Source organism: Arthrobacter sp. LjRoot14, assembly GCF_964253905.1.
GTDB lineage: Bacteria > Actinomycetota > Actinomycetes > Actinomycetales > Micrococcaceae > Arthrobacter.
In genome coordinates this window covers 450,074-507,083 of sequence record NZ_CAXURL020000001.1, presented here as the reverse complement: position 1 = coordinate 507,083, position 57,010 = coordinate 450,074, and the positions used below count along the sequence as shown (strand labels likewise).

Annotated in this window: 50 protein-coding genes and 3 tRNA genes (1 of these 53 only partly in view); 17 read left to right on the top strand and 36 right to left on the bottom strand. The window is 66.6% G+C overall.

The window, feature by feature from the left end; translation table 11 throughout:
* The 7 genes from ACSQ12_RS02405 to ACSQ12_RS02375 all read left to right on the top strand — a co-directional run.
* On the top strand, positions 1 to 108 hold the end of the coding sequence (locus ACSQ12_RS02405) for a class I SAM-dependent methyltransferase (protein WP_436064181.1). Its footprint begins 525 nt before the window's first position; the window shows 108 of its 633 coding nt (coding positions 526–633); its start codon lies beyond the left edge, outside the window; the stop codon is at positions 106 to 108.
* Between the two features lie 130 nt (positions 109 to 238).
* Entirely contained in the window at positions 239 to 1,282 is a 1,044-nt protein-coding gene (locus ACSQ12_RS02400) for a LacI family DNA-binding transcriptional regulator (protein ID WP_436064180.1), read from the top strand.
* Positions 1,279 to 2,259: an ABC transporter permease gene (locus ACSQ12_RS02395; protein WP_390249678.1), complete on the top strand. Its 981-nt coding sequence runs from the start codon at positions 1,279 to 1,281 to the stop codon at positions 2,257 to 2,259. Before ACSQ12_RS02400 ends, ACSQ12_RS02395 begins: the two co-directional genes overlap by 4 nt.
* 7 nt (positions 2,260 to 2,266) lie before the next feature.
* Positions 2,267 to 3,229: a carbohydrate ABC transporter permease gene (locus ACSQ12_RS02390; protein WP_436064179.1), complete on the top strand. Its 963-nt coding sequence runs from the start codon at positions 2,267 to 2,269 to the stop codon at positions 3,227 to 3,229.
* Positions 3,230 to 3,317: 88 nt separating this feature from the next.
* Positions 3,318 to 4,928 carry an ABC transporter substrate-binding protein gene (locus ACSQ12_RS02385; protein ID WP_436064178.1) on the top strand — a complete coding sequence of 537 codons (1,611 nt, stop codon included), beginning with the start codon at positions 3,318 to 3,320 and terminating at the stop codon, positions 4,926 to 4,928.
* Positions 4,929 to 5,037: 109 nt separating this feature from the next.
* A complete protein-coding gene (locus tag ACSQ12_RS02380) occupies positions 5,038 to 6,531 on the top strand; it encodes a glycoside hydrolase family 32 protein (protein ID WP_436064177.1) in 1,494 nt (497 codons plus the stop codon).
* Entirely contained in the window at positions 6,528 to 7,529 is a 1,002-nt protein-coding gene (locus ACSQ12_RS02375) for a PfkB family carbohydrate kinase (protein ID WP_436064176.1), read from the top strand. The genes ACSQ12_RS02380 and ACSQ12_RS02375 overlap by 4 nt, the downstream gene beginning before the upstream one ends.
* On the opposite strand, the gene ACSQ12_RS02370 is transcribed toward ACSQ12_RS02375, so the two are convergent.
* The 4 genes from ACSQ12_RS02370 to ACSQ12_RS02355 are packed head-to-tail and all read right to left on the bottom strand — an operon-like array spanning position 7,516 to position 11,872.
* A complete protein-coding gene (locus ACSQ12_RS02370) occupies positions 7,516 to 8,295 on the bottom strand; it encodes an enoyl-CoA hydratase (RefSeq protein ID WP_436064175.1) in 780 nt (259 codons plus the stop codon). The two genes, ACSQ12_RS02375 and ACSQ12_RS02370, sit on opposite strands and share 14 nt — an antisense overlap.
* A gap of 52 nt (positions 8,296 to 8,347) precedes the next feature.
* On the bottom strand, positions 8,348 to 9,280 hold the full coding sequence (mmsB, locus tag ACSQ12_RS02365) for a 3-hydroxyisobutyrate dehydrogenase (protein WP_209747772.1): 933 nt from the start codon (positions 9,278 to 9,280) through the stop codon (positions 8,348 to 8,350).
* Entirely contained in the window at positions 9,273 to 10,373 is a 1,101-nt protein-coding gene (locus ACSQ12_RS02360; protein ID WP_436064174.1) for an enoyl-CoA hydratase/isomerase family protein, read from the bottom strand. The genes mmsB and ACSQ12_RS02360 overlap by 8 nt, the downstream gene beginning before the upstream one ends.
* Entirely contained in the window at positions 10,373 to 11,872 is a 1,500-nt protein-coding gene (locus ACSQ12_RS02355) for a CoA-acylating methylmalonate-semialdehyde dehydrogenase (RefSeq protein WP_436064173.1), read from the bottom strand. The genes ACSQ12_RS02360 and ACSQ12_RS02355 overlap by 1 nt, the downstream gene beginning before the upstream one ends.
* A 316-nt stretch (positions 11,873 to 12,188) precedes the next feature.
* On the opposite strand from ACSQ12_RS02355, the gene ACSQ12_RS02350 reads away from it, so the two are divergent.
* Both ACSQ12_RS02350 and ACSQ12_RS02345 read left to right on the top strand, forming a co-directional pair.
* A complete protein-coding gene (locus ACSQ12_RS02350; protein ID WP_436064172.1) occupies positions 12,189 to 12,995 on the top strand; it encodes an exodeoxyribonuclease III in 807 nt (268 codons plus the stop codon).
* 10 nt (positions 12,996 to 13,005) lie between these two features.
* Entirely contained in the window at positions 13,006 to 13,959 is a 954-nt protein-coding gene (locus ACSQ12_RS02345; RefSeq protein ID WP_436064171.1) for a hypothetical protein, read from the top strand.
* 24 nt (positions 13,960 to 13,983) lie between these two features.
* Here the strand turns inward: ACSQ12_RS02345 and ACSQ12_RS02340 are convergent, their stop codons facing one another.
* From ACSQ12_RS02340 to ACSQ12_RS02320, 5 genes are all read right to left on the bottom strand, one after another.
* Positions 13,984 to 15,048, bottom strand: coding sequence for a LacI family DNA-binding transcriptional regulator (locus ACSQ12_RS02340; RefSeq protein WP_209747781.1), 1,065 nt, complete (start codon positions 15,046 to 15,048; stop codon positions 13,984 to 13,986).
* A gap of 100 nt (positions 15,049 to 15,148) precedes the next feature.
* Complete coding sequence (locus ACSQ12_RS02335) at positions 15,149 to 15,403, bottom strand: hypothetical protein (protein WP_436064170.1); 255 nt, start codon at positions 15,401 to 15,403, stop codon at positions 15,149 to 15,151.
* An 11-nt stretch (positions 15,404 to 15,414) separates the two neighbouring features.
* A complete protein-coding gene (locus tag ACSQ12_RS02330) occupies positions 15,415 to 16,311 on the bottom strand; it encodes a carbohydrate ABC transporter permease (protein ID WP_436064169.1) in 897 nt (298 codons plus the stop codon).
* Positions 16,308 to 17,345, bottom strand: coding sequence for a carbohydrate ABC transporter permease (locus tag ACSQ12_RS02325; protein WP_436064168.1), 1,038 nt, complete (start codon positions 17,343 to 17,345; stop codon positions 16,308 to 16,310). Before ACSQ12_RS02325 ends, ACSQ12_RS02330 begins: the two co-directional genes overlap by 4 nt.
* A 6-nt stretch (positions 17,346 to 17,351) precedes the next feature.
* Entirely contained in the window at positions 17,352 to 18,638 is a 1,287-nt protein-coding gene (locus ACSQ12_RS02320) for an ABC transporter substrate-binding protein (RefSeq protein ID WP_436064167.1), read from the bottom strand.
* A gap of 110 nt (positions 18,639 to 18,748) precedes the next feature.
* Between ACSQ12_RS02320 and ACSQ12_RS02315 the strand changes: the two genes are divergently transcribed.
* A complete protein-coding gene (locus tag ACSQ12_RS02315) occupies positions 18,749 to 20,653 on the top strand; it encodes a glycoside hydrolase family 13 protein (protein ID WP_436064166.1) in 1,905 nt (634 codons plus the stop codon).
* Here ACSQ12_RS02315 and ACSQ12_RS02310 read toward each other — a convergent pair.
* The 19 genes from ACSQ12_RS02310 to ACSQ12_RS02220 all read right to left on the bottom strand — a co-directional run bounded on the left by ACSQ12_RS02310 (position 20,650) and on the right by ACSQ12_RS02220 (position 39,689).
* Complete coding sequence (locus ACSQ12_RS02310; RefSeq protein ID WP_436064165.1) at positions 20,650 to 21,261, bottom strand: hypothetical protein; 612 nt, start codon at positions 21,259 to 21,261, stop codon at positions 20,650 to 20,652. The genes ACSQ12_RS02315 and ACSQ12_RS02310 overlap by 4 nt on opposite strands.
* Positions 21,258 to 21,935 carry a DUF6286 domain-containing protein gene (locus ACSQ12_RS02305; RefSeq protein ID WP_436064164.1) on the bottom strand — a complete coding sequence of 226 codons (678 nt, stop codon included), beginning with the start codon at positions 21,933 to 21,935 and terminating at the stop codon, positions 21,258 to 21,260. Before ACSQ12_RS02305 ends, ACSQ12_RS02310 begins: the two co-directional genes overlap by 4 nt.
* Entirely contained in the window at positions 21,932 to 22,315 is a 384-nt protein-coding gene (locus tag ACSQ12_RS02300) for a hypothetical protein (RefSeq protein WP_209747793.1), read from the bottom strand. Before ACSQ12_RS02300 ends, ACSQ12_RS02305 begins: the two co-directional genes overlap by 4 nt.
* Positions 22,312 to 22,503, bottom strand: coding sequence for a hypothetical protein (locus ACSQ12_RS02295; RefSeq protein WP_104173701.1), 192 nt, complete (start codon positions 22,501 to 22,503; stop codon positions 22,312 to 22,314). Before ACSQ12_RS02295 ends, ACSQ12_RS02300 begins: the two co-directional genes overlap by 4 nt.
* Positions 22,500 to 22,961, bottom strand: coding sequence for an Asp23/Gls24 family envelope stress response protein (locus ACSQ12_RS02290; protein WP_209747794.1), 462 nt, complete (start codon positions 22,959 to 22,961; stop codon positions 22,500 to 22,502). Before ACSQ12_RS02290 ends, ACSQ12_RS02295 begins: the two co-directional genes overlap by 4 nt.
* 88 nt (positions 22,962 to 23,049) lie before the next feature.
* Positions 23,050 to 23,502 carry a hypothetical protein gene (locus ACSQ12_RS02285; RefSeq protein WP_436064163.1) on the bottom strand — a complete coding sequence of 151 codons (453 nt, stop codon included), beginning with the start codon at positions 23,500 to 23,502 and terminating at the stop codon, positions 23,050 to 23,052.
* 256 nt (positions 23,503 to 23,758) lie between these two features.
* Positions 23,759 to 25,354, bottom strand: coding sequence for a glycoside hydrolase family 68 protein (locus ACSQ12_RS02280; RefSeq protein ID WP_436064162.1), 1,596 nt, complete (start codon positions 25,352 to 25,354; stop codon positions 23,759 to 23,761).
* Positions 25,355 to 25,751: 397 nt separating this feature from the next.
* On the bottom strand, positions 25,752 to 29,519 hold the full coding sequence (locus ACSQ12_RS02275) for a glycoside hydrolase family 32 protein (protein WP_436064161.1): 3,768 nt from the start codon (positions 29,517 to 29,519) through the stop codon (positions 25,752 to 25,754).
* Between the two features lie 119 nt (positions 29,520 to 29,638).
* On the bottom strand, positions 29,639 to 31,228 hold the full coding sequence (locus ACSQ12_RS02270; RefSeq protein WP_436064160.1) for a glycoside hydrolase family 32 protein: 1,590 nt from the start codon (positions 31,226 to 31,228) through the stop codon (positions 29,639 to 29,641).
* The gene (locus ACSQ12_RS02265; RefSeq protein WP_436064159.1) at positions 31,225 to 32,367 is read right to left on the bottom strand and encodes an ABC transporter ATP-binding protein; all 1,143 of its coding nucleotides are present in this window, start codon (positions 32,365 to 32,367) and stop codon (positions 31,225 to 31,227) included. The genes ACSQ12_RS02270 and ACSQ12_RS02265 overlap by 4 nt, the downstream gene beginning before the upstream one ends.
* The gene (locus ACSQ12_RS02260; protein WP_436064158.1) at positions 32,364 to 33,299 is read right to left on the bottom strand and encodes an ABC transporter ATP-binding protein; all 936 of its coding nucleotides are present in this window, start codon (positions 33,297 to 33,299) and stop codon (positions 32,364 to 32,366) included. The genes ACSQ12_RS02265 and ACSQ12_RS02260 overlap by 4 nt, the downstream gene beginning before the upstream one ends.
* Positions 33,296 to 34,267: an ABC transporter permease gene (locus tag ACSQ12_RS02255; protein ID WP_436066915.1), complete on the bottom strand. Its 972-nt coding sequence runs from the start codon at positions 34,265 to 34,267 to the stop codon at positions 33,296 to 33,298. The genes ACSQ12_RS02260 and ACSQ12_RS02255 overlap by 4 nt, the downstream gene beginning before the upstream one ends.
* 90 nt (positions 34,268 to 34,357) lie before the next feature.
* On the bottom strand, positions 34,358 to 35,335 hold the full coding sequence (locus tag ACSQ12_RS02250) for an ABC transporter permease (protein WP_436064157.1): 978 nt from the start codon (positions 35,333 to 35,335) through the stop codon (positions 34,358 to 34,360).
* Between the two features lie 154 nt (positions 35,336 to 35,489).
* A complete protein-coding gene (locus ACSQ12_RS02245) occupies positions 35,490 to 37,169 on the bottom strand; it encodes an ABC transporter substrate-binding protein (RefSeq protein WP_209747810.1) in 1,680 nt (559 codons plus the stop codon).
* Between the two features lie 78 nt (positions 37,170 to 37,247).
* The gene (locus ACSQ12_RS02240; RefSeq protein ID WP_436064156.1) at positions 37,248 to 38,372 is read right to left on the bottom strand and encodes a LacI family DNA-binding transcriptional regulator; all 1,125 of its coding nucleotides are present in this window, start codon (positions 38,370 to 38,372) and stop codon (positions 37,248 to 37,250) included.
* A 369-nt stretch (positions 38,373 to 38,741) separates the two neighbouring features.
* On the bottom strand, positions 38,742 to 39,209 hold the full coding sequence (locus ACSQ12_RS02235) for a universal stress protein (RefSeq protein WP_209747812.1): 468 nt from the start codon (positions 39,207 to 39,209) through the stop codon (positions 38,742 to 38,744).
* A gap of 113 nt (positions 39,210 to 39,322) precedes the next feature.
* Positions 39,323 to 39,398, bottom strand: a tRNA-Phe gene (locus tag ACSQ12_RS02230).
* 48 nt (positions 39,399 to 39,446) lie between these two features.
* Positions 39,447 to 39,520 (bottom strand) — tRNA-Asp (locus tag ACSQ12_RS02225).
* Positions 39,521 to 39,616: 96 nt separating this feature from the next.
* Positions 39,617 to 39,689 (bottom strand) — tRNA-Glu (locus ACSQ12_RS02220).
* A 173-nt stretch (positions 39,690 to 39,862) separates the two neighbouring features.
* Here ACSQ12_RS02220 and ACSQ12_RS02215 point away from each other — a divergent pair.
* Positions 39,863 to 40,882, top strand: coding sequence for a PHP domain-containing protein (locus ACSQ12_RS02215; protein ID WP_436064155.1), 1,020 nt, complete (start codon positions 39,863 to 39,865; stop codon positions 40,880 to 40,882).
* Positions 40,883 to 40,924: 42 nt separating this feature from the next.
* Here the strand turns inward: ACSQ12_RS02215 and ACSQ12_RS02210 are convergent, their stop codons facing one another.
* Complete coding sequence (locus ACSQ12_RS02210; protein WP_436064154.1) at positions 40,925 to 41,515, bottom strand: LysE/ArgO family amino acid transporter; 591 nt, start codon at positions 41,513 to 41,515, stop codon at positions 40,925 to 40,927.
* 81 nt (positions 41,516 to 41,596) lie between these two features.
* Between ACSQ12_RS02210 and ACSQ12_RS02205 the strand changes: the two genes are divergently transcribed.
* Positions 41,597 to 42,478 carry an ArgP/LysG family DNA-binding transcriptional regulator gene (locus ACSQ12_RS02205; protein WP_436064153.1) on the top strand — a complete coding sequence of 294 codons (882 nt, stop codon included), beginning with the start codon at positions 41,597 to 41,599 and terminating at the stop codon, positions 42,476 to 42,478.
* Positions 42,479 to 42,518: 40 nt separating this feature from the next.
* Here ACSQ12_RS02205 and ACSQ12_RS02200 read toward each other — a convergent pair whose 3' ends face one another.
* Positions 42,519 to 42,866, bottom strand: coding sequence for a VOC family protein (locus tag ACSQ12_RS02200; RefSeq protein ID WP_209747819.1), 348 nt, complete (start codon positions 42,864 to 42,866; stop codon positions 42,519 to 42,521).
* A gap of 214 nt (positions 42,867 to 43,080) precedes the next feature.
* On the opposite strand from ACSQ12_RS02200, the gene ACSQ12_RS02195 reads away from it, so the two are divergent.
* From ACSQ12_RS02195 to ACSQ12_RS02185, 3 genes are read left to right on the top strand one after another with little or no spacing between them, the layout of a single operon-like run.
* On the top strand, positions 43,081 to 44,082 hold the full coding sequence (locus ACSQ12_RS02195; RefSeq protein ID WP_436064152.1) for a DMT family transporter: 1,002 nt from the start codon (positions 43,081 to 43,083) through the stop codon (positions 44,080 to 44,082).
* 9 nt (positions 44,083 to 44,091) lie between these two features.
* On the top strand, positions 44,092 to 44,517 hold the full coding sequence (locus tag ACSQ12_RS02190) for a metallopeptidase family protein (RefSeq protein ID WP_209747823.1): 426 nt from the start codon (positions 44,092 to 44,094) through the stop codon (positions 44,515 to 44,517).
* A 14-nt stretch (positions 44,518 to 44,531) separates the two neighbouring features.
* A complete protein-coding gene (locus ACSQ12_RS02185) occupies positions 44,532 to 45,458 on the top strand; it encodes a cation diffusion facilitator family transporter (RefSeq protein WP_209747824.1) in 927 nt (308 codons plus the stop codon).
* Positions 45,459 to 45,521: 63 nt separating this feature from the next.
* On the opposite strand, the gene ACSQ12_RS02180 is transcribed toward ACSQ12_RS02185, so the two are convergent.
* The gene (locus ACSQ12_RS02180) at positions 45,522 to 47,168 is read right to left on the bottom strand and encodes an S-layer homology domain-containing protein (protein ID WP_436064151.1); all 1,647 of its coding nucleotides are present in this window, start codon (positions 47,166 to 47,168) and stop codon (positions 45,522 to 45,524) included.
* Positions 47,169 to 47,485: 317 nt separating this feature from the next.
* On the opposite strand from ACSQ12_RS02180, the gene ACSQ12_RS02175 reads away from it, so the two are divergent.
* Positions 47,486 to 48,922 (top strand): C40 family peptidase, encoded by a 1,437-nt coding sequence (locus tag ACSQ12_RS02175; RefSeq protein WP_436064150.1) that lies wholly within the window; start codon positions 47,486 to 47,488, stop codon positions 48,920 to 48,922.
* A gap of 11 nt (positions 48,923 to 48,933) precedes the next feature.
* On the opposite strand, the gene ACSQ12_RS02170 is transcribed toward ACSQ12_RS02175, so the two are convergent.
* The 5 genes from ACSQ12_RS02170 to ACSQ12_RS02150 form a co-directional block, all read right to left on the bottom strand.
* Positions 48,934 to 49,824, bottom strand: coding sequence for an ABC transporter permease (locus ACSQ12_RS02170; RefSeq protein WP_436064149.1), 891 nt, complete (start codon positions 49,822 to 49,824; stop codon positions 48,934 to 48,936).
* A complete protein-coding gene (locus ACSQ12_RS02165; protein WP_436066914.1) occupies positions 49,814 to 50,755 on the bottom strand; it encodes an ABC transporter ATP-binding protein in 942 nt (313 codons plus the stop codon). Before ACSQ12_RS02165 ends, ACSQ12_RS02170 begins: the two co-directional genes overlap by 11 nt.
* 23 nt (positions 50,756 to 50,778) lie before the next feature.
* Positions 50,779 to 51,933, bottom strand: a complete 1,155-nt coding sequence (locus tag ACSQ12_RS02160) for a LolA family protein (protein ID WP_436064148.1) — start codon at positions 51,931 to 51,933, stop codon at positions 50,779 to 50,781.
* 106 nt (positions 51,934 to 52,039) lie between these two features.
* Positions 52,040 to 54,763, bottom strand: coding sequence for a PEP/pyruvate-binding domain-containing protein (locus ACSQ12_RS02155; protein ID WP_436064147.1), 2,724 nt, complete (start codon positions 54,761 to 54,763; stop codon positions 52,040 to 52,042).
* 55 nt (positions 54,764 to 54,818) lie between these two features.
* Positions 54,819 to 55,850: a universal stress protein gene (locus ACSQ12_RS02150; protein ID WP_209747834.1), complete on the bottom strand. Its 1,032-nt coding sequence runs from the start codon at positions 55,848 to 55,850 to the stop codon at positions 54,819 to 54,821.
* Positions 55,851 to 56,323: 473 nt separating this feature from the next.
* Between ACSQ12_RS02150 and ACSQ12_RS02145 the strand changes: the two genes are divergently transcribed.
* Entirely contained in the window at positions 56,324 to 56,965 is a 642-nt protein-coding gene (locus tag ACSQ12_RS02145; protein ID WP_436066913.1) for an NAD(P)-binding protein, read from the top strand.
* The last annotated feature ends 45 nt before the right edge of the window (positions 56,966 to 57,010 follow it).

Sequence of the window (57,010 nt, the reverse complement as noted above, 5' to 3'; positions counted from 1 at the left end):
ATCGACGTCTGCGAAGCCCGGCGGCGGTCCGTGGAGGACGCAGACGGCGGCACCGTCACCGTCACCGATTCAGTGCTCCGCGCCCACCGGCGGGCGCCCCGGCCCTAGGCCGGCCCGGCTCGCCGGCCTACGCATCTCAACAACCAATACTTGACGGCGTCCTATGACGCAGGTTACAGTTTCTCTCGTCAGTTATACGAATAACTGATTCGTATAACCAAGGCCCAAGGAGGTGCCCGTGACTAAGTCCCGACCATCATCAGGTCCCACCATGCACGACGTAGCGGCAGCCGCCGGTGTTTCCCAGGCAACAGTTTCCTTGGTACTGAATTCCGCTTCCGGCTCCCGCTTTTCGGACGAAACCCGGAAGCGCGTGATGGATGCCGTGCAGCAGCTTGGCTATCGCACCAACGCCCACGCCAAGACTCTCCGGGACGGCATTTCGGGCATCATCGGCTTCCTGGGCGACGCCGTTGCCACCGCCCCCTTCGCGGGAAAGATCATCGAGGGGGCACAAGAGCGCGCCTGGGAGGACGGCCTCCTCCTGCTCACCATGAACACAGGTGGCGACAAAGCCCTGGAGGCAGCCTCGCTGGACTCCATGCTGTCTTACAAAGTGGCTGGCGTTGTCTACGCTGGCATGTACCACCGGCGACTCGACGTACCCAAGGCCCTCTCGACAGTCCCTTCGGTCGTGCTGAACTCGCAGGATCGCAAGCTGAGACTTCCCAGCGTTGCGCCGAATGAGGAACTGGGCGGCTACACCGCCACCCGACGCCTTCTCGACGCGGGGCATGAGCGGGTGGCGATGATCAACATCGAAACGCTCGAGAGCGAACTTCCCGCCGCCGTCGGACGCTATAACGGCTATACGAAAGCCATGACCGAAGCCGGACTGTCCGTCCGCCCGGAACTGGTGCGCTTCGGCAGCGGCAATGAGCTGGACGGATTTACCCACACCATGGACCTGATGACGGACGACAACCCGCCGTCGGCCATCTTCTGCGCGAATGACCGCACCGCGTGGGGCGCCTACCAGGCCGCCACCGAGCTGCACCTGTCGATTCCCCGCGATGTATCCATCATCGGCTTCGACAACCAGGAAACCCTGGCCCCGCATCTGCGGCCGGGTCTCACCACCCTTGAGTTGCCCTTCGTGGAAATGGGGCGCCGCGCGGTCGACCTCATCCTGCAGGGCGCCGAGCCGGACGGACGGGTCGAGTTCATGACCTGCCCCCTGATTGAACGGAACTCAGTGACACATCCAAAGGAGAAGCCATGAGCCGCACCTTGGCCCGATCCACGCCGGCACCGCCGCTGGCTCCAACACCCCGGCCCACAAGCAGGAAGCCTCTTCCGCTGCGCCTGAAAAGGGTCGGCAGGGCCTGGCAGTTATACGTATTACTAATTCCGGCGCTGATTTACATCGCCGTCTTCAAGTACTGGCCCATGTACGGGGTGCAGATCGCATTCCGCAACTACAACCCCGTGGACGGTTTTACCGGGAGCCCGTGGGTCGGGCTGCAGCACTTCATACGGTTCATCAACTCCTACCAGTTCAGCCAGGTCGTGGGAAACACGCTCTGGATCGCCGTCCTGGGCCTGCTTGTAGCCTTCCCGATCCCGATCATCCTGGCCCTCCTGGTCAACCAGCTTCAGAGCGAGCGGTTCAAGAAGTTCACCCAGACGGTGCTGTACTCGCCGGCGTTCATCTCCACGGTGGTGGTGGTGGGCATCATGTTCGTCCTGCTTTCCCCGCGTTCCGGGCTGGTGAACAATGCGATCCAGTTGGCGGGAGGTGAACCCGTTTTCTTCATGGGCTCCGCCGAGTGGTTCCGGCCCATCTACGTGATCTCCGATGTCTGGCAAAACGCCGGCTTCGCCATGATTGTCTACCTGGCGGCCCTGTCCGGCATCGACCCCGCCCTGCACGACGCCGCCAAGGTGGACGGCGCCTCCAAACTGCAGCGCATCCGGCACATCGATCTACCGGGCATCATGCCCGTGATCACTGTCCTGTTCATCCTGGCCATCGGCAACCTGCTCAACGTCGGCTTCGAAAAGGCGCTGCTCATGCAGACAAACCTGAACCTGCCGACGTCGGAAATCATCCAGACGTACGTCTACCACGCAGGCCTGCAGCAGGCCCAGTTCAGCTATTCGGCCGCCATCGGCCTGTTCAATTCCGTCCTCAACCTCGTGCTGCTGCTGACCTTCAACTGGGTAGCGCGCCGGGCCAACCAAGCAACCCTGTGGTGATGCCGCTATGACCCTGAACACCAAACCCGTGGCCGTTCCGGCCCCTGCAACCAGGCCCCAACCCGCTAAGCGCACGCAAACGTTCCGCGACAGGTGGGCAGACTCCGCCTTCAACATCGCCGCCGTCACCATCCTGTCGCTGTCCATCATCGCGGTGGTCTACCCGCTGTACTTCATCGTCATCGCATCCATCAGCGATCCGAACGCCGTCTACGAAGGCAAAGTCTGGCTGTTCCCGTCCGGTGTGACCCTGGAGGGATACCAGCGGATCTTCGCGGACAGCCGGATCTGGAACGGCCTGGCCAACACCGTGATCTACACCCTGCTGGGCTCGGCGATCAGCGTGACCACCATCCTGTTCGGCGCCTACGCCCTGTCCCGCAAGGACATGCCGGGGCGGAAGATCCTGATGCTCCTGTTCGTGGTGACCATGTTTTTCGACGGCGGCCTCATCACCAAGTACCTGGTGGTCCGGGACCTCGGCATGCTGGACACGGTCTGGGCGGTTGTCCTGCCCGGCGCCGTGGGCGTGTGGAACCTGATCATCGCCCGGTCCTTCTTCGAAAACACCATCCCCGAAGAACTCCGGGAAGCCGCCCAGATGGACGGCGCCAACGACTTCACGTTCTTCTTCAAGATGGTCCTCCCCCTGTCCAAACCGCTGATCATGCTCATGATCATGGTCCACGTGGTGGCGCACTGGAACTCGTTCTTCGACGCGCTCATCTTCCTGAACGATGACACGAAATACCCGCTGCAGCTGGTGCTCCGGAACATCCTGATCCAGTCGGACGTCTCCTCCGCCGGCACCACCGGTGGAGACATCGAGTCCTACGCCGCGGCGCAGAGAATCGGCGAACTGACCAAGTACGCCATGATCGTCGTCTCAAGCCTGCCGCTGATGATCGCGCTTCCGTTCATGCAGAAGCACTTCACCAAGGGCACCATGATCGGCGCCGTGAAGAGCTGACAGCCCGAAGACCAAAAGCACTATCCGACGCCGGAGCCCCCTTTCGCCGTCACCACACCTCCTCCCCCACCCAGAAAAGGAACGACCCATGGCTACCAGCCGCAAACTCGCCGTCCTCGGCGCCCTAATGGCAGGAACGATGCTGTTCACCGCCTGCTCGGGCAGCTCCAACGGTTCCGCTGCCATCAAAGACTCTTCCGCGGAGTTCGGCTTCCAGGAGACCGGCTTCCCGATCGTCAAGGACACGCTGACGCTCAAGTTCTCCGGAACCAAGTCAGCGCTCGCCCCTGATTACAACACCATGTCCCTGGTGCAGCAGTGGGAAAAGGACACCAACATCCATATTGACTGGGAGAACCTCCCGGAGACGGTGTTCAAGGAAAAGAAAAACCTCATCCTTGCCAGCGGCGACCTGCCCGACGCCTTCTTCAACAGCGGGCTCACCGACGCGGAAATCGCCACCTACTCGGCCAGCGGAACACTGATCCCCCTCGAAGACCTCATTCAGAAGAATGCCCCCAACCTGTCCAAGCTGCTCGCCGAGCGGCCGGACATCAAAGCGGCCATCACCTCCTCCGACGGGCACATCTACTCCCTGCCCTCCATCGAAGAACTGGGACTCGTCCAGTTCCCCAACGAGATGGCGATCAACACCGCGTGGCTGAACAAGCTGGGCATCCCGATGCCCAAGACCGTGGACGAACTGCATGATGCCCTGCTCGCCTTCAAGACCAAGGACGCGTCAGGCACCGGTAAAACCATCCCGCTGAGCTTCATGCCCGGCTCCTGGTGCGGTGACATCGTTGACCTCGTCGCCGCCTTGGGCGGAGTCCCGGACAACATGGACCACAGGATCGTCCAGGACGGCAAGGTCATCTACACCGCCACCCAGGACGGCTACAAAAAGGCCCTCCAGACCCTGCATACCTGGTATCAGGAAGGCCTGATCGATCCCGAATCGTTCTCCCAGGATGACAAGGCCTACCTGGCCAAGGGCAAGGCCAGCACCGAAAACCTGGGCTCCTTCGTCTGGTGGGAAGTCAAGGAAATGGTCGGCGCCGACCGCGCCGGCGACTACAAACTGCTCCCCGTACTTGAGGGCGTGGACGGCAAGCGGCTCGCCAGCCAGTCCAACAACCAGGAAATCGCCCGCGGCGCCTTCGCTGTGACCCGAACCAACAAATACCCTGCCGCCACCATCCGCTGGGCAGACAACCTGTACGATCCCATCCAGTCCGCCCAGGCCAACTGGGGCCCCATCGGTGAAACCCTGCAGAAGGACCCCGCCACCGGGCTGCTGACCCAGATACCCGCGGCCGCGGGAACCAGTGAAGGCGAACGCCGCCAGAAGGTTGCCCCGGGCGGCCCGAAGGCCAACACCGCGGAGAACTTCGAGAAGGTCGTGGCACCCGAGCCGCGCGCGGCCGAGCGGCAGAAGACCGTCGAGGAGAACTACAAGCCTTTCGCAGCCAACGACGGCTACCCCCCGGTGGCACTGTCCAACGAGGAAGTCCAGCAGATCAGCACCATCGAGACGGACGTGGCCGCTATCGTCAAGCAGACCACGGCGAAATGGATCGTCTCCGGCGGCATCGAGGCGGAGTGGGACGGCTACGTCTCGCAGCTGAAGAACATCGGCCTGGACAAGATGGTGGACGTCTACCAGCAGGCCTACGACAGGTACCAGAAGAACTCCTGACCGTCCCGCATCCCAGCCGCCGGGCACGGACTTCCGTGCCCGGCGGCTCCATCAGCCTGCCCGGCCCCCACACTTCCCGCGGCAGCTCCACGAAACGAGACCCTGACCCATGAACACCGCCACGCCCACCCTTGGGGCCTACCGGCCGGCGATGCACTACGCCTGCAAGGACACCTGGCTCAACGACCCCAACGGTTTGGTCTTCCACGACGGCATTTACCACCTGTACTACCAGAACAACCCGTTCGGGAACGTCCACAGCAACATGTCCTGGGGCCACGCCACATCCACGGACCTGGTGAACTGGGACGAACAGCCGGTGGCCATCCCGTGCGACGAAACAGAGGAAATCTTCTCCGGCAGCATCGTGGTGGACCAGGACAACACCGCCGGCTTCGGCCTGTCAGGAACAACCCCGCTGGTTGCCGTCTACACCAGCGCCTACAAGGCGGGTTCGGCACACGAGGGCATGCAGGCCCAGTCCATCGCATGGAGCACCGACGGCGGATACACCTGGACCAAGTACTCTGGCAACCCGGTCCTCACCAGGAACTCGCCGGAATTCCGCGACCCCAAGGTCTTCCGCTACGACGGCCCCGCCGGAAGCTACTGGGTGATGGCAGCTGTCGAAGCCCACGACTACGCGGTGCTGCTCTACCGCTCCGACGACCTTAAGAACTGGGAATACCTCAGCACCTTCGGCCCGGCCAACGGCACCGGCGGCATCTGGGAGTGCCCGGACCTCTTTGAACTGCCAGTGGACGGAGATGCAGGAAACACCAGGTGGGTCCTGACCGTGAACATGAACCCCGGCGGACCCAACGGAGGATCAGCAGGGCAGTACTTCGTGGGAGAGTTCGACGGCGTGACGTTCACCTCCGGGACGACCGTCACGGAGGGCATGCAGGATCCGGAGCGCGTGGGTGACTACCACTGGCTCGATTGGGGCCGGGACTACTACGCGGCTGTGTCCTTCAGCAATGTCCCCGGCGGCCGCCGGCTTATGATCGGCTGGATGAACAACTGGCAGTATGCCAACCACATCCCCACTTCACCCTGGCGCAGCCCCATGAGCCTGGTGCGCGAAGTGTCCCTCGCCTCGATTCACGGTGAACCCCGGCTCATCCAGCAGCCAGCACCGGAATGCACTGCAGGTTCCGTTACCGGACCGGCCAGGAGCCTGCCCTTGAACGGCATGGTGGCGGTCGACGGCGGCACGCCGGTTCAGCTGATCGAGGCCACCTTTACGCCGGGGACAGCAAGCGAGTTCGGTTTGGTGGTCTGCGGCTCCGGGAGCGGTTCATCGGGGACCCGGATCAGCATCAGCCCCGGCAGCGGACAACTCATGCTGGACCGAACCAACTCCGGCGACACCGGCTTCCACGAGGCCTTCCCGTCCATCAGCACGGCACCACTTCAGGCAGACGCTGGGACCTACTCCCTGCGGATCTTCGTGGACCACTGCTCGGTCGAAGTCTTCGCCCAGGGCGGACTCGTGACACTTACTGAGCTGATATTCCCGGATCCGGTGCACACCGGCATTACGGTGTTCTCCACCGGGGGAACGGCGGAAGCTTCCCTGCAGCTCACGGACCTGGCATGACCGCGCATCCCGACGATTACCCCGCCGCATCAGCTCCTGACGTCCTGGTGGTCGGTGAGTCCCTGGTGGACATCGTCTCCACTACAAACGGGACGACGGAACATCCCGGCGGATCGCCGGCAAACGTCGCCTATGGCCTCGGGTGCTTGGGCGTGGACACCACGCTCTTGACGTCCATTGGCGGGGACCGGCGCGGCGTCGTGGTTGAAAATCACCTCGCCCGCGCCGGTGTCCGGGTCCTGCCCGGCTCCCGGCATCCCGGGCGCACCGCCACAGCCACTGCCACTCTCACCGCCGAAGGGTCGGCCCGGTACGACTTCGACATCCGCTGGGAACTTCCCACAGCCGCGCCAATCGTCCTCCCCCGAATTATTCATACGGGCTCCATTGCAACCTTCCTGGCTCCGGGGGCAACGGCGGTTAGGGCACTCCTGGAACAGTCACGGCCGGAATGCATGATCACGTACGACCCCAACATCCGGCCGGAACTCCTGGGCACCCAGGCTGAGGCCCGCTCGATGTTCGAAGATCTGGTTCCTTTGACGAACGTGATCAAACTCAGCAATGAGGACGCCATGTGGCTCTACCCCGGGCACAGTTTCGATGACGTGGCCTCCCGGATTCTCAAGCTGGGAGCGGAAATGGTCGCCATGACCCTCGGCCCTGGCGGGTCCCTGCTGGCGACCCGAACCGCCAAGCTGTTTATCCCGGCCATCAAGTGCGTGGTGGAAGACACCATCGGCGCCGGCGACTCGTACATGGCGGCACTCATCTACGGGCTGCTCACCGGCGGGACAGACGGCCTGGCGCCCTCACAGCTCACAACAATTGGCCATACAGCGGCGATGGCTGCGGCCATCACCGTGGGCCGGGCGGGTGCGAGTCCGCCGACAGCCGAGGAACTGGACGCTGCGCTGACGACACATGCCTCCAGTGCCGGCATAGCCGGTATGGCGCTTCCTTTCGCGGCTGGTGACGGGGCCCCTAACGGTGCTTGAACTCGGGCTGGCGCTTCTCCGTGAAGGCGGCCATGCCTTCCTTCTGGTCATCGGTGGCGAACAGCGAGTGGAAGAGGCGCCGTTCGAAAAGCACCCCCTGGGCCAGCCCGGTTTCAAACGCGGCGTTGACGGACTCCTTGGCCACCATGGCCGCCGACTTCGACTTGGACGCAATCACCTCGGCCACTTTCACGGCCTCGTCCACCACGTCAGCGGCTGGCACCACCCTGGACACCAGGCCGGCACGCTCGGCCTCCTCCGCGTCCATGAACCGCCCGGTGAGGATCAGGTCCATGGCCTTGGCCTTGCCCACGGCCCGGGTGAGCCGCTGCGATCCGCCCATGCCCGGCAGTACGCCCAGGTTGATCTCGGGCTGGCCGAACTTGGCGTTGTCCCCGGCGATAATGAAATCGCACATCATGGCCAGTTCGCAGCCGCCGCCCAGGGCAAAGCCCGAGACAGCCGCCACCACCGGAATGCGGAGCCGGGTGAAATCCTCCCAGCCGCGGAACCAGTCCGCGGCGTACATGTCCATGTAGCCCTGGGCCGCCATCTCCTTGATGTCCGCGCCGGCGGCAAACGCCTTGCCGGACCCGGTGACCACCACGGCGCCCACTCCAGGATCCGAGTCCATGGCCGTGACGGCAGCAACGAGTTCGTCCATGGTGGCCTTGTTCAGCGCGTTCAGTGCTTCCGGGCGGTTGAGCGTCACCAGCCCCACGCGTCCGCGCTGTTCCACCAGAATGTTCCCGTACTGTTCCGCCATGCCTGACTCCTCACGTGGTTCTGCTTCAAAAGTAGTGCTGCCCAAAAACTGCCTAGTGCGCGGACTTGTCCCGAATATCCGTGATGATGCCGGAGAAGTCCCGGCCTGCGCCGCCCTCAGCCGCAAACGTATCGTAGATCTCCGACGCCAGCGGCCCCATCCGGGCGGCCACCCCCGTGCTTTGCAGCGCGTTGAGGGCCAGTTTGAGGTCCTTCGCCATCAGCGCCCCGGCGAAGCCCGGCTGGTAGTCGCGGTTGGCCGGACTGGTGGGCACCGGCCCCGGAACCGGGCAGTTGGTGGTGAGCGCCCAACACTGTCCCGATGCCGCGGAGGCAACATCGAACAGCGCCTGGTGGGTCAGCCCCAGCTTCTCGCCCAGCACGAAGGCTTCGCTCACCGCGATCATGGAGATGCCCAGGATCAGGTTGTTGCAAACCTTGGCGGCCTGGCCCGCACCGTGGCCGCCGCAGTGGACCACGCGCTTACCCATCACTTCCAGCAGCGGCCGGACGGATTCGAAGTCCCCGGGCAGGGCGCCCGCCATGAAGGTCAGGGTGCCGGCTTCGGCCCCCACCACACCGCCGGAGACGGGCGCATCAACGGCCCGGTGGCCGGCGGCCACCGCGAGTGCGGACGCTTCGCGGGCCTCGTCCACGTTGATGGTGGAGCAGTCCAGGAACATGGTGTCCGGCCCGGCCACGTCCAGCAGTCCCGGCCGTCCGTCCGTTCCTCGGTAGGCGTCCAGGACGTGCTGTCCGCTGGGGAACATGGTCAGCACCACGTCGGCTCCGGCAACGGCTTCGGCGGGCGTCGCCACGGTGGGTACGCCATGCTCGCGGGCCGCGTCCAGCGCTGCGGGCACCACATCGAATCCCGCCACCGTGTACCCGGCCTTGACCAGATTGACGGCCATGGGCCCGCCCATGTGTCCCAGCCCGAGGAACGCGACGTGTTCCTTTTTCCCGGATCCTGATTGTTCAGACATTGCGGGCCTCCTTGGATTGCAGGTTGAGCTCCCGGTCCCCCAGCGGCTCAAAGAACCTCTCGACGTCGGCGGTGGAAACCTCATGCAGGCTGGCCGGCTTCCACTGCGGGTTCCGGTCCTTGTCCACCACCTGCGCACGGATGCCTTCGCGGAAATCCGCACCGGCCAGGAACCGCAGGCCGACGCGGTACTCCTCGGCGAGGACTTCCGCCAGGCTCAGGCCGCGCGCGCGGCGGAGTGATGCCAGCGCAACTTTCACAGAGGTGGGCGACTTCGACTCGATGGTGTCCGCCGCGCCGGACGCCTCACCGGCAGCTTCCCCGGCAAACGTGCGGAGCCTGCGGAGGATGTCCTCGGCGTCGTCGCTGGCGTAGCAGGAATCGATCCAGTCGCGCTGCCCGGCCAGCACCGATGCCGGCGGCGTCTCCGCGAAGCGTCCGACGGCGGCCTCCGCCGTTTCGGTTTCCAGCGCCGCTGCCAGCGCGGGCAGGTTTTTGGACGCCACGAAGTGGTCCGCCAGGCCCAGGAAGAGGGCATCCGCGCCGCTCAGGTGGGCGCCGGTCAAGGCCGCATGGGTGCCCGCCTCCCCCGGCGAGCGGGACAGCAACAGGGTGCCGCCGACGTCGGGCACAAAACCGATGGTGGTCTCCGGCATGCCGGTGCGGGTGCGCTCGGTGACTATCCGCACGGAACCGTGCGCCGAGATCCCCACGCCGCCACCGAGCACCAGGCCGTCCATGAAGGCCACATACGGCTTGGGATACCCGGCGATCAGCGCGTTCAGCCTGTATTCGGTGCGCCAGAAGTCCGCGGTGGCCTCACCGCCCGTCAGCATGTCCTCGTAGATGGCCACGATGTCGCCGCCGGCGCACAAGCCCCGCTCCCCGGCGCCGTGCACCAGGACGGTGGCCACGCCGTCGTCGTCCGCCCATGCGGTGAGTTGCTCCAGCATGGCCGCGGCCATGCCGGCGGTGAGCGCATTCACTGCCCTGGGCCGGTTCAGCGTGATGACGCCGAGGCGCCCGCGCCGTTCAAACAGGACTTCATCAGCGGGCGTCTCGTGGGGGCCCGCTGAGGTGGTTTCTGCGGTCATCAGCTGCCTTCCGGCATCACGTAGCTGGCGCCCTGGCGGATGCCGGAGGGCCAGCGGGTGGTCACGGTCTTGGTCTTGGTGTAGAAACGGAACGCGTCGGCTCCGTGCTGGTTCAGGTCCCCGAAGCCGGAGGCCTTCCAGCCGCCGAACGTGTAGTAGGCGATGGGCACCGGGATGGGCACGTTGATGCCCACCATACCCACCTGCACCCGGCTGGCGAAGTCACGGGCAGCGTCGCCGTCGCGGGTGAAGATGGCCACGCCGTTGCCGAACTCGTGCTCGCTGCAGAGCCGGAGGGCTTCGGCGTAGTCCGCTGCGCGGAGGACGCTGAGCACCGGGCCGAAGATCTCCTCCTTGTAGATTTTCATGTCCTTGGTGACGTTGTCGAAGAGCGTGGGGCCAACCCAGAACCCGCCGTCGTAGCCGTCCACGGTGAGGCCGCGGCCGTCCGCCACGAGGGTGGCCCCCTGGTCCACGCCGGACTGGATGTAGCCCTCGATCCGCTCCTTGGCGGACGCCGCCACCACTGGCCCGAAGTCCGAGTCCTTGTCCAGGCTGTGCCCCACCTTCAGGTGCTTGACCCGTTCCTCCAGCTTGGAGACGAGGGCGTCGGCCGTTTCCTTACCCACCGGTACTGCCACGGAGATGGCCATGCAGCGTTCGCCGGCGGAGCCGTAGCCTGCCCCCATCAGCGCGTCAACGGCCATGTCCAGGTCCGCGTCCGGCATGATCACCATGTGGTTCTTGGCCCCGCCGAAGCACTGGGCGCGCTTGCCGTGCGCAGCCGCAGTGGCGTAGATGTACTGGGCGATCGGGGTGGATCCCACAAAGCCGATGGCTTTGACCCGATCGTCCTCGAGCAGCGCATCCACTGCTTCCTTGTCCCCGTTGACCACATTGAACACCCCGTCGGGGACGCCTGCCTCGGTGAAGAGTTCGGCGAGGCGCAGCGGCACGGAGGGGTCACGCTCCGAGGGCTTGAGGATGAAGGCGTTACCCGCGGCCAAGGCAGGTCCGGACTTCCACAAAGGGATCATTGCTGGGAAGTTGAACGGCGTAATGCCGGCCACCACGCCCAGCGGCTGGCGCAGCGAATGCACGTCGATTCCGGTCCCGGCGTTGTCCGAGAACTCGCCCTTGAGCAGGTGCGGGGCGCCGGCGGCGAACTCCACCACCTCGATGCCGCGCTGGATGTCCCCCTTGGCATCGGGGAGCGTCTTGCCATGTTCTGAGGAAAGCAGCGCGGCGAGTTCGTCCAGGTGCTCGTTCACCAGGTCCACGAACTTCAGCAGGATCCGGCCGCGGCGCTGGGGATTCATGGCGCCCCACTCCACCTGGGCTTTCTCCGCGCTGGCAATGGCATTGCGGACTTCGTCGGCGCTGGCCAGCGGCAGCCTGGCCTGCACCTCGCCGGTGCAGGGATCGTAGACGTCTCCGAAGCGCCCGGAGACGCCGTCGACCCGTTGTCCGTCTATGTAATGGGAAAGCTCGCGAACCATGGCGGAATGCTCCTTTGCATGTGACCTACATCATCCTGCTGCTGAATATACTCGGACTTCCTACTAAATTCCAGACCGCCGGGCTGGCACTAAAAGGCGCCACGCCGCCGTCGTACTCCTGCCGATCCCCTATCGCCGACGCTGTCGTGGGGCACTTTGAGGCGCATTCGCCGCAGAGAAGCCCCAACCAGCGGCGTGTCCGCGCCAATGTGCCCCGTTTTGGCCGGCAGCCACCACGGTGGTTGCGGGGCGAGCCTGCCGCCGCACTCCTGCCGGTCCGCTATGCCCGCCGCCCAAGTTCGGTAAGTTAGGAACTGTGAAGATTGCTACCTGGAATGTGAACTCCCTCCGTGCCCGAGCCGACCGCGTGGAAGCCTGGCTCGAGCGCAGCGACTGTGACGTCCTGGCCATCCAGGAAACCAAGTGCAAGGACGACAATTTCCCCTGGGAACTCTTTGAGCGCGTGGGCTACGAAGTGGCCCACTTCGGCGTGAACCAGTGGAACGGCGTGGCCATCGTCTCCCGCGTCGGCCTTGAAGACGTGGAACGCTCCTTCGTGGACCAGCCGGTGTTCGGCAAGAACGGCAAGGACCCCATCCAGGAGGCCCGCGCCATCGGTGCCACGTGCGGCGGCGTCCGGGTGTGGAGCCTCTACGTTCCCAACGGCCGGGCCCTCGACGACGAACACATGCCGTACAAGCTCAGCTGGCTGGACATGCTGAAGACCCATGCCCAGACCTGGGTCACTGAAAACCCCGAGGCCCAGATCGCATTGATGGGCGACTGGAACATCGCCCCGCAGGACGACGACGTCTGGGACATCGACTTCTTCCGCGCCAACGCCATGACCCACGTCAGCGAACCCGAGCGCGCCGCCTTCCACGCCTTCGAGGACGCTGGGTTCCAGGACGTGGTGCGCCCGCACACTCCGGGCCCGGGCGTCTACACCTACTGGGACTACACGCAGCTCCGCTTCCCCAAGAAGGAAGGCATGCGGATCGACTTCGTCCTCGCTTCCCCCGCCCTCGCCGCCCGCGTAACGGGCGCCTCGATCGACCGCGAGGAACGCAAGGGCAAGGGCGCGTCGGACCACGCGCCGGTCATCGTGGAGCTGGCCGACTGATGGGGCCGCTATGACCGGCAACATCTACCGGGGCCAGGCAGGCCTGCCCTTCTCCTCCGCGCTGCGGATCTACGAGCCGCTGTCCGCGTTCCCCGAAGAGCAGCGCGCCGCACTCCGCGCCGCAGGCGCCAGGTCCGCGTCCCGCGCAGCCGTGGAGAATGCCGAGTTGCAGGCGTCCCTGGGCCGGATCACGCGGCCCGGCGGCGACCCCTTCCCCACCGGGCGCACCGACCTGGTCCGGGTCATTCCGGCTCCCCCGGAACCAGAGCAGCCGCGCACGCAGAAGCCGGCCGTCGGCCCCGACGAGGCCGGAACGCCCGACGCCGGAGGGCCGGGTGACGCCGTTGCCGGCGCCGACAGCCCGGAACCGGCGTTGTTGTACTGCCCCAGCCAGCTGGTGCTGCGCGCCGGCCTCGCCGCCAACGCCCTGATGGAGGGCATCCACGGTCCGCTCGCGCAGCTGCTGATCCCGGAGGAACAGCGGGACAAGCACCAGGAACGGATCGACCTGGTGAAGGCCCGCGAAGGAACCAGCCGCGTGCACACGCGTGCATCCACCTGGGGCATACCCTTCAGCTGGTTCTCGCTGTTTAAGGAGTCCGATCGCCAGGACGTAGTGGAGTCCGGCGGACGGATCATTACGGTCCGCGTGTGGGCGCCGATCGGCGAAGCCCTGGAACGCGTCCGCTATGCCGTGGCCAACCTGGCCCTGGCCGCCCCGGACCTGGACATGCTGGACGACATGACCCAGCTCACCGAGTGGCTGGAACTCTTCCACCCAGGGTCAGTCGTGGAGCTGGACTACGGCGCCGTTGCGGACAAGGTGTATCCGGACGATTCCCCCATGGACGTGCGGCTCGGCATCGAATGCCTGGCCGAAGGAGACATGACCGGCGCTGCGGCGGCCTACCGCCGGTTGGCCTCGCGCTGGATTCCCATCAGGCAGCTCGCGCGCGCATCCTAAGCCGTCCGGGCTAGTCCGCCGGAACTAAGCCTGCCTGTGGGACGGGGGCGGCGCCGTCGTCCTTCTGACGATGAGCTGGTGGGGCGCCACTTCCGAATGGACGGCACCGACGGCGCCGTCCAGTTCGTCCAGCAGCATCTTGGTGCCGAGTTCAGCCTGCTCGTCCGGCCGCTGCCGCACGGTGGTCAGTCCCATGGCATCCGAAAAATCGTGGTCATCGATTCCGATGACGGACAGTTCCTCCGGCACGCGGACACCCATTTTGTTGGCTTCGAAAATGACGCCCATGGCCATCTCGTCCGAAGCACAGAAGATCGCAGTGGGCTTCGGGCCGGGCCGGGCCCACATCCGGGTGAATGCATCCTGCCCGCTCCGGACCGTGAAGTCGCCCCACTCGTCCCACTCCGGACGGACAGGCAGCCCGGATCCGGCCATGACGTCCTGGAACGCCTTGATGCGGACGCGGGGAACATCGAAGTTGAGGTCGGTTTCGTCGTCGCCGTGAAGTAGCGCGATGTCCTTGTGGCCGAGGCTGATCAGGTGCCGGACGGCGGTGGACGCCGCGGCATAGTCGTCGATGCCGATGTAGGGGCACTCTTCCACGTGGCCGCCCACCACCACCAGGGGGATGTCGATCTTCTGCAGATGCTCTATTTCCTCGTGGGTCAGAGCCATACACAGCACCAGGAGGGCATCGATCTGCTTATAGACCATGGTCTTGCTGAAGAGCCGCTCACGGTTGCTGCCGTGGCCGCCCAGGTTGAACAGCGACAGGTTGTACTGGCGCGCATGCAGTTCACGGTCCGCGCCCTCGATGGCCTTGGAGAAAAACCATCGGCTGACGAATGGTGCCAGCACCCCGATGGTTTTGGTCCGTCCCGTCGCCAGGCCCGAGGCGGATGAGGATGCCACATAACCCAAGGCGCCGGCCACCTCGAGAATCTTTTCCCGGGTGGCCGGCGAAACCCTGGGCAGGCCTCGGACTGCGCGCGAGACTGTGGCTGTAGAAACCCCGGCTGCGGCGGCGACGTCCTCAATGCTGACGCCGGAATGGCCGCCCCGTTGAGCCCTGTCTGTTGTGCGTGCCACAGTTTCCCCTTGCTAGCTGTTCGCAGATTCTTGCTACCTGTGCTTCCCCTGCGGCAACAAGCCAGTCTAATCCGCCCAGCCTTGAGCTCTGGATCAGCTCCTATTTCTTACGCGTAGCGGTCCTGGCGGGCAGGCGCCGTCGGAGCCGCACCATGCCGTAGAGGGCAAGAAGCACGCCCAGCAGTCCCAAGGCCCATCCGACCGCCGGCTGGGCGGTCACCTCCATCCAGACGGTGACCACCACCAGCACAACAGCCCAGAACCCGAGGAATCCGATGATGATGTCGAAGTCCTCCCCGGACCGGGCCCGCCGATGCTCACTGCGGACCCGTCCGTGGTTCTGTTGCCCGTCCACAGCCGAACCTGTCACTTGACGGCACCGGCGGTAAGACCGGCAACAATCTTGCGCTGGAAGACCAACACCAGGATCACCAAAGGAATGGTGACGATGGTTCCGGCGGCCATGATGGCCGTGTACGGAATCTGGTTCGGTTGTGCGCCAGCGAAGCTTGCGATGGCAACCGTTACCGGCTGGGTCGCGTCGCTGGACAGCTGGCTTGCAATCAGGAATTCATTCCAGGAGGAGATGAACGCCAGGATGGCCGTGGTGAAGATGGCCGGTGCTGCCAGCGGCAGGATCACCTTTCGGAATGCCTGCCCCTGGGTGCAGCCGTCCACCCGCGCCGACTCCTCAAGCTCCCACGGCATTTCGCGGAAGAAGGAGGTCATCGTGTACACGGTCAGAGGGAGCACGAAGGAGATGTTCGGGATGATCAGCGCCTGGTAGGTGCCCATCCAGCCGATGTTGGTGAAGAGCTGGAACAGCGGGGTGATGAGGGCGACGCCCGGGAACATGGATGCGCCCAGGATGAAGCCCAGCACCAGATACTTGAACCGGAAGTTCAGCCGTGCCAGGGCGTAGGCCGCGAAGACACCGATCAGCAACGACACCGCCGTGACGACGACGCCGATGAACACGCTGTTGCGCAGTGCATCCCCAAACCTGTTGCCAAAGGAGGTGTCGAAGGCGGTGTTGAAGTTGTCCAGCGTGATGTGCGTCGGCAATATCGAGGTGTCGTAGGTGAAGTCCACATCGCGGAAAGCCGTCACCACCATCCAATATGCCGGTGCCAGGCACCAGATGAGGATCACCGCGGCGCTGATGTAGGTGCGCCCCTGTGCGATCTTCTCCCGGTTCTGGGCTGTGTTCCTGCCTTTGTCCTGCTCGGCCCGCAAGGCAGTCGCGGCTGTTCCGGCACTCATTTCTTCCCCTTACCGGTGGATCCGCTTTGCTCCACGACGTTCGCACCCAGGAAGCGCACAAAGATGAACGCGACAATGAAGATGATGATGAACGTAATGGTGGACAATGCTGCCGCCGCGTTGAACCCTTGCCTGATTTGGTTGATCACCAGAATGGACAGCGTGGTGGTGTTGTTGGCGCCGCCCGTCAGGATGTACGGGAGGTCGAACATGCGAAGTGCGTCGAGGGTACGGAACAGGACGGCCACCATCAGCGCCGGCTTGACCAGCGGCAGGGTGATCAAGCGGAACCGCTGCCAGGTGCTGGCACCGTCAACTTTGGCGGCCTCATAGACCTCTGCGGGGATCATCTGCAGGCCGGCGAGGATGAGGAGGGCCATGAACGGCGTGGTCTTCCAGACGTCGGCGATGATAACAGCCCACTTGGCCGGCCACTCGCTGCCGGTCCACAGGATGGTGGTGTTGAACAGCTTGTTCGCGATGCCCTCGAAAGCGAAGATGAACAGCCACAGCTTGGCAGTCACGGCGGTGGGAATGGCCCACGGAACCAGGACTGCTGCACGGACCAGGCTGCGTCCCCGGAAGGTCCTGGCCATGATGAGGGCCATCCAGAAACCGAGAACAGTTTCCAGGGTCACGGTCACCACGGTGAAGAAGAACGTGGTGGCCGTCGCGGACCAGAACTGGGCGCCGAGTGTACCGGGAGGGCAGGCCACGGTGCCGCCGCCGGGAGCGGAGCACTGCTGGGCAAGCCAGTTCACGTAGTTCTGGACGCCCGCCGGGCCGCCGGCCGTGAAAAGCCCGGTGACGGGATCCAGGCCGGCGTCCTTTTGGAAGGACATAACGAGTGCGCTGATGATCGGGTAAACGATCACAACCGCCAGCGCGATGATGGTCGGGGCCAGCAGCCACGACGCCCACCTTCCCTGGCTGGCGATCCGGTTGTCTTCCCCCACCCCCTTGGGTGCGTGGTGGATCTCGGGACCGCCCGACGCCGGTTTTTTTACCGGCGTCGGGCCCAATTCGGTAGCCATGAGGGGCTACTGTCCCGCGCTAGCTGATTCGATGGACTTTTGCATGTCCGACAGAGCGGATTCCACGGACTTCTCCCCCTTGATGGCAGGGTAGGCGTTTTCCTGGATGGCTTTGGTCACTGCAGGGTAGAACGGCGTCACGGGGCGCGGTACCGCGTTTTCGATGGACGTCTTCAGGACCGGCAGGTAAGGCAGCTTGGCCACGAGCTCTTTGTCCTCGTAGAGGTCTCCGAGCACGGGGGCCAGCGAACCCTTGGTGGCGAAGAACTTCTGCTGCTCTGCGTCCGTCAGGAACTTCACGAAGTCCAGGGCAGTGGCCTTGTTCTTGGAGTACACGCTCACGGCCGCGCTGTGACCACCCAGCGAGGAGGCGCCGGGGCCGTCCTTACCGGGCAGGGCGGTCATGCCCAGGACATCCTTGACCTTGGATGATGCTTCAGTGGTGGCCAGGTTGTACACGTACGGCCAGTTGCGGTGGAAGAGGAGTTTCCCGTCCTGGAACGCCTGGCGTCCTTCCTCTTCCTGGTAGGTGATGGCTTCCTTCGGGATACTGCCGTCCGCGTAGGCCTTCGCCAGGTTCTCGAGGCCGACCTTGGCTTCCGGAGTGTTCAGGCTCGGCTTGCCGTCCTTGTCCAGCACGGAACCGCCGAAGGAGTTGATCGCCTCGGACGCGTTGACGGTGAGGCCTTCGTACTTCTTGAACTGGCCCGCGTAGCAGCCGATGTTGTTCGCCTTGGCGATGGAGCACATCTGCATCATCTCGTCCCAGGTCTTGGGCGGAGTGGGGACGAGGTCCTTGCGGTAGTAGAGGATGCCGCCATCGGAAGATACCGGTGCCGCGTAGAGAGTGCCCTTGTACGAGCCGGCCTCAATGGTGGGCTCCAGCATGCCCTTGGTGTCAACCGCCATCTTGTCCTTCAGCGGCTGGAGCCAGCCCTTGGCGGCGAATTCAGCCGTCCACACAACATCGACGCTGGCAACGTCATAGTTCGGGTTCTTTGCCTGGTAATTCTGGACCAGGTCGTCGTGCTGCTGGTCGGCGGAGTCGGTCTGTTCCTTGAAGGTGACCTTCTCGTCCGGGTGTGCGGCGTTCCATTTTTCAATGAGGGGACGGACAACGTTGCTGTTGTCCTTGCCCTGGACGTAGGTGATGGGGCCGCGGCCGTCGAGGCCTTGTTCAGCGTCGCCGCCGCCACCCCCGCCCGTAGTGCCGCCTCCGCCACCACAGGCGGAAAGGGTTAACGCCAAAACGCCGGCAGCAGCTGCCGGCAAAAGGAAGTTAGGGGATTTCATGTGAAGAGACTCCTCGCTGAGTGTCGAGCAAAATCGGCGGTGCGGTTGAAGTGGTGCCCATCACACTAGTAACGTTGCGGTGAGAAATGCAAGCGTTTACACCGAAGTTTATGGAAAGGATATCTGTGGCACACAGCGCAGTCCCGACTGACGGCTCCTCGATTCCGGCGTGGTGGGCGAGCGCCGTCGTGTACCAGGTTTACCCGCGTTCCTTCGCCGATGCCAACGGAGACGGGATGGGTGATCTCCGCGGCGTGACGGCGCATTTGGACCACCTGCACAGGCTCGGCGTGGACGCCGTCTGGCTGTCCCCCTTCTACAAGTCACCCCAGGCTGATGCCGGTTACGACGTGGCCGACTACCGTGAAGTGGACCCGCTCTTCGGCACCCTGGCGGACTTCGACGACATGTTGCAGAAAGCTCACGGACTGGGGCTGAAGATCATTGTTGACCTGGTGCCCAACCACACCTCGGACGAACACGTCTGGTTCCGGGAGGCCCTCGCGGCACCGCCGGGCTCACGCGAGCGGGACCGTTACATGTTCCGTCCCGGCAAGGATTCAGTTCCCGGTTCGGGCAGCGGGGACCTGGCGCCGAACAACTGGAAGTCTATTTTTGGCGGACCGGCCTGGACCCGCGTCACGGAGGCAGACGGCGCGCCCGGCGAATGGTATCTGCACCTCTTTGACACCAAGCAGCCTGACCTGAACTGGGACAACGCCGAGGTCAAGGAGGAAATGCGCTCGGTGCTGCGGTTCTGGCTGGACCGCGGTGTGGACGGCTTCCGCGTGGATGTGGCGCACGGGATGGTCAAGGAGGCGGGGCTTCCGGACTGGGAAGGCTCCGCAGCCATGGTGGAAGGAGCAACCGAGCTGCCAGGCGACGCCCATGGCGGCCATACTGAAGCCGAAGAACCGCACCGCGCCCACGCCGCAGCCGCCGCTGACGCCGCCGCGGCAACAGCAGCCGACGACGAACACCAGGCTGTTTCGCCGCTCTACCCGCCGTCGCCATTCTTTGACCAGGACGGCGTGCACGAGATCTACCGCGACTGGCACCGGGTGCTGGCCGAATATGACGGCGACCGCATGATGGTGGCCGAAGCCTGGGTGGAGCCGGCCGAGAGGCTGGCCCGGTACGTCCGGCCCGATGAAATGCAGCAGGCGTTCAACTTCGACTTCCTGCTGGCCGGCTGGGATGCCGGGCGGACGGCGGTGGCCATTGAGGATTCACTGCGGGCGGCCGCAACGGTGGGTGCCACCACCACCTGGGTCCTCAGCAACCACGACACGGTCCGGCACATCACCCGCTTTGGGCTGAAGGACCCCACCACGTTCCCGAAGGGAATTGCTGCTGAGGATGAACAGCCTGACGCCGCGCTTGGCCTCGCCCGGGCCCGGGCAGCCAGCATGGTTTCACTCGCCCTCCCCGGCTCGGCGTACCTGTACCAGGGGGAGGAACTGGGCCTCCCGGAGCACACCACGGTTCCCGCCGAGGCGCGCCAGGACCCTACCTTCTTCAGGACGAACGGCATAGAGCGGGGTCGTGACGGCTGCCGGGTACCGCTGCCGTGGAAAGCCGCAGAGCCGGGCTACGGTTTCGCGTCCGCGTTCACCGGCAATGCGCCGGCCGCTCCCTGGCTCCCCCAGCCGGAGTCCTTCGGCGAACTGGCCGCCGACCGGCAGGACGGCGTCGACGGTTCCACCTTGGAGCTGTACCGTGCAGCGCTGGCGCTGCGCAAGGAACACCGGCTGGGCAACGGGAGCTTCCGCTGGGCCGAGGTGCACGCACCCGCGGACGGGGTGCTCGCTTTCCACAACAGGGACGTCCTGCTGATCGCCAACATGGGCCTTGCCGCCGCCACCCTGCCGGAGGGCTACCGGGTTGCACTGGCCAGCGCGGATGAGGCGGTGACGGGCGGCCCGGCGGAACCAGGCACCGCCGAACCAGGCACCGACCAGGGCGGCGCGCGGAAACTTGCGCCGAACTCCGCCGTATACCTCGTGGCGGTCTAGCGGACGCGTTCCGCCCGGCCGAAACGGGAACGGGCGCCGGAGCCGATGTGGATAAGCACAGGGATGCGCTTGCCCACGACGGCGTCCAGTGCCTGCACGAGGGCCGAGACATCAGCTGCGAGGAGGTGCGGGGCCACACCCTGGCGGGGCTGCAGACGAATCTTCAGCGCGGGCTCGCCGCGGATCTCGTAGGTGGCCACAGTAGCGCCGGCCAGGTCCTGCCGCCCGGCCAACGCCGCGCGCAGGGCCTGCTCGGCGACGCCGCCGCCGATCCGCACGTTGCCGGGGAAATCCTCGGCGTCGTCCTCGGCAACGATCAAGTTGGCGCGGCCCTTGCCCTGCTGGGCCACCCAGGCGACCGTCAAGGCAATCACCACTGCCAGCACCAGCGCGATCACGGCCCATAGCCAGCTTTCCTCGCGGCCGGGGATGCCTGTTCGCTGGAGGAGCTGGCTCATGCCGCTCCACACCCCGGCGGACCACTGCTGCCACCACGAAGCCACCGCCGGAACGGTGGCCAGCAGGACCAGCAGCAGCCCGACGATCAACAGCTTCACACCCAGGATTCCGATCAGGATCCTGTTCAGGGTTCGGGGGGTGTTGTTCATGCCCCGATCACCCCTGACGTGGCCACGTTGACCCGCACTTCCGGCATCGGTTCAAGAGCCATTTCCCGCAGCTCCTCGAGCACGGCGGCCAGCACGGCGTTTTCGCTGACCGGAACCCCCGAGGTGGGCCGCACGTTGACAGTCACCTGGCGCTGCGACACCACCACCATCACCTGTTCCTGCGTGACGTTCGCGGCCAGCCGGGCACGGCGGGCCAGCGCGGAGGCGATGACTTCGTCGTCCACCACCACTCCGGCCCGGGGGTCCGGAAGCAAATGCCGCGCACGGCGGCCGGGCAGGACGGCGTTGAGCAGGAAGAACAGCCCCGCCATGGCCGTCACCGCTCCGATGACGCCGAGCAGCAGCGGCGGCATGCCCTGGGGAAGCGCAATAAGTCGTTCCGCGGCGGTCTGCGGATCGATGAGCCACGGCGGCTGCCCGACTGCGCGCACCGCAGCTTCAAGGAGCCCGTAACCGCACAGCACGACCACCAGGACCGCGGCGATCCCGGACACTGCGGCACGCGAGGAACGCGTTTCGCGGTCCAGGATCCGGCGCATACCGGCGCCCCGGGGATCCGGTTCTCCGGCAGCGGAGACGCCGGAGCTCCTGCCGGAGGCACCATTTCCCGCTGCATGCCCGCCCTTTGAGCGGACGTCGGTGGCGTTGTTCACTGGACCCTTCCCCCTTCGCTGATGGCGGCGCCGCTGATCCGGATGTCCACGCGGCTCAGCTGCGCCCCGCTGAGTTCCCCAACGCGGTGCAGGATCACTGGCCTGGCCGCGATGGCACGCTCCCGGATGGAACCGCCGAAAGCGGCCACGCGGCCGGGGTCGCGCAGCACGGTGGTCAGCGGCGGGATCCTGATGGGCAGGACGAGTGACAGAGCCAGCAAGCCGTCGTCGTCGGACCAGTCAGCCCGGACGTCGTGCGCCGGGACGCCCAGCGCTTCAGCGGCGGCTGCCCGTGCAAGGCTGGTGAGCGCCTGCGTACTGATGCGGTTGTGCCCGGCCATCACGGAGCCACCGGCCACGGTTCCGGCCGTGCTGCTCATGAGGAGGAGCGCCGGCCCGTGATGGCATCGAACACGCTGCGCAGGTCAAGTTTCCCTTCCGCGGCCCGGCCAAGGAGGGCGCCGATCCCCATGAACAGCAGCGAGACCAGGAAGCCCCAGACGCCGAACTGGAAAGACATAAAGGCCACGAAGGCCCCCACTGCTATTCCCACCACGGTCAGGTTCACTGGATGGCCTCCCTCTCAGTCCGGGCTTCCACGGGCAGGCCGGGCTTTGCCGGCCCCGCTACGTAGACGTCATTGATCTCCACGTTGACCTCGATGACCTGCAGTCCAACGAGCTCCTCCACGGCGGCATAGACGGCGGCTCGCACCTGGTCCGCCAGGGAATGCAGCGGCGTCCCGTAGACGGCCACGAGGTTGATGTCCACTGCCACCTGCGTCTCGCCGACCTCCGCGTGGACACCGGCGGCGTGGTCGGAGCTGCCGACGGCGTCCCGGATGGCCCCCAGGGCGCGGGACGGACCGGTGCCCAGCGAATAGACCCCCGGAACGGCCCGGGCGGCGATGCCTGCGACCTTTGCTACTGCCGTTTCGGAAATGACGGTGCGTCCGGTACCGGCCGGCAGGGCAACGGCTGGATCAGCGTGGGCCCCCGGCGCGGGATGTGGGTTCTGGTATTCCATCAGGCACTCCCCTTCTCTTGAACACCACCCTATCCCTTGGCCGTGACAAGCGGCCGGACGCGAGTCAAAATCGCCAAGCCGAACCCGGCTATTTGCAGTTGGCGGCGAGCCAGGCGGTAACCGGGGCCATGGCGGCGTCGAACTTTCCGCTGGAGTACACGGTCTGGTCGCTCAGCCCGGCGACGGCCACCGTATTGAGGTTGGCGAAATCGGCCTTTAGCTCGTCCGGGACGCGTTCAGCGGTTTCGCTGAGCTCCGCTTTGAGCTGCTCCAGTTCCGCGGTTTTGCCCTGTGCGGCCGAGAGCGGGAACAGCGATGCGCCGGTGGCCTGCTGGGAAATGGTGGTGCATGCCTCCGCTGCGGAGGGAAAGTCCCCGTACGGCCCGGAGCTTTTGCTGGGGCTCGGCGTCGCGGTTGCCGCGGAGGTTTCGGGAACGGACGACGACGACGGCGCGCCGCCGGCTTCCGGCGCGGAGCATGCGGTGAGTGCCAGCGCGGCGAAGAGGGCTGCTGCGGTCAGAGGGCGTGCAAGGTTTTTCAAAGGTCACTTTTCTGGTCGAGATTGCGCCGCCCGATGTTGTTGAGGCTTCGAGCGGCAATGGCGTTCTGTCCCCGGCGTGCGAGTCTAGCCCGGATGGCTCCCGGGATCCCAAGCGGCCGGTGCGGCGCCTTCATTTCAAGGCGGCCGGGTGTCCGCATTTTGTCCGTATATATAGGTATAAAAAAACCGCAGGGACGCCCGGATGAGATCCGGACGTCCCTGCGGCTGCGGCGGGTGTTGAGCTCCCCGCTGCGGGTTACTTGTAGAGGCCCTCGCCGCCAACCTTGAGGTTGGTGGGCAGGTAGCCGAACGGACCGAGGCCGTTCTTGCCGAAGGTGCGGTCAACCTGGGACACGCCGTCACGGAAGTTGATCTTCACGGTGGGCGAGAGTGAGCCGCCGCGGACGCCGTTCACGTTGTCAATGAAGGACTGCACCAGGCCGCCCGGCTGCACGTAGTGCGAGTAGGCCTGGAACTGGCGGCCGTTCTGGTTCGGGGTGGGTGCCTCCGGGGACTCGGACGGAAGGTTCAGGTCCGTCGGCGAGCCCAGGGCCAGGCCGCTGTTGTTCATCGGCTGGTAGTCCGAACGGACGCCGTCGCCCACGAAGCCGTAGACGCCGTCGGGGCCGCGCATGCCGGCCGCGTAGGTGAACTGGTGGCTGATGGTGAACAGGTAGTACTTGTTCTTGCCGCCTTCATTCTGGATGAAGATCTGCGGACGTTCGGTCTGGTCGTTGACGCAGTTGGCCGAAAGGATCGGCGGCAGGAAGGACCACTTGGTCAGATCCTTGTTGTCCGCCACTGCCAGCCCCACGTTGGCGGTCTGGTAGTAGGCGCCGCTGCTGTTGACCTCGTTGACGCTTTCCGCGTTCGGGTCGCCGGCCTTGTAGCCAAGGTCCTCGGGCTTGCACTCGTATTCGCCGCGGGTGCCGCCGGTGTTGCCTTCGAAGACCATGAAGGTCTTGCCCGGGTGGGCGGGGTCGGCGAACGTGTACGGGTCGCGGAAGGCGAAGCCCGGGTTCTGGGCCTTGTTCTGGTACATCTTGCCGTCCGGCTCCAGCAGCTTGGTGTGCTTGAAGCCGTCGAACGTGACACCGTTCTGGTCGGCGTGGATCTTGCCCAGCGCCTTGGCAATGGCCGCGTCAGGGGCGATGCCGCCGCCGCCTGCGTTGCGTTCGGCAACGTCGTAGAACGTGGTGGCCGTGTAGAACACATTGACCTGGTTGCCCTGCATCAGGCGGGTGGAACCGGACCACTCGGTGTTGCCGATGGAAGCCCCGTCAGCGAAGACGTGTCCGCCGTAGTTCCACTTATCCTTGGCCGGGTCGGCGTTCGTCTTGCGGAAGAAGTATCCGATCCGGGCGTTCCAGTGGCGCTGGTCGAAGCCGTAGCCGGCGTGGCGGTCGGCAACCAGGGAGAAGATGACGTCCCAGCCCTTGTAGCTGATCTGGTTGGCGTTTTCGTCGGTCAGGGACCACGTGTCCCAGACCCAGACGTCATCGTTCATCGCGGGGAAATCCTCGGGGATTTCCGGCATGGTGACATCCGGGCTCATCGAGTTCTGGCCGGGAGCCACGGTGGAGTCGCTCTGTGCCATGATCTGCTTGGCATCGGCGCGGGTCCACTTGGAGGTGAAGTCCGCCGCCGGATCGTAGGCCTTCTGGCTGTGATCGGTGGGCAGCGGGAAGCCGGGGGTGGGTGCCGGCATCTGCTGGGTGGCGGGCGGGTCCGACGGTTCGTTGGCCTGGGCCGACGGAACGGCAAGGAAGGCCGAAGCCGCCACGGCCGCTGCCAGTGCTGCGGCGGCGGGGCGCCACCGCAGCATCCGGTGTGTATTGGGGTGCTTGTGCATTTTTGCTCTTCTCGCGGAGTTGAGACCATTCGTGGAAGACGGGCGTGTGCCCTCATACCCCGAAACTCCGGTTGTCCCGATGACACGGCAGGCGTCATCGAGGACGCCTTTGTGTCGAGGGGGACGGGGCTTGGGTAGAGCCCCGGGAGGCGATTCGGAAAGGACTCCTTTCCTGCGCCGGTCTCTACGCTGGCACGTTGAAGCATGCTTATCAAGCCGTGTTTCAAGGTGCTAAAAACCGAGTTTCGCTCCAATTGTGCAAGCGCTTACATTGCCCATTGCGCGCGCGTGACACATCTATTTCGCCGAGTCAAATGTTGCATCTTAAATCAGACTTAGTGTGAAATGTCACCCGGCAGCCACCCGGAATTCACCTTCTGCGACGGATTGGGAGGGCTCATCCCGAGCCTGTCACCAGCACATCCTGATACGCTGCCCGGCCGTCGAACACGTTCAGTCCCACCTTGCCGGAGGACAAGGAGGCATCATTGACGGCGAGGATTTCGACGCCGTCGAGCTTCACCGTCAGCCGCTCCCCCGCAGCCGCGGCCTCCAGGCTGTAACTGACGCCGTGGCTCAGCAGCACAGGGACACTGGCCAGGACGCTGGCGGCGGGATCGAAGACGCCGTCCTGCAGCTTGAAGACGCGCGCCAGCCGCAGGTTCGGGTCCAGGTTGACGTAGTACGCCGTGGCACCGTCGGCCGAGGCCCGCAGCAGCACCGAACCCGCCCCGCCGTACCCCCGCTCCGGCACCCGGTCGCTCGTGAGCATGGCCCCCGCGTAAGGCCCGCTGCCGAACCGGACGGTCGCAGCCACCCGGACATCCGAGTACGAGGCGGCGCTCATGGCCGTGGAGTCCTTGTCGAACGTGCCGGCCAGCCCTGCTCCCGTGCTTTCCCAGCGGCCGCCGGGAACAACGGAGTAGGAATCCAGGTTGTGCCGGGCCGTGCCGCGCGCCGGCGGCAGAACGGCCGACGGCGGCGCCGCGGTGAGGCGGGAAGTGTCAGCCAGCTGGTGTACTTTGGCGGACACCAGCCGGGCGGTCCCGCCGCTGGTGCTGAAAGACAGGCCGGTAGAGGACGGGTCCGGGAAAACCAGGGAGGTGATGGCTGCCGTGCCGTCCCCGCCGAAGAGCTCCACGGAGGAGGAGTCCACTAATGCCCGCAGCTTCACCCGCCGCTCGCTCACCCCTCCGGCCAGCGCCACTGTTTCGGAACTCCACGCCGTGCTGGAATTGTCCGCCATGGCACCCGCGAAATACCGGGTGAAGTCTCCCCGGCCGGACTGCCCGCGGTCCACGGTCATGGTGCCAGCGGCGGATGATCCCGTGCCGGCGGCGTAGCGGAGCAGGGTTTCCTGGGCGGTGCCGGTTGCCGCGCCGCCCGGCGTGCCTTTGCGGAGCCCGAAGGTGAAGCCTGAGGCACCGCCGGAGGACGGGATGGCCACCTCGGCCTCCAGCTCAAAAGACCGGCCGGAAGCAGCGGCCAGCGGATTGGCCGACGAGGGCGTGACCGTCACCTCGGACGCCTGCCACGTGGCCGTTCGCAGCGCGGCCAGTTCGGTCACCGGGTCCTGCGCCAGCCGGAGCCCGGCGCCCGGAAGGTCCTTCAGGCTCAACTGCCTGGGGACACTCAGCTGCCCGTTCCAGCGGCCGGTCGGCGGGCTGAAGGCATAGTCCCAGTTGCTCATCCAGCCCAGCATGATCCGCCGCCCGTCCGGGGCGCCGAAGAAGCTCATGGCCGCGTAGTAGTCGCGGCCGGAGTCGGCCTGCAGCACCTGCTCCGGGCCCGTATCCGCGGTGAAGGATGTCCCGTTCCATAATCCGGTGACGTATTGCGCCGAGGAGCCGTTGGTGGGCCTGACGGCACCGGTGCTCCACCAGAGCACCCACCGTTTGACGCCGGGCTGGCCTTCCACCGGCAGCTCGAAGAAGTCCGGACATTCCCAGACCCCGCCGCGGACCCAGTCGCCATATCCGAACGAGCTTGTGAAGGTCCAGTGGACGAGGTCCGTGGACGTGTGGAAACGCAGGTGGTCGCCGCCGGCCACCACCATGATCCACTTGCCGCTCGCCGCGTCCCACGTGACCTTCGGGTCCCGGAAGTCCCAGCTGCCGGCAGGGCCGCCCGGGTTTTCCACCACGGGCGCAGCCTGCACGATTGACCAGGTGCGGCCGTGGTCCTTGCTGTAGGCGGCGCGCACGGACTGGTTGCCATTGGGGGCATCGTGGTTGAAGCTCGTGTAGAACGCGACGAGACCCTGCCCGCCGTCGAACAGTCCGCTGGAATCGTTGGCGTCCACCACCGCGGAGCCGGACCATGACTCACCCGCAGCCAGGTGCGGCAGGGCTATGGGCAGCTGCTTCCAGTGCAGCAGGTCGGTACTGACGGCGTGCGCCCAGCGGCCGCGGTCCTGGTGGAAGAGGTGGTATTCGCCGTCGAAATACACCAGGCCGTTGGGGTCCGAACTGTTCCCGGAATTCTGGCTGTAGTGGTACCCGGGCTGGTAGAGGCCGTTCATGTAGCTGTCAACGTCGTCTGCCCGGACGTTCTGGAAGTAGGCGCCGCCCCCGCTGACCCGCAGCCCGAAGCCGGCGCCTGCCGCCTGCCCGGCCGGCCCGGCAACGGCCTGGACGCCGTTGATCAGCGCCGCGGCCTGTCCGCCGCGGACGGTGAGCTGGATGCGGTTGAGCTGGCCGGCGGCAAAGCTGTCCGGCGGTACGGCCCCGCTGGCAAGGACAGTCCCGGTGGTGCGGTCCTTCAGCTGCACCGTTCCTGCTCCGGGGTCCACCCTGAGTTCGGTACCGCCGGTGCCGTCGGGCGCGCTCCGGACCACGACGGCGGCCGTTGCCGGAGCGGCGACGTCCAGGTCCAGGGAGGCGACGACGTCGGACGCCACCGCCGGGACGAAGCGTGCGGCGTCCGCTCCGGCGGCCAGGCCGTCGGTTGCTCCGCGCAGGCCGCGGACGTCCGGCTCCCAGCTGCCCGAGCCGGTGCGCCAGCCCTGCAGGGAGGTGTCCAGGCCTTTGAGAGTCATGCCTTGGAACACGGTGCTGCCGTTGAAGGCGAGAAGGCCAACATGGCCGGAGCCGTGCGCGGCGTCTGTTGCCGTGATGGCCGGGGCGTAGCCGTTGGGGTCCAGCAGGTCCGTCTGCCAGTGCACGGCGAGCTGCCCGCCGTCGGCCGTCACCCGCAGCCGGTACACCGCGTTGACGGTGATGTCCGTCGCGAAGGTGCCCAGGGTGGCGTTGTCCTCGATCCGGTACAGCCTCAGCCGGCCGGCGTTGGCATCCACTTCGGCCGCGTACCCGGCGGTTCCGGCTGAGTTGGCGCGAAAGAGGAGCGCGCCGACGGCATCCGGCGACGTCACCTGCACATCGGAGGTGAAGTCCGTGACCTGCGGTGCCTGGTCCGTGGCAACAGCCCGGAGGTTGGTGCCGGCCGGAGCGGTCCCCCGAAAACCGGTGGCCGTGGCGGCCCAGCCGGCGCCGTCCGCCTGCCAGCCGCTGACGTTGGCGTCGATGCTGCGTACCCGGGGCTCGCTGAAGTTCACTGCGCCGTTGTAGGCGTGGAGGCCCACATGGCCGCTCTGGTAGCGCTGGTCCGAGGTGTCGATGCGGGCCACGCCGTCCACTGCCACGTAGATCCGGGGTCCGTCCACGTGGACGTCCACGGAGTAGCTCCGCCCCGTGTCCAGCGGAACGGCGGCGGGAGGTGCCACGTCCTGTCCGGTGGCCAGGTCGAACAGCCGGACCCTGTCCAGGTTGGGATCGATGGTGGCCGCATAGCCGCTGCTGGCATCGGCTGCACTGCGGAAGACCAGGGCACCTACGGCATACGGGCTGCCGGGGTCGACTGAGACTCCGGCCGTGTACCGGGCGGTGCCGCTGATGCGCTGCTCACTGATGGCGGCGGCGTTGTGGCCCGGCGGGGCGACGGCGGACTGGCCGCCGCCGGACTGCCTGGTCCAGTTTCCGCTGACGCCCACCACGTCCGGCATGGGACTGGTGCTGCTGCCCAGCGTGACCGGGCCGGCGGGGAAAGGCCCGCCCGGAACGGCCCGTGCGGGCGGGGCCAGCATGGCCGGGGCCAGGACGGACCCCGCAGCCAGGGTGCCAAGGCCGAGCGCGGCCGCCGTCATACCTGCAACTAACCTTTTGGACATTCAGATCGCCTTTGATCTTGGACAATGCTTCGGGATGGATTGATTTAGCGCATCGGCTGCTCCGCAACCGCCCTTATGAGCCTGCAGAGGGGGTTACGGAGCAATCGACGATGTGTCGCCTACGGGAACAGCGGGCGCGGGGCGCCGAAGACCCCTTCCATCCGCCAGGCGTCCAGCTGCAGCAGCCGGACTGTACCCGCGGCGGACAAACGGACGGTTTCCCCGCCAAGCGTCGGATAGGCCCGGGCCGTGAGCGGTTTGCCGTTGGCGAAGATCTCCAGCGCCGAGCGGTCCACCAGCACGCGGAGGTGCAGTTTGCCGCCGGGCAGCTGCACCGGGCCGGACTTTTCCTCCGCGTCCACGGTCCGGTCCAGGCTGCTGTGCCCGCGGTCCAGGAGCACATAGGACTGCGCGGACCCGCCGCTGCCTGCTTCGTAGCCCACCTCGATGACTGTTTCCTCCGCCCCGGCCGGCGCACCGTCAGGGGTTCCCGGGCTTCCCGGGCCGCCCGGGCCGGAGCCAAGCACGCCCAGCCGGAAGACGCTCCCGGGTTCCAGTTCCAGCTCAAGCTCCAGGTCCAGCTGGTTCCCGGACACCCCGGCCAGGACCTCACTCGCGCCCAGCGTGCGGGGACCGGTCCGGACATGGTCGCGCCGCAGCAGTTCCACCTCGGGCACGGGAGCGAAGGCCAGTCCGCCGCGGGCGTCCTGTGTGGCCACACGCGGCAGGCTCATCACACCGGACCAGCCGGCTTCCACCATGGCGGCATCCGTCCGGCCCTCCTGCAGCCAGCCGAACATGACCCGACGCCCGGACTCGTCCGCGAAGGACTGCGGGGCGTAGAAGTAGCGGCCGCCGTAGTCCAGCCGGTGGAGTTCGCGCGGCGTGTAGGAATCCCCGGCGTAGCTGCCGGTCCAGTACAGCGGGTGGCGGGTATCGCCGTCGTGCCAGGCCGAAAAGACGAGCACGTCCGTGGCCGGCTCCCGGGATTCCATGGCCCGGTCCCCCAGAAAACCGCCGCCTGCGCGGAACAGGTCCACGCACTCCCACATGGTTCCCTGCCAGTCAGTGGCCGCCGGGTCTCCGGAGGACGCGTCGCCGATGACCAGCGGGCCGATGTAGTCCCAGCGGCGGAGGTCCGCGGATTCGTAGAGGAACGCCGTGCCGCCGCGGCCGCGGATGCCGGATCCCACGAGCTGGCGCCAGCGTGGGCCTTCCCGCCAGACGCAGTGGTCGCGGTAGGCGGTGATCTCGACGCCGGCCGGCGGTGCCGGAATCACGGGGTTTTCCGGGGCTTTGGTCCAGCTCAGGAGGTCCGGCGAGCCCACCGCCACGCAGGGCAGTTCGCTCCCGCCGTGCCGTCCGGAATACACCAGGGTGGGCGTCCCGCCGTCGTTCACCAACACACCGGACCAACAGCCGTCGGCATCCGGGCCGGCGGAAGGCTCCAGCGCCACGGGCTGGTCGGTCCAGTTGACCAGGTCCGGGCTGGTGGCGTGCCCCCACAGGATGCGGTGGTGGAAGGCGCCCTCCGGGTTGTACTGGTAGAAGAGGTGGTAGGTCCCGCTCCACTGGCCCACACCGTTGGGGTCGTTGAGCCAGCCGGCGGGCGAGACAAAATGGAAGCGCGGGCGGAGCGGGTCCGCCTCGGCCCGCGCCACGAGTTCGTCCTGCGGCACAGTAGCCAGGGGATGGGTCAGTTCGGTCATGAGGAAGCCTTGTTTTCTGTGCGGTGTCCGTCCGTTGGCGGCGTGTCCGGTGTCTCGAGGGGTTCGGAGTTTTCGACCGGCTCGGCGGACAGGGCGTGGCTTGCTGCAGTTGCCGGCGGCCGGTACAGGTGGCAGCGGACCCAGTGCTCGTTGGCGGGATCGCCCACGCGGTGCCGGACGGGTTCGGTGGCGGAACAGCGCTGCCCGGCGTCGCCGTCGAATGCGCACGACGCCGATTCCATCACCGCTGCGCGCAGTGCCGCCCGCTCGCGGGGGTCGTAGGACCCGGTCCGGGCGGGGTCCGGCACGGCCGAGACCAGCAGCCGGGTGTAGGGGTGGGCGGGGTTGGCCAGCAGGTCCAGCGATTCGCCTTCCTCCACCAGCTCCCCGGCGAACATGACGGCGATCCGGTCCGCCAGGTAGCGTGCGGAGGCGAGGTCGTGGGTGATGTAGAGCATGGAGATCCCCTGTTTGTCCCGCAGCTGGCGCATCAGGTTGAGGATGCCGATCCGCACGGAAACGTCCAGCATCGACGTGGGTTCGTCAGCGAGGATCACTTCGGGTTCCACCGCGAGCGCCCGGGCGATGGCCACGCGCTGCCGCTGCCCGCCGGAGAGTTCGTGCGGGTAGGAGTTGAGCATGTCCGGAGTGAGGCCCACGGTGGTCATCAGCTCGTCCAGGCGGCTGCGCAGCTGGGCCGGTGTCCCGGCTTTGCCGTGCAGGGTCAGCGAGCGAGTCAGGAAGTGTTCGATCCGGTGGACCGGGTTGAGCGAGCCGAAAGGGTCCTGGAACACCATCTGCAGCTGCGAACGGTATGCCCTGGACGCCTGGAACCGGTCCCGTTTTAGCACGTCCGTGCCATTAAGCCGGATCCGGCCGGCAGTGGGCTTCTCCAGCCGTGCGATGCAGCGGGCCAGCGTACTCTTGCCGGAGCCGGACTCTCCCACCAGCGCCACGATTTCCCCTTTCCTGATGGCGAGGTCCACGCCGCCGAGGGCACGCACCGAGGCCCGCGAGAACAGCCCGCCGCTGTGGAAGTCCTTGATGAGGCCTTTCACCTCGAGGGCGGGAGCCTCGCCGTTGGTGAGGTCAGGCGTGTTGAGTGCCGGTGCCGGCCGTGCTGATACCGGGGTGCTCATGGCTGTGCTCCTTGGAGGACTGGAACGGGGGAAACGAAGTGCCCGGGCGAGGCTTCCTCGACGTCGGCGATGTTGCTGAACTTCACGCCGTCGGCCAGGCCGGCCAGGGGAACCCGGGGTCCGGTGAGCGGAGGGAATGCGCCCATCAGGGCCTGGGTGTAGGGGTGCAGCGGGGAGGCGTGGATGTCCTTGGCCTTGGCCGTCTCCACGATCCGGCCGCCGTACATCACGGCCATCCGGTGCGAGAGCTCCACCATGAGGGACATGTCGTGCGTGATGAACAGGACGGAGAAGCCCAGTTCGCGCTGCAGCTCCTTGATCTGAGCCATGATCTCCTGCTGGACCACCACGTCCAGGGCAGTGGTGGGTTCGTCCAGGATCAGCAGGGAGGGTTTGAGGGCCACCGCCATGGCAATGACGGCGCGCTGCCGCATCCCGCCGGAGAGCTGGTGCGGGTAGGACTTCAGCCGGGCGGGGTCGATCCGCACGAGTTCCAGCAGTTCGGCCGCCCGCCGGAGCGACTCCTTCCGGGTGTAGCCCGCGTGGGTGGTGTAGATATCCACGATCTGGTCCCCGACGGTCATCACCGGGTTCAGCGAGTTCATGGCGGACTGGAACACCATGGCCACGTCCTGCCAGCGGAAGCGGCGCAGCTCTTCCGGCCCCATGGCCAGGACGTCCTTGCCGCCGAAGCGGATGCTGCCGCCGGCGATCTCCGCCGGATCGCGCAGCAGCCGCATGATGGCGTTGGCGATGGTGGATTTGCCGCAGCCGGATTCCCCGGCCAGGCCGAAGATTTCGCCGGTGCCAATGCTGAAGGAGACACGGTCGACGGCGGTGGTGGAGCGGGTGTCGCCGCGGTACTTCACGGTGAGGTCCTTGATTTCCAGGACAGGTTCGTGGGAGCCAAAGGAGGTCTGGGAGACGGTCATGCCGATGCTCGCTTTCCGGATTGCGCGGGCCTGCGGGCCGGCTTGGCCTTACGGATCTTCGTGACCCGTATTTTCCTCAGCCGTATTTTCCGCAGGCGCGGGTTGGTGACCTCGTCCACCGCGTAATTGATCAGCGACAGCGAGAACGCCACCAGCGCGATGCACAGGCCGGAGGGCACGAACACCCACCAGCTGCCCGTGAGCAGGGCGCCTTCGTTGCCGGCCCAGTAGAGGTTGTTGCCCCAGGAGACCGTGCTGACGTCCCCCAGGCCCAGGAATTCGAGGCCGGCCTGGGCCCCGATGCCGTAGATGATGCAGGCCAGGAGTGTTCCCATCACGATGGAGGCCATGTTAGGCAGAATTTCGCGGAACATGATCCGCAGCGGGCGTTCACCGGTGACCACGGCAGCGGCCACGAAGTCCTTGGAACGGATGGACAGGGCCTGCGAGCGCAGCACCCGGGCCGAGCCCGCCCAGCCGGTCACCACCAGGACCAGGATCACCGTGCCGAGTCCCGGCGGGAGGAACGCGGCCAGGATCACCAGGAGCGGGAGTCCCGGCAGGAGCAGGAAAATGTTGGTGGTGAGGGAGAGGGCTTCGTCGATGAACTTGCCGAAGTAGGCCGAGGCCAGGCCCACCAGGATGCCGATGAACGTGGAGGCAAAGCCGACGGTCAGGCCAACCAGCAGTGAGCTGCGCGCACCGTGGATGGTCAGGGCCAGGACGTCCTGTCCCTTGGCGGTGGTGCCCAACCAGAACTCGGCGTCCGGTTCCTGGGAGGCCATGCCGGTGATCTTGGAGGGGTTGTCCGGGTACAGCACCGGAGCAAGCAGCGCCAAGGCAATGAAAATGAACAGGATGGCCGCGCCGGTCATGGCCTTCTTGTTGGTCAGCAGCCCGTGCAGCAGGGTGCGGTTGGGCCTGCGGACGGAGGCTCCGGACGGGAGTCCGGCACCGCCGTCGGGCATTCCGGCGGCGGTGCCGGTGCCGCCGGCGAGGGTCTCCCCCGGCATTGTGGAGGCGGTGGTTGCTATCGAAGTGGTCATGGTCCGTCCTTCCTAGTTGGCGCGGACACGCGGGTCGAGGCGGACGTAGAGGATGTCCACCAGGAAGTTGGCCAGCAGCACGGCGGCGGTGATGGTCAGGAAGAGGCCCTGCATGAGCGGGTAGTCGAGCCCCTGCACGGCGTTGAGGAGCTGGTATCCCACGCCGGGGTACGCGAACACCACCTCGGTCAGCAGCGCACCGCCCACCACGAAGCCCAGGCTCATGCCGAAGCTGGTCACGGACGGCAGCATGGCATTGCGAGCGGCGTAGCGGAACATGATCCGGCCGGGGCGCAGGCCCTTGGCCTCGGCCATGGTGATGTAGTCCTCGGCGTTGGTGGCGATCATGGTGTTGCGCATGCCCAGCATCCAGCCGCCCACCGAAACCAGCACGATGGTGAGGGCCGGCAGCACCAGGTGCATCCCGACGTCGGACATGAACTCCCAGCTGAAGCTGGGCTCAATGGTGTCGCTGAACGCGTGCCGGATGGGGAACCAGCCCAGCGTGACGCCGAACAAATAGAGGGCACCCATGGCGAGCCAGAAGTACGGGAAGGAACCGATGAAGATCAGCACGGGAGGGAGCGCGGAGTCAATGGCACCGCCGCGCCGCCAGGCGGCCAGGATCCCCAGCAGGTTACCCACGACGGCGGCGATCACCAGTGCGGTTCCGCCCAGCAGGAGGGTCCAGCCCACCTGTGAGGCAATCACTTCCGTGACCGGCGTGGGAAAACGGGAGATGGAGACGCCCATCTGGCCGGTGACCATGTTGTGCAGGTAGTCGACGTACTGTTGCCAGATGGGCCGGTCGTCGACGCCGAGGAGCTTGCGCAGCGCCTCGATCTGTTCGGGCTGCATGCGGTCCTGGGTGCGGGCAAACATGCGGGATACGGGGTCCCCCGGCATAAAGCGCGGGAGCAGGAAATTCAACGTGATGGACACCCAGAAGGCGATCAGGTAGAAACCAAGGCGGCGCAGGATAAAGCGCACGGTTCCCTCCATTCGGGAATTGCGGAGATGGGGCCCCGTTACCGAAGGGCCCAAGCGAGCTTGCGGGTTTGGGGAGGTAATGGGGAGGGGCGCACACCCGGCGCCGGAAGCAGCGCCGGGCGTGCGGTCTGGAGCGGCCCCGGAGGGTCCGCGGCTACTTGGCCGGTTCCAGCGACGTCAGGACCAGCACCGTGGTGGGGGCGCGGACTGACAGGGTGGCGTAAGGGTTCTCTTCCGTGGGCCAGCCGGTGAACCGGGTGTTGTTGTAAGCGCCCCATTCCGGGCCGGCGAACAGCGGGACGGTCGGGGCAACCGCGCTGTACTCCTCCTGGAGCTTGTCCGCGATCCTGTGCTGCGTGTCCTCGTCAGCGGCGGCCGCGAACTCGGTCAGCAGGGCATCGGCCTTCGGATCGCCGAAGCGGTGGTAGTTCTCGAAGGCCTTCTCCCCCACCGGCTTGACCGTGCTGGTGCCCATGATGCCCGCGAAGTACTTGTACGGGCTGGGGTCGTTGGCGCTCCACACGATGCCGGAATCGAAGTCACCGGTTTCGTAGCCTGCCACCACGGCAGCCCAGTCCGGGGAATCCACCTTGGCCGTGACGCCCACTTCGGCGAGGTTCTGTGCGATCACGTTGGCCACGGAGAGCCAGTCGGAGGACGCCGCGCCCACGGAGATCTTGAACTCGAACGGCTTGCCGTCCTTCAGGGTGCGCTTGCCGTCCGCGCCCTTGGCGTAGCCGGCCTTGTCCAGGAGCTTGTTGGCCTCGTCCACGTTGAGCTTGGTCCACTCGCAGTTGTCTTGGACCTCTTTGTTCTTCCACGTTTCGTAGTTGCCGGAAAGTCCGGTGCAGTCCGCCGGCTTGGTGTAGCCGCTCATTCCGATCTTGGTCACCTGGTCCCGGTCCACTGCCATGCTGAGGGCCTTGCGGACGTCAGTGTCGTTGAACGGGGCCTTGGTGGTGTTGAGCTGCCAGTTGATCATGGAGCCCGTGGGCGGGAACCAGTACTTGCGGTGGTCCGGGTCCTTGGAAATGAAGGTCTTCTCGATGTTGGGCATGTACTGGGGCGCCCAGTCCACGTCTCCGTTCGCGGCGGCGAGGTTGGCGCCGTCGTTCCCGGCGAAGGCGAGCATCTTGATGCCGGCGATCTTCTGCTTTTCCGGCTGCCAGTAGTTGGGGTTCTTCTTCAGCACGAAGGACTGGGCCTGGAAGGTGTCCACTTCGGTGTAGGGGCCCGTGCCCACCGGCTTTTCGTTGGCGTCCTTTTCGGGGTCGGCAATCTTGGACCAGACGTGGTCCGGCAGGATGCTCAACTGGCCGAGGTCGAACAGTGCCGGGGACCAGGCGGTCTTGAAGCTGAACTTGACCTGGTTGGCGCCCTCGGCCGTGACGGTGTCCAGGTAGTCGTAGCCGCCCTTGATCTTCTTCTGCAGCGCGAACGTGGTGACCACGTCGGCAGGGACCAGGGGCTGGCCGTCGGACCACTTGACGCCGTCGCGGAGGGTGAAGGTGATGGACTTGCCGTCCTCTGCGGCCTTCCATTCACTGGCCAGCCACGGGGTGGTGTCGCCGTTGGCCGGGTTGTAGATGAGCAGGGACTCGTAGATGGCCTGCTGGGTCATGGGTGCCACGGTGGGGGCGAACGGGTTGAAGTTCCGGACGAACGTGCCCATGTCTTCGCGGGGAATCGTCAGGAGGGCGCTTTGGGCCGAGGCATCAGCCTTTGCGGAGCCGGTGTTGCCCGCGTTGGCGGAGCAGCCCGTGAGCACCAGGGCACCCATGGCCAGGCCGGCCGCTGCGATGCGGGCAGACCTCAGGAATCGTGCTTGTGTCATGATGGATATCTCTTTCCTCGTCTTCGCTGTTGAAGGTGAAGGTGTGGTTGGGGTTGCTGTTCAGTAGTTGATTTGCCGTCAGACTGAATAGCGTTCTAGCAGCGGACAGTCGACCATTTGCTGATGTGCAGTGATCGGCTGTCCGGCTGTAAGGCTTGCGAGTGTCTGGACACCCAGCGCACCCATCTCCTCGAAGGGCAACGCAACCGTGGTCAGCTTGGGCCTGAGGTAGGCCGCAATGAGTTCCTGGTTGTCGAAGCCGATCACGGCGATGTCTTGGGGGATGGCGAGCCCGCGCTCCTTGATGGCGTCGTAAGCGCCCATAGCCATCCGGTCGTTGAGGCAGAACAGGGCAGTTGGCCTGCCTGCCCCGGCCCGATATTTGTCAAGAATTTCGCAGGCGGCCTCGTAGCCGCCGTCCGCCGTCGCATGTCCTGAGACGACGAGTTCAGGGTCCAGTTCCAGCCCTGCTTTGGCGAGTGCTTCGCGGCATCCTTCCAAACGGCCGACGGCGGCGGGAATGTCCGGATCCAAGTTGATGACACCGATTCTGGTGTGGCCGGCTTGCAGTAGACGCTCGACGGCGACACGGCCGCCGGCGCGCTCGTCGGGAACGATCGAGGGCAGCTTCCCGTCCGCGTCAAAGCAGTTGATGAGGACTGTGGGGACCTCGTTGGCGCTTTTAGGAACGTGCACGGCCCGGTGGTACGTGGCCGCGTAAAGAAGTCCTTCCACTCTCTGTTCCAGTAGCTTTTCAACGGCTGCATCTTCCATGCCCCGGTTTGGTCCTGTTGCATCGGCCTGGTCGGAGGGTGCGATGAGCAGGAACCGGCGGGACAGCCAGGCCTGGTCCTGCGCGCCCTTGATGATGTCGACGGCGAACGGAGCCGTGACGATCTCCGTGACGATGCCATACCAGTCGCTGCGCTGCGACGCGAGGGCCCGGGCACCGGCGTTGGGCCGGTATCCCAGGGTCTGGACCGCTTCGAGGATGCGGTGCTTGGTCTCCTCCGAAATGCTGGCGTTCTCGCGGTTGCTCAGGACGAAGGACACCGCGGTGCGGGACACCCCGGCGGCCTTGGCCACGTCCGCCATGGTGACACCCCGGTGTGCGGGGGCCACGGAGACGGCTTTGGAGACGCCGGGGGCCGTCCGGGCCGGTGCGGCCGTCTTCGACGCCGCTGCCTGTGTGCTCTTCGCCATTGAATGCTCCGAAAGTCTTGCCAGCGCTGGCCACCCTGGCCAGTTGAAACCTACTACTAACGCGCGTTACTTCGAGCGTGTGATTTAGGTTACGCGCGTTACTAGGATGCTGTCAACGACCAATTTTCGGCGGCGGCTCCGGCCTTGCGGGTGAAGCTACGGCGTTCCCGGGGCTTGCCCGTCGGCGCGAACCAAGACGGCGACGTTCCGCCAACAAAGTTAGGTTTCCAGGCCGGAGGCAGCGCGACACTTCGTATCACCAGAAAATCCCCCCGAAATGGCCTAATCCCCTACGGCTTACGGGGGGAAACGACCACGCGACGGGGAAAACCGGCGGGCGGGAGCCTCGGGAGGCAGCCGGCGCTGATCTCAGGAGGGGGCGCCATCCTGAGGGTCGGCTCCGTGGACCACCATCACGGGACACTGGGCATGCTCCGCGCAGGCGGAGCTGACCGATCCCAGCAAGAGCCCGGCAAAGCCGCCGTGGCCGCGGGAACCCACAACCAGCATCTGGGCACTGCGGCTTTCCTCGATCAGGACGTAGGCAGCGTGCCCCATGACCGTCCGCTGGGTGAGTCCATGAGGCGGCTTGTCGCCGAAGGCAGCCGTGAGCGCTTCCTTGAGAACCTCCCTGGCTCCTGCCTCCGGGTCCCAGTCCGGCGGCGTGGACCAGCCGAAACCCGTATCAACCGGGAAGTGCCAGGCGGCAACGGCCGTAATCGTGGCGTCCAGGGCAGGGGCAATCCGCGCGGCCCAGCGCAGCGCTGCGACAGACATCGCGGAACCATCAACACCGACAACGATCCGAGGTTTCTCTTGGCTTTGTGACGGACCCATGGCTGAGAATAGCGCCATCCGCGGCACCGGGCATCGGGCCGAACGGCTCTACTTTCGCAAAGTTCGCGGTTAAAGAAGAAAAGCACCAGCTCCGAAGAACTGATGCTTCCCAGTGGTGGCTCCGACCGGCGTCGATCCGGTGACCTTTCGATTTTCAGTCGAACGCTCTACCAACTGAGCTACAGAGCCTAGGTGACATGTCACCTTGACGGCCGGAATTTCTTCTGGCAATCAGAGCGACCCTGACGGGACTTGAACCCGCGACCTCCGCCGTGACAGGGCGGCGCGCTAACCAACTGCGCTACAGGGCCTTGCTATTTTCTTGCTGTCTGCAGTATCGCTACTGCAATTTTTCAAGGCCTTTAGCCTACCAGACTTTTCCATCCGGTTTGACCACATTCCTTGCGTACCCCCAACGGGATTCGAACCCGTGCCGCCGCCGTGAAAGGGCGGTGTCCTAGGCCGCTAGACGATGGGGGCCTGAACTCAATCCGGCTCTGTCAGGGCAAAAATAAAGGGCCGAAGCCTTTCGTTTTTGTCCTTTCGAGTTGCTCCGAACTGGACTATAAAAGTGTAGGGCAGACCCCGGGAATATCCAAAATCGGCATCACGCTGCCGCAGGATCCGGTGCAGGGCGGGTGCAAGATGGACTCATGGATGCCGTTGATGCCCTCAATGAGATCGCCTTCTGGCTGGAACGCGAGCTGGCCCCCACGTTCAAGGTCCAGGCCTTCCGGAAAGCGGCCGGGATCATCGAAGCCCTCGACCCGGGCGAGGTCGAGGCCCGGGCGCGCAACGGCCGGCTGAAGAGCATGAAGGGAATCGGGGACAGGACCTTCGAGGTGATCAGGCAGGCGGTGGACGGCGGCGTCCCCGACTACCTCGAGGGCCTGCGCCAACGCGGGCAGCAGCCGCTCGCGGAAGGCGGCACGGAACTGCACGCCGCCTTGCGTGGAGACCTGCACAGCCACAGCGACTGGTCCGACGGCGGGTCTCCGATCGAGCTCATGGCCGATGCCGCCCGCACCTTGGGCCGGGAGTACCTTGCCCTGACCGACCACTCCCCCAGCCTCAAGATCGCCAATGGCCTGAGTGCCGAACGGCTTCGGGAACAGCTCGACGTCGTTGCGGACGTCAACGCCGGCAGCGGCGGTTTCCGCCTGCTCGCCGGCATCGAGGTGGACATCCTGGAGGACGGCAGACTGGACCAGTCCCCGGACATGCTGGACCGCCTGGACGTTGTGGTGGCGAGCGTCCACTCCAAGCTCCGTTCGGACCGGCACACCATGACCGCGCGGATGTTGGGCGCCATCAGCGATCCGCACATGAACGTCCTGGGCCACTGCACCGGACGGCTGCTCCAGGGATCCCGGGGAACGCGGCCCCAGTCGGAGTTCGACGCCGAGCGGGTGTTCGCCGCGTGCGCCGAGCACGGGGTCGCCGTCGAAATAAATTCCCGCCCCGAGCGGCAGGATCCGCCGGACGAGCTGATCCGGCTGGCCATCGACGCCGGCTGCCTCTTCAGCATCGACAGCGACGCCCATGCTCCGGGCCAGCTGGATTTCCTGCAGTACGGCGCAGCACGTGCGGCATCGAACAGCGTGCCGGCCGAGCGGATTGTCAACACCTGGCCGCTGGACCGCCTGCTGGAGTGGTCCGGACGCGGGGCCTAGCAGCCCGGACATGACGGCCGGCTCGGAACGTTCAGGCGGAACTCAGCTGACCAGCAGGACGGCCATCGTCACCATGACGGCGGCGATGACGGCATCAAGGATGCGCCACGCGCTCCGGCGCCGGAAGACCGGCGCCAGGAACCGTGCGCCCACGCCCAGGACCGTGAACCAGGCGATGCTGGCCAGTCCCGCGCCGGCGGCGAACCACCACCGGCCGTCCGGACCGTGCGTACTGGCCAGCGACCCGAGCAGCAGCACGGTGTCGAGGTAGACGTGCGGGTTCAGCCACGTGAACGCGAGGCCTGTCCCCAGGACGGCTGCCCAGCTGACAGCGCGGGCCGGTTCCAGCTGACCAAGCGCCTGCCCTCGGATGGCGCGCCAGGCGGCAAGGGCTCCGTAGCCCGCCAGGAAAGCGGCCCCCGCCCAGCGCACCACCTCGAGCACCGCCGGGGCGCGTTCAATGACGACGCCGATGCCGGCCACGCCCAGCAGGATCAGCACAAGGTCTGAAACCGCGCAGACCGCGACAACCAGCGCCACATGCGAGCGCTGGATGCCTTGGCGGAGGACGAAGGCATTCTGGGCGCCGATGGCGACAATGAGTGACAGGCCGCTGGCCAGTCCTGAGAGCACGGGAAGAATCACGCCTTCAACGGTATGAGGACTCTCCGCATGAAACCAGTTAAAGATTCTGTCGCTCGATAAGATGAGCTAATGATCGACATCCATCCGGACCAGGCCCGGACTCTCGCGGCCATCGTCGCGCAGGGAAGTTTCGACGCCGCCGCCAGCCACCTTTCCGTCACCGCCTCCGCCGTGAGCCAGCGCATCCGCGCCCTCGAGGTGGCCGTCGGCCGCCCCGTGCTGAGAAGGACGAGGCCCATCGAGCTGACCGAGTCCGGCCAGGCCGTGGTGCGGTTCGCCCGGCAGCTCGAAATGCTCTCGGCAGACCTCGCCGATGAACTGCAGCCGGGGAACCCGCACCCGGACACCCGCCTGACGCTGGTGATCAACAGCGACTCGCTGCACACCTGGGCGATGGCCGGGCTGGCCGCGGTGGCCGGCACGGTCCAGCTGGAGATCCTGCGCGAGGACCAGGACTATTCGCTGGAGCTCCTCCGCAGCGGGGCAGCGGCGGCGGCCATCACGGCCACCCAAAAGCCGGCCCCGGGCTGCAGTTCGCGCCGGCTCGGCGTCATGCGCTACCTCCCGGTCTGCACTCCGGCCTTCGCCGGCTCGTGGTTCGACGACGGCGCCACGGCGGAGTCACTGGCCAAGGCTCCCGTCATCATCTTCGACCGCAAGGACGACCTCCAGGACCGCTACCTGCGGCGGTTCAGCCGGAAATCCCTCCAACCGCCCCGCCATTACGTGCCGGCGGCACACGAGTTCGGCGAGGCGATCCGGCTGGGCATGGGGTGGGGCCTGCTTCCCGAGCTGGAAATCGGCGACGACCTCGACCAGGGCACGCTGCGGCTGATGGCTTCCAAGTCCTTCGTCGATGTGCCGCTGCACTGGCAGCAATGGCGCTATGGCTCGGCAGTCCTGGACGGCGTGGCCGCCGCCATCCAGGACGCTGCACGCGTGCTGAGGTGAGCGCCACAGACCCGAAAGCACTCCACCGCGGAGCGGGACGCTAGCACTGGCAGACCATCAGGGCATTGCCGTCAGGATCCCGGAAGTTGAACCATTGCCCGTGCTGGATGTCCGCCGGATCGGCGCCCAGTTCAACCGCATAGTTGTGCGCTGCCTGGACGTCCTGGGTGTCGAGATGAAAAGCGGGCACCTTGAAAACGACGTCCTGCGAATAAATCCTGCTGTCCAGGACGAGTCCGGTGCCCTCGACCGGCAGCACATAGAGGTGACCAAAGAGGATCTCGCCGTCGGCCGGTACACCCAGCAGCCGGCAGTACCAGTCCCTGGCCGCTTCCACATCGCTGACCGGGACAAAGACCGTGCCAATTCTCGGCGTGATCGGATTCATGGAACTCCTTCCGCATCCATGACCTGCCAGCCACGGGATGGACGTTTTCGACATGTTGGCTCGAGTCTAGGTCGTAACCGTTTGGACTTGGCGCCCCGGCGGCGCCACCGGCGCCGGCACCGGCACCGGCACCGAGGCAACTTTGGCAGGATCTCGACTAGACGTGGCCGATTTCCGCCAGCCCCACCGCGGCTGCAAGGGCTAGATTGGCAGCATGGCAACCACCGCCGAATCCGGCCCCACGCCGTCCGCCGGCCCCCACGAAGGGTCTCCGCACGCCGCACCAGCATCTGCCCCGCAACCACCGTCACACGGCAACACCCCCGCGCCGCATCCCTCCCCAGGGAAGGCGCCGGTCAACAAACTGGGAGTCGCCGCCGTCGTCGTCACCGTGGTCCTGTGGGCCTCCGCGTTCGTGGGCATCCGCGCCGTGGGCCCAAGCTTCTCACCCGGTTCCCTGACCCTGGGACGGCTGGCGATTGCCGCCGTCGTCCTCGGCCTGGTGGTGCTGCCCAAGCTGCGGATACTGCCCAAGGGCCGGGAATGGTGGCCCATCCTCGCCTACGGCGTGATGTGGTTCGGCGGCTACAACGTGGCCCTCAACGCCGCCGAGCACCTGCTGGACGCCGGCACCGCCGCCCTGCTGATCAACGTCAACCCCATCCTGGTGGCAGTGATGGCCGGACTCCTGCTCAAGGAAGGCTTCCCGCGCTGGCTGATCATCGGCAGCCTGATAGCGTTCACCGGCGTCGCTGTGATTGCGCTCAGTTCGGGACAGCGTTCGACGGCGGATGTGGCCGGCGTGCTGCTCTGCCTCCTCGCCGCTGTGCTCGCCGCCGTCAGCGTGATCATCCAGAAGCCCGTGCTGAGGAAGTTCCCCGCGGCCCAGGCCACGTGGTTCGGCATCATGGTGGGTGCAGTCTGCTGCCTGCCGTTCAGCGGCCAGCTGGCCGCCGAGCTGCAGCAGGCGCCGCTCCCGGCCACCCTGGGGCTGGTGTACCTGGGGATCTTCCCGACGGCGATCGCCTTCACCACCTGGGCGTACGCGCTGTCCCTCATCGATGCCGGGAAGCTGGCCGCCACCACGTACCTGGTGCCCGGCACCACCATCCTCATCTCCTGGCTGGTGCTCGGCGAAGTGCCCACTGTGTGGGGCCTTGTGGGCGGCGTGATCTGCCTGGTGGGAGTGGGGCTGACGCGGCGCAAATCCCGCTAGAGTCTTGGTATGCCCGCCAACCTGCCGCCCGGCCTGCCGATCGTCCCGGACGGGGCGGACGATGCGCCCTTCCCCATGACCGAGGCGGATTTCGAGTCGGCCGTCAGCGACGCCCTGGAGCGCATCCCGCCGGACGTGGCCAAGGCCATGGACAACGTCGCCGTGTTCATCGAGGACGACTACGTCCCGCAGCCCGGCGAGGACCCGGACACGGTATTGCTGGGGCTCTACGAAGGCGTTCCGCTGACCGAGCGTGACGCGTGGTGGGGCGCGGGGTCGCTGCCGGACCGGATCACCATCTACCGCCAGCCCATCCTGGAAATCTGCTCCTCCCGGGAAGAAGTGATCCAGGAGGTGGCAGTCACCGTGACGCATGAGATTGCCCACCACTTCGGCATCAGCGACGAACGGCTGCACGAACTCGGCTGGGACTAGCTAGCCTTGTAGGCATGGGACACGACCACAGCCACTCTCACGGTATGACGGGCACTGCCACGGGCAAGCACCGCAAGCGCCTCATCGCCGTCCTCGGCATCACCCTGGCAGTGGTCCTGATCCAGATCATCGGCGCCGTCATTTCCGGCTCCCTGGCCCTGCTCGCCGACGCCGGGCACATGCTGTCCGACGCCGCCGGAGTGTTCATCGCCCTGCTGGCAGCCTGGATTGCCACCCGGCCCGCGAGCGACCAGCGGACCTATGGCTACCAGCGCGCCGAGGTCCTCGCCGCCCTGGCCAATGCACTGGTGCTGATTGTCATTTCCGTGGTGATCTTCACCGAAGCCATCCGTCGGATCGGCGCGGCTCCCGAAGTCCAGACCGACGTGATGCTCTACGCCGCCATCCTTGGCGCCGTGGCCAACCTCGTGTCCCTGCTGATCCTGCGCAGCGCCCAGAAGGAAAGCCTCAATGTGCGGGGCGCCTACCTTGAGGTGCTTGGGGACCTGCTGGGATCGTTCGCCGTCATTGCCGCCGCCGTGGTGATCATGGTGACCGGGTTCCAGGCGGCAGACACCATTGCCTCCATGGTCATCGCCGTGATGATCATCCCGCGGGCGTGGCACTTGCTCCGCGACGTGGTGGACGTGCTGCTTGAGGCCACGCCCAAAGGCGTTGAAGTCCAGATGATCCGGGAGCACATCCTGTCCGTGGACGGCGTCGTGTCCGTGCACGACATCCACATCTGGACCATCACCTCCGGAGTGCCCGTCTTCTCGGCCCACGTGGTGGTGGAAGACGCCGTTCTCAGCGCACGCGGGGCGGACCAGGTGCTGGACAAGCTCGCCACCTGCCTGGGCTCGCACTTCGACACCGAACACTGCACCTTCCAGCTGGAACCCGAGAGCCACTCTGAGCACGAGTCCCACCAGCACGCCTGAGCGGTAGCGCCCACGGAGGCTGCCTCCCGTCCGGGGCTCCCGGCACGGTTCCCGCCTCCTGGGCTAGCGCGGCATGGGCTTGTCAGGGTTGGTGAGCCGGTACAGGAACGCGGCCGTCGCTTCGCGGGAAACCGCGGCCCGGGGCCGGAAGGTGCCGTCCGGATAGCCGGTGGTGATCCCTGCTGCGGCCGCCCAGCTCACTTCACGGTGGAAGGCGTCGCCGGGACGGACGTCGGTGAACGGCGCGGTTGGAGGGGCGGCATAGGCGGGCGCCCCCGCCAACGTTGTGGCGTACCGGTACAGGAACGCAGCCATGGCTTCGCGCGAAACCGGCGCCCGGGGCCGGAAGGTGCCATCGTCGTAGCCTGTGGTGATGCCTTGGCCGGCCAGCCAGGTGATCTCCTTGTAGAACATGTCTCCGGGGCCCAGGTCCTTGAAGGGCGAGACGGCGGGCGGAACAAACCAGGCCGGGGATCCCGCCTTCCGGAACAGGAAGGCGGCCATCGCGTCCCGTTGAACGGATTCCAGCGGCCTGAAGGAGCCGTCGGGATAGCCGGTGCTGATCCCTGAGTTCGAGAGCCAGCTGATCTCGTGGACGAAGGGGGCGCCCGCGGGAACGTCGCTGAAAGCCTGCCGTCCGTTTTCCACCAGGTCCACACGCGAGACTGCGGAACCGCCGTGGACGATGAAGAGTGCTGAGCCGTCGCGGGTCACCACGATGCCCGTGGGGTTCCGCCCCACCGGGAAGGTCGCCGCGACCGTTTCGGTGGCGGCGTCGAGGACAAGGACGTGACCGTTTTCGCTGCTGTCGACAACGTACGCCTTGCCTCCGTCCGGGCTGAACGCAACGGCGCCAGGTGCGCCGGTGAGCGGGATAGTGTGCGACGCCATGGTGCCGGTGTCGACAATCCCCAGGGTGCCCGGGTACATGCATCCCGTGATGTAAAGCCGGGATCCGGAGGGGTTGAGCGTCAGGTCTGAGTTGGACGTGCAGCCGGTTTCAACGGATTTTACGACCCTCCGCTCCGCGACAGAAACGACGTGGACTCCGCCCGCATACGAATCACCGACGTAGAGCGTGCCGCCGTCCGGGCTGACTGCGACCCGTCCGCCTGGCTGGCCGGGAACCGGAACCTTGGCGGTAATCGCATTCGAGGCGGTGTCGATGAACGTCACGTTGCGACCCTCGTACATGGCGCCGAAGAGCGTGCGACCGTCCGGCGAGAGCGTCAGGCGCCCGCCGCCCCGGTCAGTTTCGATGCTCGCCGTCACGGTGTTGGTCCGGGCGTCGACCACCTGGACAATGCCGGGCCCCGTGCCCTGGTTGCGGGGGTTCTGGGTATTGCCGCTGTTGGCGATGTAGAGCCGCGAACCGTCGTCGCTGAGCACAACGCCGAGGGTGCCCATGGCGCCCGGAATGGTGGCCTGGATGGCGCCGGTGGCGGCGTCCTGGACCGTGACATTTCCCGGGTTCATATACAGGAGATGGGGAACGTAGATCCTTGAGCCTGCCGGATCGACCGCCAGCGACGGCGTGAACCGGCTGTTCCCGGCGGCAGGAAACGACGCCGACACCCAGTAGCCGGAGGTCGACGCCGCCATCGGGGCGGCAGCGCCGAGCACTACCAACATCACGGCGAGGAGGACCGCAACACCCGCCGTTCCACGGCGGAGACGGACGAAGTGCTGTTGAGGACGGCGTTGTTGCACGAGAAATCCCCCTACTCGAACTGATCACGCCCCCAGTCCCCAACAGGGTAAGTCCGGCATTCACTCTGCCGCTAGCGTGCCGACTACCTGTTCTGGCCCCTCCGTTAGACGCTTTCCCCCGACACGCCGCCCCTCAATGTGACGAAATGACACTGTTGTTGTTTATGTTATTGATGTGACTAGTGTTGCCAAAGTTGCAGCTAGCCACGTAGCCTCGGGTGTGCTGGGTCTCCGCAGCGGGGCATTTACTTGTGACAATCACCGGTGAAACTTCATTCTCCTCGCTCACTCCAGCCTGACTGTTGCGAGGTTACTTGATGGGTTTGACCGGATCCGGCCGCAAAGCGGCTGTGCTGTGCACCGCCGTCGTACTCCTCGGATCCCTCGCCCTGCCGGCCGGGGCAGCGCCGCTTCCGCGGACCGCAGTGCCCGCCCTGAGCGTTCCGGCCTCGCCGGAAATCCCCTCTCCCGAAGAAATCGCGGCCGCCAAAGCCAGCGAAAGCGCGACGGCGGACCAGGTCACCAGAATCGACCGCATCCTGGCGGACGCGGCCGCCGCCCAGGAAGCAAGCTTTGCCGCCGCCATGCAGGCCAACAATGCCTACGGCGACGCCCTGGTCACCCTGGAAATCCGCCGGGATGCAGCCACGCTCGCCTCAGCGAGGGCCGCCTCCGCCGAGGCCGAACAGGCAAAAACCCGCAAGCAGGTAGGGCAGCTGGCCGGGGACCTGTACCGCAACGGCGGCCTCAACCCGGCGCTGAGCACATTTGTCAGCGGTAACGGCGAAGTGCTGAAGCAGGCCGCCACCCTGGAAGCCATCTCCGCAAGCCGCAGCCGGGCATTTGAGGCGGCCGAAAACGCCGCTTCGGCGGCCAAGTCCCTGACCGCCGCGGCGGAGGACGCCAACCGTGCCGCCGATGACGCGGCCAGAGCGGCCGAGGACCGCAAGGCTGAAGCCGAACGCGCCAACGCCGCCCAGGCGAAGGCCGTGTCCGAGGCGAAAGCCCAGCGGAACGTGCTGGTGGACCAGCTGGCAAACCTCAAGAACACTACGGTGGCACTCGAATCCGCCCGCGTCGATGCCTTGGACCGCCAGCGCGCCCAGGAACGGCTGGCGGCCGTCACCGCCGCAGCGGCCGCCCAGGCTGCGACGCAGGACTCCGGTGCACAGAACAGGCCCGCCGCACCGGCCCCTGCCGCACCCGCAGCGCCCGCCCCGGCGTCGCCGGCACCTGCTGCCCCTGCGCCGGCGAATCCGGCACCGCCTGCACCCGCCCCTCCGGCACCACCGGCTCCTGCCCCTCCTGCACCCGAGCCGGTCAACCCTGCGCCGGTGGTTCCCGCGCCGGCGCCAGCCCCCGTCCCTGCCCCGTCCCCCGGCGGCTCGAACCAGACCGCAATCTCGGTGGCACTCAGCAAGGTGGGATCACCCTATTTCTACAAATACGGCGGCTCCGGCCCGCTCGGGTTCGACTGTTCCGGGCTGGTGCAGAACGCGTTCGCCGCTGCCGGTAAATACCTTCCGCGCACGGCTGCCCAGCAGTACGCCCAGGCACCGGTGCACGTGCCGCTCTCCCAGGCGCAGCCCGGCGACCTCCTGGTCTGGGGATCGGCCCCCGATTTCTATCATGTGGGGATCTACCTCGGCGGCGGCCGCGTGGTCCAGGCCCTCAACCCGGAAGACGGCATCACGGTGACGGACCTGGCCTGGATGGCCGGAATGCAGCTCCATCCCACCGTTGCGCGGTATTAGCCGGCTTCGTACTAGGACAGCACGTCCTTGGTGATGAACCGGCCGTAGGCGAGTGCCCCGAAGACCGCGATGTAGCCGGCCTGCAGCAACGCGTTCCCGGCAAAGGAATCCCAGGCAATCGGCTGACGCAGCAGGTCTGCAAAACCGAACCAGTAGTGGCTGAACAACCAGGGGTGCAGCCACTCCAGCTGGGGCAGCTCGCCCATCACCTGGGACACCACGGATGCCACGATGGTGGCCGCCATGGCGCCCACCGGGACATCCGTCAGGGTGGACAGGAAGAGCCCGACGGCGGACAACCCCAGCAGGGACACCGTCAGGTAGGCGGCTACGAGGACCAGTCGCAGGACAGCCTCCTGGGCGGTGATCACGTCGCCAGACAGCAGCGTCACCGGCCCCACCGGAAACAGCGCCGCTCCAATGCCCGCCCCGGCCAGCGCCACGACCAACGGGGCGACGATGCAGAACGCGGCAGCGCCCGCATACTTGACCAGCAGCAACCGAACGCGGCCGGCCGGGGCCACGAGGAGATAACGCAAGGTCCCCAGGCCCGCCTCGCCCGCGATCGTGTCCCCGGCCACCACGCCCACCGTGAGCGGCAGGAAAAGCGGCACACACACCAGCAGCGCCGTCACCCCCACGAACAGCCCGTTCTGGCTGATCCTGTCCAGGAAGGCAGGCCCGCGGCCGGGCGGCACGGCCGAGGAGACCCGGACAGCGACGGCCATCAGCACGGGCACGGCGGCGAGCGCCAGCAGCATGGCCCAGGTCCGGCGCCGGCGGAAAAGTACGCTCAGTTCCGAGGCAAGCAACGGCCATCCGGAGGACGCCTTGGCCGGTGGCGTCCCCGGAGCCGCATCGCTGGCAGTCGCGGCGCCAGCGGCCACACCTTTATTGGGCAATGTCGAACCCCTCCCCCGTCAGCGCCACAAAGCGGTCTTCCAAGCTGCCCTGTTCCACAGCGAAGCCGCGCACCCGCACCCCCGCAGCCACAAGGGCGGCTACCACGGCCTCAGGCTCCACGACCTCCCCCGACTGCCCGCCGTCGCCGTAAACCAGCGCTCCATTGCTCCGACCGCCTGCCGGGGACATTCCCAGCGTCGTGAACACACCCTCGGCCAGTCTGGCGTCGGGCGTGACCAGGCGGATCCGCGTCTTGCCCGCGTCGCGCAGTTCAGCCAGCGTTCCCTGCGCCACCAGCCGCCCCGCACTCATGACCGCCGCGTGGGTGCAGATCTGCTCCACTTCGGCCAGCAGGTGGCTGGAGACGAAAACCGTGGCACCGTCCGCCGCGAGGGAACGAACCAGGGAGCGCACTTCGCGGGTTCCCTGCGGGTCCAGCCCGTTGGTGGGTTCGTCGAGCACCAGCAGTTCACGGGGCGAGAGGAGCGCGTTGGCGATGCCCAGTCGCTGTTTCATGCCGAGCGAATACGCGCGGACCTTCTTCCCGGCCGCGTGCGTCAGGCCCACGCGTTCCAGCGCGGCCTCCACCCGGGCACGCCGTGTTGACGTTGCGGCATACGGGTCTGCAGCATCGAGCCGCCGGAGATTGGCGGCCCCGGAAAGGAACGGGTAGAACGCCGGACCTTCCACCAGGGCGCCCACGCGCGGCAGGACCTCGTGGAAGCGGTCCGGCATGGCGAGCCCCAGCACACTGACGGAGCCATCCGTGGCCGCCGCGAGGCCCAGCATCATGCGGATGGTGGTGGTCTTCCCGGAGCCGTTCGGACCCAGGAAACCAAACACGGACCCCTTCGGGACGGCCAGGTCCACGCCGTCCACGGCCAGTTGATGGCCGAATCTTTTGCTGAGGCCGCGCGTCTCTATGGCCAGTTCCACGCCCCGGCCCGAGGCTGTCACCTCGCGGCGGCAGCGGTCAGCAGGCGTTCCGCGGGAACAGACCCGGCAAAGACGCGCCCGTCATCGGTCAGCAGCACATTCACGACGGCGGTGCTGAACAGCCGCCCGCCCGGCACCGCAACAGCGGCCTGCTGAAGCAGCGGATCGCTGGACACCATTGCCCCGGCTTCCGCTGACCCCGGGCTGGCAGGGAATCCAACCACGCTCTCCCAGCCGGTACCGGTCACCGTGGGCCGCGGGTGTCCGGTGTCCGGATCCCTGGAACCGGGAGCTGCCGCATCAGCAACTGCGCCGCCTTCCGTGGCGTGTCCGGGCCAGCTTTCCGTGCCATGGGCCGGCACTTCGATTTCCTTGACGGTGGCGCCCGGCGGCGGGCTGAATGCGAACAGCGAGGCGTCCGGCGCCTGGAGCGACAGGCTGGTGAATGCCAGCTTGAACGCGGGTTCTTCCTGGCCGCGGGCCTTCAGTTCGACGCTGAGCGGCAGGCCGCTCTGGCCGTCAACGGCGATGGCAATCGAACCGATCAGGGTACCTTCGGTCCGAGGCGTGAACATCAGGTTGTACGCCGCCCGGCCCGCAACAGTGACCTCCGGAAGCACTGCAATTTCAGTGGTGGGATCGGCGGCGGCAAGCAGCCGTGCAGCCAGGTCCTCCGGCGTCGGCATCACACCGTCGGTGCCGGCACCAGGATGCTTGAACTGGCTGAAATCCTTGTGCTTGCCGGCATCGGCGGGGAGGGTCAGGTGGGTGGCGGTGTTGTCCTTGGAGCTGTACAGCCACACCTGGTCTCCGCTGCGGACGGCATTGCGTTCAGCGAGGCGGTCCAGCACCTGGACCCGAACGTTGCGTGGTCCGTCCATGAAGACCCGCGCGGTGTGGGGGCCGCTCAGGAGTTCCAAGGCCGAGGCGGCGTCACTGCCGGCGGACGGCCCGGTCTTGGGCAGTTCCGGCAGGCCGATTTGGGAGGTCTGCTCCAGGGTCCCCGAGAGGGACGGAGCAGCGTGCTGCGCCACCAGCGCCAGGACTTCTTCCGGCGTTTTGGCAGGCAGGGGGTCGCCTGCGCTTGCGGGCAGGGACCCGGCCAGCGCAGCGGCGGCAATAACGGCAGGCACGGCGGCGGCAGGCATCCACCGCAGCCACTTTCTGGTCATGACAACTCCGCTCCAACATTGCAGCTTGTTGATTCCAGAGTACGCTCCGGACCCGCCCGTTACACCCCCTCGGGAGTCCGCCCGTCCTGCGGTGACCCGGGGACGGTCAGCCCGCAGCCGGCGCGACCGTGCCGGCCCCGCCGTCGAGCGTTATCACCTGGCCGGTGCTGATGGCGGAGGTGGCGTCCGGGACGCCGACGACGGCGGGAATTCCGTACTCCCGGGCCACCACCGCACCGTGGGAGTTGGGACCGCCCATTTCCATCACGAGCCCGCCGGCCGTGAGGAACAACGGCGTCCACCCGGGATCTGTCGACGGGGCCACCAGGATTTCTCCCGGTTCCAGTGCGGCGCCCTGCGGATCCAGGATGACGCGTGCCCTGGCAGTGACGATTCCCGCCGATGCCGGCGTGCCGGACAGGACACCGTCCGCGGCACCCGGCGCGGCAACCTGCAGCGCTTCGGGTTCCGTTCCGTCCGAAAGCAGCACCCGGGGAATGCGGCGGCGGGAGAGTTCGGCGTCGTAGGCCCCGCGGCGTTCCGCCACTGCCTCCCGTAGCGACGCCCCGGCCAGGCCCCGGTGCGCTTCGGCAAAGTTGAGGAAGAAGATGTCGTCGGCGTCCGCGATGCTGCCGGACGCGGCGAGTTCCGCCCCCACTGCCATGAGCTGTTTCCGGACCGAAGCCAGGCCTTCGACGATGTGGTACTTCGGCAGTTCACGCAGTCCCGCAAAGAGCCGGGTCCGCTTCAGCGCGCCCCGCACCATCCGGGCGCGGAGCCTTCCTGCCGGGCCGCCCCGGCTCCCTGCTACTGCCACCAGCCGCTCGATCTGGGCTTCCGCCTCGCGGGCGGCTTTGGCAAACTGGCGGTCCGGCGCCAGTGCCGGATCATCGAGTTTGAGGTAGTTCGCCAGGACTCCGAGGATGTGCGCGGGGTCGTCGGACCAGCGCGGCATGCCGAGGTCGATCTCCGCGACGGCCCGGTGGCCGTACCGTCCCAGGAAGCCTGCGAGCCCTGACTGCACGACGGCGGGAAGCCCGCCGTCGCGGTACCGCCGCGCCAGCTCGGGCGGGGAGGCCTCCTCAAAGATCGCGGCCGCCCCGGGGCGGGCGCGGATGTCCGTGGCGAGCTGCCAGAGGGCCAGGTCCATCTCCGTGGTCACGTTGTTGGGGAGCCCGCGGAGAACGGCCTGCAACGCGCCGGACTCTCCATCCTGCCCGGCCAACTTCCCGGCGACCGCCAGGAGCGCGAAGCCCAGGGCCGGCAGCGGCAGCACTGCCGGGACGACGGGGAAGAGCCCACCGCCGAGGATGCGTTCGGCATGGTTCAGCCGTTCCGCCGGCGTGGCGTTGGCCGGAACCACGAGGGCAGCCCGGTGCCGTGCACCGAAGGCGTCCACGCGGCGGATTGCCGCTTCCGGCCGAAGCAGCGCCCGGAGCAGCGATTCCGGGACCTTCGCCTTGGCCGCCACCGGGACCACGCGCCGGAGGAGCCGCCAGGGGGACCTGATGGTCACCGAAAACTGCGGGTCGGCGAACAGCCTGCGGAGCACCGTGGCGGACCTGGCCTCCATGATGTCGAAGACGCGGGGCACAATGGCGCGGCCCACGCTGCTGCGGACCACCGGAGTGAGGTCAACGAAAAGGCGTTGCCCTGCCTGCCGGTAGGGCGCAGGACCGTTGCGCGGCTCAGGCACCTCAAAGCCGGCCGCACGGGCGACGGAGGACGCGATCAGCCGGAAACCGGCCATCCCCATCGGGGTGAGGGGCCGTGTCAGCCCCTGGGCGAGGCTGAAGCACAGAAAGACGCGTGTTCCCTCCGGCTCCGGCAGATCGGGCCGGGGGTCCGGCAGGGGATACAGCGTGGTGATGGGGCGGGACTGCACCAGCCAGAGCTTGTCCGCGGCGTCGACGGCCCATTCAATGTCCTGCGGCACCTTGTAATGCCGTTCCGCCCGGGCGCCCAGTGCGGACAGCTCCCGGAGCTGGGCATCGCTCAGGGAAGGCCCGGAATCCGGCCCGAGAGCGATCCGCTTGGTGCCTCCCCCGGCGAGCGGCCTGATGGCGATTCCCTTGTCGCCGGGCCGCCGTTCCAGGATCTCGCTGGTGGCCGAGTCCACCACGAAGTGGTCCGGATTCACCGCCCCGGAAACCACGGCCTCGCCCAGTCCGGGACTGGCATCGATGACGGCCTCATGGCGCCGTCCCGTCACCGGGTTCGCGGTGAACAGGACCCCCGCCACGGCGGCATCCACCATGCGCTGGACCACCACCGCGAGCGCCACAGTTGACGGGTTGATCCCGTGCGTGGCCCGGTAAGCCACCGCACGGTCCGTCCAGAGCGACGCCCAGCACTGCCGGACCGCCTTAAGGACGGCGTCGGCGCCCACCACATTCAGGTACGTGTCCTGTTGCCCGGCGAAGCTCGCGAAGGGCAGGTCCTCGGCCGTCGCCGAAGACCTCACGGCCACCGGAACGTCCGCCCCCATCGCCGCATAGGACTCCCGGACGGCGCCGGCAATCTCCGGCGGAATGTCCGCGCGCAGGATGAGTTCCCGTGCCCGGGAAGCCAGCCCGGCAAGGGCCGCCAGCTCGTGGGCTCCGGTGCCGGCCAACGCGCCATGCACGTCTTCGAGCCCTGCCGGACCCACCGCCTGCCGGTAGGCGTCCGTGGTCAGGCAGAAGCCCGGCGGAACGGGCAGCCCGGCGCGTGTGGTTTCGCCCAGGTTGGCGGCCTTGCCGCCCACCCGCAGCAACATTCCGGCGTTGATGTCCGCCAGGTTCAGCACCAGCCCGTCCGCCGGTGAATCCGGACTGGTGGCCTGGTTCACCGCTGGCCTCCTGGGGTATGCGCCGGCCGGACTGACTGGAAAGTCAGGACGGGGGTTACGCTGCGCCGAGCATGGGCCCGAAGCTGGGACGGTCCGCGAGCCGAGGGTCGTCCCGGTCCGGAACCACCAGTACCGGGCCCTTGGCATGATGCAGGATTCCGTCCGACGTCGAGCCCAGCAGCATTCCGGTGAAACCGCCGCGGCCGCGCGTTCCCACTACCACCAGTTCCACGTGCCGGCTGGCTTCAACCAGCACGTCGATGGGGGAACCGTCCACGATGCGGGTCTCCACGTTCAGCTTGGGGTAGTGGCTCTTCAGCCAGGCCACACCGGCGTCGAGCTGGACGCGGATGTCGGCAAACAGGGCCTCCCGGTCCATGGGCGCCGGGACCCACGCCAGTGAACCGCTGTATTGCGGCACGGCGCACACAACACGAAGCGGCGCTCCGAGGCGTATGGCCTGGTCCGCGGCCTCCAGGACGGCAATCCGGGCCTGCTCGGAACCGTCAACGCCCACTACAACAACGTTTTCCACCGGCTGGTGCCCGGACTTGGCCTGTTCGGCTTTGACGTGCTTGTCGTCGGTGGTCTCGCCCAGGCGGTCCGCGCAGATCAACGGCACGGTGACCGTGGGGCACTTCGCGTGTGCCGGGAGTGCGCTGCTGACCGAGCCAAGGAGCCTGCCAACGAAGCCGCCCCGGCCGCGGGTGCCGAATACCAGCAGCTCGGCGGTTTCGGACATTTCCAGCAACACACCGGAGGCGTCCCCGTTCTCCACGGAGGCGTCCACGTCGATGTCGTAGGGGGCCACCTTGTCCAGGGCCTGCTTGAGGATTGCCTCCGCACCTTCGCGGATCACCGAGTCGTCCACGGTGGCATAGCCGCCGTCCAGGCCGGACGCTGCAAAGATCGGCACGGAGTATGCGGTCACGATATGCAGGGGGCGATGCCGGCGCTCAGCTTCCCGGGCGGCCCAGACGAGGGCGCACTGGCTGTGGTCGGAACCGTCCACGCCCACCACAATCCCCTCGGGGGCGGCAGAACCGCCGTCGTCATCCCTTGACGGGTGCACCTGATCTCGGCCCATGGGGTCCGCCTCCTCGCGATACTGCCTGATGTTGCCGCTATTCTGCCAGAAGTGGGCGTCCGCCGCGTGAACCGGACGCCGGGGCCCGCTTATGGCTGCAAATCCGCTCTTTCAGCCCACTATTCTCGTTTGCCGGACAGGAAGCAAGCGCCCCAAAAAGGGTGCCCCAGCGGCTTCCACAGAGGCGGTTTACGTCCAAGCCAGCTCCCACTTTTAACCTCTCGGAAACATAGAGATCCCACCTCCGATCAGCCGAATCACAAGTGTGAGATTGTGGGGGTAGCCAATGTCCGGCAAGGGCTATCCAGAGCTCCAAAAGTTCTGTATTGTCGAGGCGTTGCGAAACTGAGATATGTGTTTCAGAACACACTGACAGCTTCACGCGCGGCGGCCGGACTTTGGGGGTTACGGAACGTGCAGGGGAACGAGGCCTGCACAGTGAACCATTCGAGGAGGAACGAGCAGTGTCGAGCATGCCAATTTATGGTGGGACCGAGCAGACCACTACGGTGATCATCGGCTCAGGGCTTCCGGGCCTGGCGATCGCCAGCGAGCTCCGGCGGCGCGGCGTGGACTCCATCACCGTGGATGCGCTCGAAACCCTGGGCGGAATCCAGTCCGCCAATACCGTGTCCCTGCCCCGCTGTGACGCGCCCAACTCAGCCACCCTGCAGGAGCGGAACGAAATCCTGCGACACCTCAGGAACTACGCCAGCAGCCACAACCTCGACATCCGCAACAACACCCGTGCCGTCCAGTTGAACCTGCTGGGCACCGGCCTCTCCGAGCCTCCCGTGCACCAGTGGGCAGTCCACACGCCGGACGGCGTCCTGCTGGCACATCATATTGTCCTGACCCGGGGCGCGCACAGCCAGCTGCGCCGCATGCTCGCGGACCTGGGACTGACACTGGGGCAAAACCTGGCGGCCGCCATGCGGGCCATCGGAATGTACCTCGTGGGCGTCGGGGAACTCATCGCTCCCACACCCAAGGAAGTGCTCCGCCAGGCCAAGGTTGTGGGGCAGGCGATTTCCGCCAAGGTCTATCCGGACAGTGTCCCGTCAGTGCTCACCGGAAGCTTCGCCGCGCTGCCGGCCCCGGCCCTGCTGAACTGACCGCGTTTATCGCCCGATCACGGCGCCGGCTGCCCGGCCCTCAAC

Bases quoted from the DNA above. Each gene is read 5' to 3' on its own strand.
- ACSQ12_RS02395 (WP_390249678.1), top strand. From the start codon at position 1,279: ATGAGCCGCACCTTGGCCCGATCCACGCCGGCACCGCCGCTGGCTCCA.
- ACSQ12_RS02390 (WP_436064179.1), top strand. From the start codon at position 2,267: ATGACCCTGAACACCAAACCCGTGGCCGTTCCGGCCCCTGCAACCAGG.
- ACSQ12_RS02385 (WP_436064178.1), top strand. From the start codon at position 3,318: ATGGCTACCAGCCGCAAACTCGCCGTCCTCGGCGCCCTAATGGCAGGA.
- ACSQ12_RS02380 (WP_436064177.1), top strand. From the start codon at position 5,038: ATGAACACCGCCACGCCCACCCTTGGGGCCTACCGGCCGGCGATGCAC.
- ACSQ12_RS02375 (WP_436064176.1), top strand. From the start codon at position 6,528: ATGACCGCGCATCCCGACGATTACCCCGCCGCATCAGCTCCTGACGTC.
- ACSQ12_RS02370 (WP_436064175.1), bottom strand. From the start codon at position 8,295: ATGGCGGAACAGTACGGGAACATTCTGGTGGAACAGCGCGGACGCGTG.
- mmsB (WP_209747772.1), bottom strand. From the start codon at position 9,280: ATGTCTGAACAATCAGGATCCGGGAAAAAGGAACACGTCGCGTTCCTC.
- ACSQ12_RS02360 (WP_436064174.1), bottom strand. From the start codon at position 10,373: ATGACCGCAGAAACCACCTCAGCGGGCCCCCACGAGACGCCCGCTGAT.
- ACSQ12_RS02355 (WP_436064173.1), bottom strand. From the start codon at position 11,872: ATGGTTCGCGAGCTTTCCCATTACATAGACGGACAACGGGTCGACGGC.
- ACSQ12_RS02345 (WP_436064171.1), top strand. From the start codon at position 13,006: ATGACCGGCAACATCTACCGGGGCCAGGCAGGCCTGCCCTTCTCCTCC.
- ACSQ12_RS02330 (WP_436064169.1), bottom strand. From the start codon at position 16,311: ATGAGTGCCGGAACAGCCGCGACTGCCTTGCGGGCCGAGCAGGACAAA.
- ACSQ12_RS02325 (WP_436064168.1), bottom strand. From the start codon at position 17,345: ATGGCTACCGAATTGGGCCCGACGCCGGTAAAAAAACCGGCGTCGGGC.
- ACSQ12_RS02320 (WP_436064167.1), bottom strand. From the start codon at position 18,638: ATGAAATCCCCTAACTTCCTTTTGCCGGCAGCTGCTGCCGGCGTTTTG.
- ACSQ12_RS02315 (WP_436064166.1), top strand. From the start codon at position 18,749: ATGGAAAGGATATCTGTGGCACACAGCGCAGTCCCGACTGACGGCTCC.
- ACSQ12_RS02310 (WP_436064165.1), bottom strand. From the start codon at position 21,261: ATGAACAACACCCCCCGAACCCTGAACAGGATCCTGATCGGAATCCTG.
- ACSQ12_RS02300 (WP_209747793.1), bottom strand. From the start codon at position 22,315: ATGAGCAGCACGGCCGGAACCGTGGCCGGTGGCTCCGTGATGGCCGGG.
- ACSQ12_RS02290 (WP_209747794.1), bottom strand. From the start codon at position 22,961: ATGGAATACCAGAACCCACATCCCGCGCCGGGGGCCCACGCTGATCCA.
- ACSQ12_RS02280 (WP_436064162.1), bottom strand. From the start codon at position 25,354: ATGCACAAGCACCCCAATACACACCGGATGCTGCGGTGGCGCCCCGCC.
- ACSQ12_RS02275 (WP_436064161.1), bottom strand. From the start codon at position 29,519: ATGTCCAAAAGGTTAGTTGCAGGTATGACGGCGGCCGCGCTCGGCCTT.
- ACSQ12_RS02270 (WP_436064160.1), bottom strand. From the start codon at position 31,228: ATGACCGAACTGACCCATCCCCTGGCTACTGTGCCGCAGGACGAACTC.
- ACSQ12_RS02265 (WP_436064159.1), bottom strand. From the start codon at position 32,367: ATGAGCACCCCGGTATCAGCACGGCCGGCACCGGCACTCAACACGCCT.
- ACSQ12_RS02260 (WP_436064158.1), bottom strand. From the start codon at position 33,299: ATGACCGTCTCCCAGACCTCCTTTGGCTCCCACGAACCTGTCCTGGAA.
- ACSQ12_RS02255 (WP_436066915.1), bottom strand. From the start codon at position 34,267: ATGCCCGACGGCGGTGCCGGACTCCCGTCCGGAGCCTCCGTCCGCAGG.
- ACSQ12_RS02245 (WP_209747810.1), bottom strand. From the start codon at position 37,169: ATGACACAAGCACGATTCCTGAGGTCTGCCCGCATCGCAGCGGCCGGC.
- ACSQ12_RS02240 (WP_436064156.1), bottom strand. From the start codon at position 38,372: ATGGCGAAGAGCACACAGGCAGCGGCGTCGAAGACGGCCGCACCGGCC.
- ACSQ12_RS02235 (WP_209747812.1), bottom strand. From the start codon at position 39,209: ATGGGTCCGTCACAAAGCCAAGAGAAACCTCGGATCGTTGTCGGTGTT.
- ACSQ12_RS02215 (WP_436064155.1), top strand. From the start codon at position 39,863: ATGGATGCCGTTGATGCCCTCAATGAGATCGCCTTCTGGCTGGAACGC.
- ACSQ12_RS02205 (WP_436064153.1), top strand. From the start codon at position 41,597: ATGATCGACATCCATCCGGACCAGGCCCGGACTCTCGCGGCCATCGTC.
- ACSQ12_RS02200 (WP_209747819.1), bottom strand. From the start codon at position 42,866: ATGAATCCGATCACGCCGAGAATTGGCACGGTCTTTGTCCCGGTCAGC.
- ACSQ12_RS02195 (WP_436064152.1), top strand. From the start codon at position 43,081: ATGGCAACCACCGCCGAATCCGGCCCCACGCCGTCCGCCGGCCCCCAC.
- ACSQ12_RS02190 (WP_209747823.1), top strand. From the start codon at position 44,092: ATGCCCGCCAACCTGCCGCCCGGCCTGCCGATCGTCCCGGACGGGGCG.
- ACSQ12_RS02185 (WP_209747824.1), top strand. From the start codon at position 44,532: ATGGGACACGACCACAGCCACTCTCACGGTATGACGGGCACTGCCACG.
- ACSQ12_RS02175 (WP_436064150.1), top strand. From the start codon at position 47,486: ATGGGTTTGACCGGATCCGGCCGCAAAGCGGCTGTGCTGTGCACCGCC.
- ACSQ12_RS02160 (WP_436064148.1), bottom strand. From the start codon at position 51,933: ATGACCAGAAAGTGGCTGCGGTGGATGCCTGCCGCCGCCGTGCCTGCC.
- ACSQ12_RS02150 (WP_209747834.1), bottom strand. From the start codon at position 55,850: ATGGGCCGAGATCAGGTGCACCCGTCAAGGGATGACGACGGCGGTTCT.
- ACSQ12_RS02145 (WP_436066913.1), top strand. From the start codon at position 56,324: ATGCCAATTTATGGTGGGACCGAGCAGACCACTACGGTGATCATCGGC.